Consider the following 57,317-nt stretch of genomic DNA (forward strand, 5'->3'; position numbering starts at 1 on the left):
CATCGCGCCGAGAGTACTGCGGGGTCAGCCCGTGGGAGGCCAGGGCGCCGCTGACCGATGGACGGCACCGAGCCGTCGGATGACATGGAGAAGGGGGAGGCCTCGCGGCCTCCCCCTTTTTTGCGTTTACGGGGCGTAAATGACTCAATTACACGAGACGATCTTATCGTTTTTGGTATTGAGCCCTTATTTAAAGAAGATAAATCGAATAACAAGGGCAACTGCTATGGCCACAATGATCAAAAGCAGGATTGTCAGTCGATGCTGCTTGCGTCGTTTACTTGATGAAACGAAGATTGATTTTCCCTGTTTTGGCGTTTCGAGATAGCGAGCCGAATGCGTCAAGGTTTGCTTGGGTCGTGGACCTCTTTGTTGATGAGCGGCGGATGCTTTCAGTGGCTCCTCACTAGCTGTGCTGTTTTTAGATAATGGTGCGTCTTTCAGATATACAGGGTCTCCCGAGGCGACGCCCATATGTTTACGTCCCGTTTGGGCATCCTCGAGCGTTTGATATCGATTTCTCGTCACATATTCGGGCTCCGGATCATTAATGGGCTCTTGCGAGATGTGGGGGCTATGGAACCGTGGCGGCTGCGTAGAAGTATCTTCGCCCTGCGTCGGCATAAACATATTGTTCTGGTTTTGGTCGTCCATGATGCCCTTTAGCTCGTTACCAACAACGTGTACGCGCTCATTGTAAGCCCCCTGTTATTTGTAGCTGCGAACATACTTGTTATTTAAGCTCTGGTTCAAAGAACCTTAACCTTATTAAAACCTGAGTCATACACACTTAGATATGCTTATAGTACTGGACTCAAAAAACTTTATAGTCGATGTATATATAAGCACTGTGTGGGCATATATAAGAGCGTCAAAAGAAGTCCCAGTCACCTAGAAGATGGCTCGGCAGTCCTAAAAGGAGTGGTAAACATGGCAAGCATGGTTCCTTATCGTTCGGTTTTTGGCGTTCGTCCTTCTGCTAGCTCGTTGTTCGATCTGTTTGATGATATGACCGACCTTGCAAACAACTCGATTGCTTCCAAGGCGTTCCCCGTTGACGTTGAGGATAAGGGCGATGGCTATGAGGTCAAGGCTTATCTGACCGGCGTCGCCAAGGACGATATCGATGTCGAGCTTAACGAGGGCCGTCTGTCCATTAGCGTGAATGTCGAGGAAGACGAGGAGAACGAGGGCAAGAACTTCCTGCAGAAGGAGTTCAGCTCGTACAGCGCGACGCGTGGCGTGTATCTTAAGGACGCTTCGAGCGAGGGCCTCTCGGCTAAGTACGCTGACGGCATCCTGACCGTTACGGTTCCCAAGATCGTCGAGAAGAAGAACGTTACGAAGATCTCCATCGAATAACTTCGTTGGTGTTCTTCGCTATTAAAAGACAGCAAAAGGGGCTGGGAAGCGATTCCCGGCCCCTTTTGCTGTTTAGGACAGTCTATTGAATGGTTGCTGGCCGATACTGGCTTGCGGGGCGTATCGAGAGTTTTCGCGATCCTTGGAGAAGGGTGGCGGAGCTGCCGAGCTCGTCATCCAGGGTTGCGGCTAGAGCTTTGGCATAGCTTTTGACGGTAAGGCTCGGACGATTGTTGTCTTGGCTGATATGCATGGCAATGAGCTGTTCGGTGCGATCGGTAACAAGTTCGCGCGCGGCTTCGGCGGCTTGGCCGTTGGAGAGGTGTCCCCTTGTAGACAGGATGCGCTCTTGAAGAAAGCGGGGATATTCTCCCTCGCGCAGCATGGTCACATCGTGGTTGCTTTCGAGCGCGAGGACTCGACAATCTTTGAGGGTGTTCATGGCTTGGCTCGATAGCTCTCCGGTGTCGGTAGCAAAGCCGATGGAATCATCGAGGGTGTCGAATCGAAAGCCGATTGGATTTATGACATCGTGTGATGTTGAGTAGGTTTGCACGTGGATGCCGGCAATGGATAGGGTTTCACCGGGGTCGAATTCCTCGACAGGCAGATGCGAAAGATTTTCTTTGCTCGAAAGTGTGCCCCTGCTGGCAAAGAGGGGACCGTGCCAGTGCTTGCACCAGACATCGAGACCCTTGATGTGATCGCTATGCTCATGAGTAATGAGAAGAGCCGAGACGTTGTCTGCCGAGAGTCCCAGTTCTGCCATGCGCTTTAATGTCTCGCGGCGAGAAAGACCGTCGTCAATCATGATGAGCCCCCGGGGGCCTTCGATGAGCGCGCAGTTGCCTTTTGAGCCGCTGCCAAGGATATGAAGGTGCAGACGAGACATAAGATTCCAAAGGATACAATGGGTGCGGACGAATAGAGGAGGAAGCAAATGCCTACGGTATCACAGCATTACGGACACCATGCCGTGCCCGGGGCAGTCGATGAGACCCGAACGAGGCAGCAGGCTGCTCCTGTCGTGCTCATGGTATCAGGCGGCGCGGACTCGACGGCACTGCTTCTTATGGCGTGCACATCAAAGCTGGATATCCAAGACGGGCGCGGTGTTGCCCCCATTGCTCGCGAGCGCCTGCATGTGCTGCATGTGAACCATCATCTGCGCGGCAAGGCGTCCGATGGCGACGAGGCCTTTGTGCGTGAGCTCTGCGCGAAATATGGTTTACCGCTGTGCGTGGAGCACGCTTATTTTGATGGGGAGTCGGGCAATATTGAGGCCGCGGCCCGCGAGGTGCGCTATGCCGCGGCGCGGAGGTATGTTCGCGAGCTCTGCGCCCAGACGGGGGCACCGCGAACGGCGGCTCGTATCTGCACCGCGCACACGTCTTCGGATCGCGCGGAAACGTTTTTGATGAACGCGATTAAGGGTTCGGGGCCCGCTGGCCTATCGAGCATTCCTCGCCGGAGGAATATCGTGGTGCGTCCCTTGCTCGACCTGACTCACGGCGAGCTGGTGGGCTATCTGCAGGTACATGGTCAGCCGTGGCGTGAAGACGAGAGCAATGAGGATATCTCGTATCTGCGAAACTACGTGCGCCATCGGGTAATGCCAGTGGTGGCACAGCGTAATGCGAGCGTGTGCAAGACGATTGGCGCCGCCTGCGAGATCTTAGGCGATGAGGACGCGTTTTTGTCTCAGCTTTCGGCACAGGCGTTTCGAAGCTGTTTGCGCAAAGAGGCAGCGGGCGCGCTGGTGCTCGATGCCAGGCGCCTTGCTGCGGCCGAGGTGGTAATCGCGCGGCGCATCGTGCGACTGGCGATTAAGCGCATCGATCCGGACGCTCGTCCAGAGATGCGACATGTGGAGCGAGTCCTTTCCTGCGTTGCCGAGGGCGCCGGCTCGGTCACGCTTCCGGCGGGGATTGACGCACGCATTGAGTTTGGCATGCTGGCGTTTAAGGCGCCGGCGGCTCGTGAGGGCCTGGTCGCGGACTGGGTTACCGTACCCGGTCGTTTGCCGTTGGGCGGGGGACGCATGCTGGTCACAGAACCGATGGCCGTTGAGCCGGGATGCGATATCGTGCGCCGCGCCCGTGAGCTTGCGGCTGCCGGGGAAGTGACAGCTTTGGTAGACGCGGCTGCCCTGGGTTTTGCCGACAGCGATAGTGAGCGGATCCTGGCGGGCTCGCGTGGCGAGATCCCTGCCGAGGCGCGATTGGCGCGCCTGTGGGTGGACGGTCCCGCGCCGGGAGACGTGATGTGCCCGTTAGGGATGAGTGGCCGAAGCAAGAAAGTATCCGATTTGCTAGGTGAGGCTCGTATTCCCGTTTCTGAGCGCGCAGGCGTTCCTGTGGTGAGAACGGCTCCGGGAGGTGCCGTGGTATGGGTCGCAGGCGTTCGCACGGACGAGCGTTTTAAATGCACGGCCGCAACGCGCGTGGCGTATCTGCTTCGTGTGGTCGATGCGGAATAGCGTCCCACGCCAGCTATTCTGTGCGACGTTGACGGTATTCCCGCGCTGATGGCGTATGGGCTGGAAAATATATCCCGTGCGCTGCTAGAATGTGAAGTTCGCGTCCATACGGCGGTGTGTGGGCGATAAGCACAAGAAAGGGTTGTCATGGCTTCTCAACATCCGGATATCGAGAAGGTTCTGTTTACGCAGGAGGATATCGACGGCATCGTTTCTCGCCTGGGCGAGGAGATCACTCGCGACTACGCGGGTAAGGATCTGGTGCTGATCGCGGTTCTGCGCGGTGCCGTTGTCTTTATGGGCGACCTGATGCGCAAGATCGAGCTGCCGACCAACATCGATTTCATGGCTGTTTCGAGCTATGGCGACGGTGTGAAGTCTTCGGGCATCGTGCGTATCATTAAGGATCTGGATATCGACATCCGTGGTCGCGACGTGCTGATCGTCGAGGACATTCTGGACTCGGGCCTGACCCTCAAGTACCTGATGAAGAACCTCGAGAGCCGCAAGCCCGCTTCGCTGGAGGTCGCCGCCTTCCTGTGGAAGGACGTTGAGGACCGCACCTCGGCCATCACGCCCAAGTATGTTGGAACCCATTGCCCCGATGCCTTTGTGGTGGGCTACGGCCTCGACTATGCCGAGCGCTATCGTAACCTTCCGTATCTGGGCATTTTGAAACCGGAGGTTTATTCGTAAGATGCCCGACGACCATAACGATAACAATTCCCAGACTCCCCGGGAGCCTAAGATCCCGGGGATGCCCGGAGGCAAGAAGCCCACGCGTACGGGCTGGCTGTATTTTATTTTGGCTTGCGCGCTTCTGGGCTACGCCTTCTTTAACATGGGCTCCGGCTTTGCCAATTCCAGCAATACCGTTAAGCTCGCGACGAGCGAGATGGTGAGCGCCATCAAGCAGGATCGCGTCGAAGATCTGACCTATACGGTTCAAGACGGAAGCGTGACGGGTCATTACTGGAAGACGAAGAAGGACAAGGGCGATACGAGCGAGCTCAAGAGCTTCTCCTCGACCTATGTCGGCTCCGATTCGCTTGCCGAGCTCATGGCGGAGCACCCCGATACCAAGTACATCGTCAACACCAACGATCCCGATTTTTGGGGCGACTTGGCGATGAGTGTGCTTCCGACGATCGCCCTTATCGCCATCATGTTCTACTTTATGCGCCAGATGATGGGCGCCAACAACAGGAACATGCAGTTTGGCAAGACCAACGCCAAGACCAACGAGGCCACACGCCCCAAGGTCAAGTTTGAAGACGTTGCCGGCGTGGACGAGGCAGTCGAGGAGCTCGAGGAGATCCGTGACTTTTTGAGCGATCCGGATCGCTATCGCAAGCTGGGCGCCAAGATCCCGCGTGGCGTGTTGCTGGTTGGCCCTCCGGGCACCGGTAAAACGCTGCTGGCCAAGGCCGTTGCCGGCGAGGCGGGCGTGCCGTTCTTTAGCATCTCGGGTTCCGACTTTGTCGAGATGTTCGTAGGTGTCGGCGCCAGCCGTGTGCGTGACCTCTTTAAGGAGGCCAAGTCCCAGGCCCCGTCGATCATCTTCATCGATGAGATCGATGCCGTGGGACGTCAGCGCGGAGCCGGCTTGGGCGGCGGCCACGACGAGCGCGAGCAGACGCTCAACCAGCTGCTGGTCGAGATGGACGGTTTTGAGGAGAGTGAGTCGGTCATCCTGATCGCTGCGACCAACCGTCCTGACATCCTGGATCCGGCATTGCTGCGTCCCGGCCGTTTTGACCGTCAGGTTACGGTCGACCGTCCGGATGTGAAGGGCCGCGAGCAGATCTTGCGCGTGCATGCCGAGAACAAGCCGATGGACGAGGACGTTAAGTTTGAGAAGCTCGCCCAGATGACCGTTGGCTTTACTGGCGCCGATTTGGCGAACCTGCTCAACGAGTCTGCGCTGCTGGCTGCTCGCCGTCATCGTTCCGTGATCTCGATGGACGAGGTCGAGGAATCGATGGAGCGTGTGATTGCCGGACCGCAGCGCAAGGGTCGCGTGATGACCGAGGCCGAGCGCACCACGATTGCCTACCACGAGAGCGGTCACGCTTTGGTGGGCCACATCCTGGAGCACTCCGATCCGGTCCACAAGATCTCGATCGTCAGCCGCGGTCAGGCTCTGGGCTACACGCTGCAGCTTCCGCAGGAGGACCACTTCCTCAAGACCAAGAACGAGATGCTCGACGAGCTCGCCGTGTTCTTGGGCGGCCGCGTTGCCGAGGAGCTCATGTGCGATGACATCACGTCGGGCGCGAGCAACGATCTGGAGCGCGCAACCAAGATGGCGCGCGAGATGGTCACGCGCTTGGGCATGAGCGAGGAGCTGGGCACGCAGGTCTTTGGCGAGGCGCAGCATCAGGTGTTCCTGGGCCGCGATTATGCCGATCATCAGGATTACTCCGAGGAGACGGCGCGTCGCATTGATATCGAGGTTCAGCGCATCATGCGCGAGGCCCATCGTCGTGCTGTCGAGATCCTGGATACCCGTCGCGATCAGCTCGATCTGATGGCGAAGGTGCTGCTTGAGTGCGAGACCGTCGAAGGCGACGCCGTGAACGCCCTGCTCGACAACGAGTGGGATGCCTACCTTGAGCGCGAGGGCGATATCCTGGCGGCCAAGGAGGAGCGCAATGCCAAGGCGGCCGGCATGCCGACCAAGAAGCGCGCGCCTCGCATGAGCGAGGAGGAGCTGGCGGCTGATGCCGCGGCCTTTGCGCAGGCGGCCATGCAGGAGGATGCCGAAGCCGCATCCGATGATGCTGACGATGACCATGCCGTCGTCGGTGCCGATGTCGACACCGACGCCGACGCCGACAAATAGTCTTTGTGGCGAAAGCCTCCGCGGGGAAACCTGCGGAGGCTTTTTTGAGCGATATGGGGCCGTCTGTTGATTGGGGACAGACTTAAATGAGCGTTTTCACGCATTTAAGTCTGTCCCCAATTAACATTGCTGCGGCACTTTGCTCGGCTAAAGCGTACAATAGCGCCTATGCGAAAGGGGAACAGATGATCAACGAAACTATGTATGCTCGCGGCGCGGAAAGCTCCATCATCCGTGAGATTTTTAGCTATGGCCTTGAGCGCAAGGCGCAGATCGGTGCGGAAAACGTATTCGATTTTTCGCTGGGCAATCCGAGCGTTCCGGCGCCCGCTGCTGTGGCTGAGTCGATTAAGAAGGCCCTGGAGCTGCCGAGCGACCAGCTGCACGGCTACACGCCCGCACCGGGCCTGCCGCAATGTCGTGCCGCTGTGGCCGAATCGCTCAACCGCCGCTTTGGCACGAGCTATGAGGGCAAAGACGTATTTATGACGGTGGGTGCCGCGGCTTCGCTCACCTGCACGCTCAACGCCGTTACGAACCCGGGCGACGAGGTTATTGTTATCGCCCCGTACTTTCCGGAGTATCGCGTTTGGATTGAGAAGGCCGGCTGTACGTGTGTTGAGGCGCTCGCCGATGAAGATACGTTCCAGTTGAGCGTGGACAACGTGCTCAAGGCGATCAGCGATAAGACGGCGGCCGTCATCATCGACTCTCCCAACAATCCGACCGGTGCCGTATATACATGCGACACGCTGACGCGACTGGCCAATGTTCTGCGCGAGGCCAACGCTCAGCGCGATCCCGAGAATCCGATTATGCTCATCTCGGATGAGCCGTACCGCGAGATTGTGTACGGTGCCGAGGTGCCTTGGGTACCCTCGATCTACGAGCACACCATCGTGTGCTACTCGTATTCCAAGTCGCTGTCGCTGCCGGGCGAGCGCGTGGGGTGGATCTTGGTTCCCAACACCAATCCGCAGGCTGCCCGTCTGATGCCGGCTGTTGCGGGTGCTGCCCGTACGCTAGGTTTTGTATGCGCACCGGCACTCTTCCAGCGCGTGATCATCGATTGCATCGATGAGCCGAGCGATGTCGAGGCCTATGCGCGCAACCGCACCGCGCTTACCGACGCACTAGCGGAGTACGGCTACACCTATGTTGAGCCGGATGGCGCGTTCTACCTGTGGGTGAAGGCGCTGGAACCCGATGCGAATGCGTTTTGCGAGCGTGCAAAGAAGTATGAGTTGCTTGCGGTTCCCTCGGACAGTTTTGGTATGCCTGGTTGGTTCCGCCTGGGCTATTGCGTGAGTTACGAAACGATTATCAATTCGCTACCCGCTTGGAAACAGTTGGCGGACGAGTATCGTTAAAAGTAAAGCGCTCTGCCTACACTGTTTTACGTAAAACGGGGTTTGGTGTTAAGCCGGACCCCGTTGTCATGGACGTTGTGTCTTTGGGATGGAGTGGTTTTACGACTATCGAAGGCTATGCGTACAATGAATATAAGCGACGGCCGTGCCAGATAAGGAGACCTGATGCCCTACCTGCTTTCTTGTGACATTCATACCCATACGATGTTCTCTGCGCATGCATATTCGACCATTGAGGAGAATGTGTACTGGGCGGCAGAGCGTGGCCTGCAGGTGCTCGGATCTGCCGACCATCTGAGCTCTATGGTTACGGCTTGCCCCAATGACCTGCGCAGTTACCAGTTCTTTATCAACCAGGATATCTGGCCGCGCATTTGGAGCGGCGTGCTGGTGCTGCGTGGTGCCGAGGCCGATATCGTTTCGCTGGACGGAAGCCTGTTTGGCGAGGACACTCCTGTCACGCTCGATATTGCCGGCGATTCGTACAGCCGTCAGCATTCGCTGTTCGATTTGGTTACGCGTAATTTGGATTATTTGGTTGCAAGCGTGCATAATCCGCAGATTGCTGAGGGCGCGACGCTGGCCCAAACGACCGAGATGTATATCAATGCCTTGGAACACCCCAAGGTGTTCATGCTGGGCCACGCGGGTCGCTCGGGCGTGCCGTTCGATATCGACGAGGTGCTGTTGGCGGCTAAGGCCAAGCACAAGATTATCGAGATCAACAACCATAGTCTTGAACACGGTGTCGACACTGAGCATTGGGCTGTATGCCGCAAGATCGCTGAGCGTTGCGCTGAGCTAGGCGTGGGCATTGGCGTTTCGACCGATGCGCACATTGGCATGGCAATTGGTAAGCTCGATTACGCTCGCAAGATGCTCGACGAGATTCACTTCCCGTTGGATCTGATCGTGACGCGCGATCGCGAGACGCTGCTGCGCGAGATGGCGGCAGCCGGCGTGTGCGACCTGCGCAAGGGGATGTAGCGGAGTTTATAAACCAAGCGAGGGGGGCGGACCGGGCGGGTCGCCCCCTTTCTTGTCCCAAAAATCTACTGAGGTTGGTTAGCGGCGTTCGAGGACCGCTACGGTTTCAACGTGTGCCTCGTCATCTCGGAAATTATTCTCTCCCAGAGAATCAGGCGTCATCGGCGTATACCCATTGGCTACACCAGGAATCTCTTCCCAGAAGAAGCGCACCGGGCACTTGAATGTTACGTTGGCAACCACGCGCTCTTTTCGTGGGTTCTTGTTCGGCAGGATGTGCACCTCGCTCACGGCCTCATGGATGAGGTCGAAGCGCGTCTGCTCGTCCGCACCTTCCAACAGCTCGGGGATGCGGTCAAGCTCTTCCAGAAGCCTGCGCTCTCCGTCCATGCGCTTCTCGGCTGTGGTCATCTTAACTTGCGCTTCCTCCAGCGCGTCGCTTAATCCGGCATCGCGGTCATATAGGTCGTCCAGACGCCTTTGCAGGTCGTTGAACTTGCGCTCGTAGCTCCTGTCGGCGGGGTCGAGCGAGTCAATCTGCGTCATGAGCATGCGCATGCGCTTGTCGTTAGCGGCCTTCTCGCCCTCTATGCGCTCAATATCTTCCTTCAGCTGCTCGATGTCCGTCGCGTCGTCAATACGACGGCGCAGGGCATCCACGAACGCATCTGAACGGGATGCAAGGCTCACGAGCTGTACGACCTCAGCGTCCACGCACTCTTGCGGGTACTGGCTTTTGAACGTGCAGCTGGCACCACGCGCTTTTGTGGTGTGCGGGCAATAATACGCCCACGTTGTCTTTCCCCGCGTGCCGTCCTTCTTGAGCTTCCCGCGGTTGGGCTTGGACGACATCTTGCGACCGCAGACCGGGCAGACGAGAAGCCCGTTGAGCATGTTCACGTGACCGTCGTCGTGTGTCTTCATGTTCGGCTTGCGCGTACCGACAAGGGCCTGAGCCGCCGCCCATGTGGCGTCGTCGATTATCGCATCGTGCTGGCCGTCGTGCATCTCGTAGCCGTCGCTCTTGACCACGTGCGTCTCTCCACGCGTGCCCTCTATCGTCTCGGTACGCCTGCGGCCATAGGCAATCTTTCCGATGTACACCGGGTTGGTAATCATGCGCTGTACCGTTCCGCTGGAGAACGTGTCCATGCATGCGTTACCGCGTGGCTTCTTCTTGATTCCATGGTTGTTCAACCATGTGGCTATCGCCGTCGACCCTTTGTTCTCGTACGCATACATCTCGAAGATGCGGCGCACGACCTTCGCCTCGTCCTCATCGACCTCAAGTTCTTTGAACTTGTTGCCCTTATCGACAAGGCGATACCCGAAGGGCGCTTGCCCTCCGTTCCAGTAGCCTTTACGAGCCTTCTCCTCACGTCCGCTCATGGTCTGGGTGCGGATGTTATCGCGCTCCATCTCGGCGAACACGGCGGCGATGGACAGCATCGCCTTGCCCATGGACGTACCAGAGTCGATGCCGTCCTTCACGCAGCACAGTTCCACGCCGTAGTCTTGGAGCGTCTGAAGGGAGTTCCAAGTGTCGGCGGCGTTGCGCCCGAATCGTGACAGCTTGAACACGAGGACGTAGGCCGGACGCTTGCCTGGCTGCGCCTTGATGATGTCATCCATCATCTGACGGAACTGCGGCCTGCCCTGCACGTTCTTTCCTGAAAAGCCGGCGTCAACGTACTCTCCGAGCACGCGCATGCCGTGATTTTCGGCATATCTTGTCAGCTCGAAGCGCTGAGCGTCTATCGACTCGCCCTTCTCGACTTGCAGCTTGGTCGAGACGCGGATGTACAGGACGCAGGAGAGTGGGCGGGCGGCATCTGACGTTTTGGGGCTTTTTCGTGCCACCTACTTAGCGCCCCTTGCTTGCGCGTCCCTTTCGTCGCGCTCGATAGCGTCCTTCGTGAAGTCGCGCTCGACAATTTCAAATCCAGCTGCGACTGCTGCTTCCACGAGGGCGTCAAGTCGCTCCTCAGTTCCCTCAGACCCTTCTTCGTCGAAAATCAGATTGAGCGTCTCGTCGTCTTCGACAAAGTTATTATCCGGGTCGAAATCATCCAACACGTCGCATGCCTCCGACGGCGTCGGGTATGGAACCAAACCAATCTCATCGTATTCCTCGGTCAGTTCCTTGAGTCTTTTCTCTTCGCCGTGAAAAACTGCGAAGATGTCGTCCTCTTCCATAACGATGGCAGCCGTCGTAAGAGGGTTGCCGGCGGCGTAATCGTCGTAGTTGATGATGGGTTTGTACGCGATACGTTTCTTAGAGTCTGTCATAGTTGTTTCCTCCATATCATGGTTATTTACTGAACACATCAAACGCTATCTCTATGTCTCTGGCAAAGCCTTGATAAGCGATTTCAGCTCATCGTTTTGACGGTCGAGCGTGTCGATGCACTCTTGCAAGTATTTATTCTCCTGTTCGAGGTCGTACACCTTGCGAATAAGGAAAATCAGAAACGGAGCCGGCTTGCGGTCTCCAATCTCCCAATGTTGCAGCGAGCGTATAGGGATTCCAAAATGCTCGCAGAACTCGGAGCGCTTCATACCGTACAGCTCGCGCAAGTGTTTAAGCTCCTCGGCCGGAGCCATGCTGTCTGTGTTCTCATCCATTGAAATCACCCCCATCATGTATATATTATGCGCCCAAACGTGTATTTTATCAATAGCCTGTGGGTGTATATAGGCAATAATAGCGACCTATGGGCGCACGAAAAAGCCCGGCACCTATTCGTACCGGGCTTTCACAAGTCGAGGCCGTAAATCAATTCAATCACCCACGTGCTTGTCCAGTGAAACCTTGAGAGCTTCGAGAGTATCAATAATCACATAGAGCTGTTCCGCCGTGCATGAATCAAGCAGATTCTGTATGTGTTCCGACGCAACCGTCTTGGAAAATCGTGGGGTGTCGTAAAGCAGAGCATCCGTCTGCACCGAAAGAGCCTCCGCGATGTTTACGAGAACCGGAAGGCTCAGCTTGGTGTTCCCGGTCTCGATGTGGCTCATATGCGTTGCAGAGATGCACGCCTTCTCGGCAAGAGCCTCCTGCGACAGACCGCATGCCTTGCGATAGCGGCGTATGCGCTGTCCTATTTCGTAGTATTTCATCCTCTAACCGCCCATACAATTCATCTACTTTTGAATCGTATGGAGAATGTGTGTATAATTTAATAATCTGTATAGGCTATTTTCAGCCCATACACTTCATATTCTTCTGGCCCCGACATATCATTAGACCCGCATCCACTTCGATGCGGCGGGTGAGGCTAAAAATCTTAATCATTTGGAGGTACATAGTATGAAGAAGAGAAGACTTACCGCAGCTGCGGTAGTCACTGCATGCCTGCTTACACTCACACTCGCAGGCTGTGGGGGTACAAACGATGTAAAGAGTGCGAGTGAGCCGCTTGCTGCATCTCAGGCTTTCGGGCAGAAAAGCGTATGGGTGCAGTACAACAAGAATGACGCAATAGAGAAAGACGGAGAAATTGACCGCATTCTTGTCTTTGACGGAAAGGGCAACGTCACCGCATACCAATGCGATGGAGCGACATTCGCAGACTTGAACGGTAAGTCTGACGATGAAATCGTTGAGATGGCAAAGGAGCAAGACAAGAAGGTGTTCGACACAGAACGTAAGGACGCCCTCGACAGTACAGCTCCGGCTATTGAGCACATTCAAAGCGCCTACGATGCTCTGAAAGATGAGTACGACAGCGGCACGTACACGTCCTGGCTTGGCGGAAGCGCACTGTCAGACCTAACCGACGCTGATTTAGAACAGACGAAGTCTATTTACAACCAAACGCTCTCCGAATTGGAAGCTCTACTGAACGCGGCGAAAGACGGTCAGGCCGCAACTAAGTCGGCTACGTATCAGGAACCGAAGGCTCAGCCGTACACGCTTCGCATTGAGACAGACGGCACCGGAAACAACACGCAGAGCGAGACGATATCCTTCGACGCCCCTTCGTATTCCTTCTACAAAGCGCAGTTAGGCCACATGGGAGAGTCAGACTACGAAGAGCAAACCCCTGCCGATGTACTCAATTGGGGTATAAACGTAAGCTATGCCGAAGCCGGAAAGGCAATTCGCAACGAGCGCATCGAGCTTTTTTCTCCTGTCAATAAGCAGACCGTCTACGACACGACATTCGCCGGCTTCAGCGGGCTTGCCACAATAGTCAACGAAAACCACGCCGGCTTCGTGTTAGACACCCCTGACACAAAAGGGATAGAGGTGGACTAAATGGAAAAGGCAATCGAATGGGTTAAAAACCACAAGCCACATACAGCGGCCATCGCAATCGTAGTCGTTGCCGTCATAGCCGTGTCGATTGCCGCAGCATCAGGCGCTTTCACACAGCAAGACAAGACCGCCACCGACGAACAAAAGACCGTCGATGTGACCCTCAGCGTCACGGCCGACCACGGCTGGGACGAGAACTCCACGCCCGCCATCGCCCATATCGAGGGCAACGATGTGGACTTCTACCACGCGGTGACCCCTGATGCCGACGGCAACAAGGGCACTTCCACGGTCGAACTCGCCGAGGGCGACTACACCGTGAGCTTCGTCAGCCCCGTCAACTCCGACGGTTCCGCATTCGACATCTACGACACGGGCGCTCCCGTCGACATCACCGTCGACGCCGACGCGAAGACCGCACCTGCCGTCAACTGCCCTATGGCGCAGATTCCCGCCGACAAGGTCACCGACGATATGCTCGCCGACATCGTCAACAAGACCAAGGACGCCATCAAGAAGGGTGACGAGACCCTGAAGGGCAATGCTGGTACTGGCATCCTCGACAAGCTCGACGGCAACGTCGCCAAGAACCCGAACGCGAGCGACAAGACCAAGCAGGAGGCGACTGACGCCGACAAGGACGTCGACGTCAACGACAAGCCTGCACAGACGACGCCATCTGCCAAGAATGACGACAACGCTAAGGCCGACAGCAACGCTGGTTCCCAGTCTTCCAGCAACGGCTCTTCGAACTCTGGTTCTGCTTCCAGCAAGCCTTCTCAGTCCAGCCAGCCTTCCAAGCCCGCCCATACGCACACTTGGGTGAACCACACGGCTACCCGTAACGTCTGGGTGAGCAACTGGGTTGACGTGCCCGACTATGGCACTCAGCAGGTCGCTGTCGGCACCAAGTTCATCTTCGCTTATGATGGCTACACCACTACCGATATCAACGATGCCGAGGCACATGGTGTGGCACTCATCAAGCAGGGTTTGCCTGAAAACTACCGTAACGAGACTATCTACGAGACCCAGCAGGTTCAGACTGGTTCCCACAAGGAGGACCACGGCTACAACAAGACCGAATCTTACGTGGACTACGTGTATTGCAGTTCGTGTGGTGCTCGCCAGTAACGGGTGGTATAACCATCAGTAACGACGACATCATCACGGCACGTGTCCGTTTCCCGAACAAGGGGAGCATCCGTATAACGGGTGCTCCCCTTTATTTTCACGTGAAAGGCAATAGCAGGTCGCGGTGTTACCGCGGACCATCAAGAGAATCATAAGCGAGGCTTGCCATCGTAAGCACGACTTAACGAACGCAAGCCAACGGTTCCCAAACGACCTGAGAGGCGATTTAAGACCCCGAAATACACGCGTTGGCATTCCCGTACCAACAACCAAATCAAATCGCTTCTAGGCATAAATAAAAGCCTCTATCTCATATAACCGACTACCGTCGGCGAGAGCCGAGACACAACAAACCATATAACGAAAGGGGAGAATCCAACATATGCGCTACTTCACATCCGACCTGCATCTGGCACACCCGTTCGTCGCCGCGACGCGCGGTTTCTGGAAGCCTGGGATGCGTCCCGACCGCGACGTCATCGAAGCACCTGACGGCTTAAATCAATTACGACGCGAGCTGTCGGAGTACCGATTCAACGAGATGGTCGACACGGAGGCCCATGACAGGCTCATCATCAGGCGCATCAACGCGGTATGCGGGAAGAACGACGACCTCTACATCGCGGGCGACCTGTCCGCCGGCGGCCACAAGAGTCTCCGCCGCGCCCTGTACCTGCTCGACGACCTGACCGTACCCCATTCACGCATCCACCTGATACTGGGGAATCACGACGGGTTCCGCATCCGAAACACCAACGCGTACGACTTCGCGTCCGTCTGCATCGGCTCCATATCGGCCAACCTGTTCCTGACGCTTGCGAACGGCATGCCTGCCATCATCTCGCACACGCCTCGCAAGGCGTACATCGAGCAGGGGGTCAAGCTGAAGGATGTCACACCGAACTCGCTGGACAAGGCGTTATTAAGATATGCCCCCGACGTGCCGGACGGCATCGTCCATCCCTACGGGCACACCCACGGGAAATCGCCCTCCCTCAAGTCGCGTGCAGGTGTCCGTTTCCCGAGCAAGGGGAGCACCCATACAACGGGTGCTCCCCTTGTTTTTTGCCCAGATGCTCCGGAATACCGCGAAACAGGACCAGCAACAGCGCACCGACCTTTGAAGGGCTTTTCGAGGTCTTCCGGTGGGCTGTTCTGAGACCTTTTCGCGCCCCTGTCCGAACAAAGCCCCTGCGAAGGTCTTTCGCTGGGCTGTGCTGAGCCCATTTCGCGCCCCTGCCCGAACAGAGCCCCTGCGGAGGTCTTTCGCTGGGCTTTGGATGGGCATGCGTGAAAGACGCCTGCGGCGTCGGGTGCCTCTGAAACGAAGATAAGGAGGTACACGATGGACAAGGAGCGTCTTGAACCCAGCAGCCCCCAGGAGGAGGCCATGTGGAGGGCGCAGGTGCTCAGGCGCACCGCCCGCATCTGCTCGGCGAAGGCCAAGGAGCTTGAGCGCATGGCGAAGGTGGACGGCAACGCCCCCATGCGCGACAGCGGCACCCTGAAGGACGTGCTCAGGCGCATCGACAACGTGATGGAGTGGCGGTTCGTGAACGCGCTGGGCGAGGTCGTGCTCGACGGGGACATCCTCGCGGAGAGCATCGACTGCGAGGCCCTGCGCACCATGCGCTACTGCGTGGCGGAATACCTCAAGCGAATCGAGGAGCGGGAAGCGGAGGAGGAGAGCGGTGAGTGACTACGGCATCAAGACCTACGCCGACCTTGCCGAGACGTGCGGCGGAATGGTGCTCGCGAACGAGATTGCCAACCGCCCGCTCGAACCCGTGAGCGGGGACTGGGCACCGTGGGAGGAGATTTTCCAGTGGTACATCGTGCAGGACCCGTCGTTTATCATGGAGCACACCGACGAGCCGGTGTTCCACGACGAGGAGCTTGACCTGTACGTGTGGGGAATCACACACTTCGGGACCAGCTGGGACTACGTGCCGGCACCTGAAATCCATTGAGAAAGGGAGCAGCTTGACGCTGCTCCCTCATCTTTTCGGCTACTCGCCGAACTGCGTGTCCTTGTCCGCCGACCTCGGCGTGCTTGGGCTGACACTTCGCGCCCTGGCATAGCGCGCCCGCATGCTCTTGGCATGCGCCTTGGTCTCGCGCTCGTCCTCGTCGGACAGCGCCTTCTCCGCTGCCTTGAGGCGCTTCTCGGCATCCCACATACTCTTGCGGGACTCGTAGACGCGCCTCTCCGCCTCCTCGCGCTGCCTGCGGGCCTCCTCCGCGAGCGCCTCCTGAATCATCATGCGCAGCATCATGGCTGTCATGTCGGCCATCATGCGGGACACGGGGTCCTTGGCGTTGCACCCCGCCTTGGCGAACACGTGCATGCCGGCCAGAAGCCCCGGGCACGGTCTTTGCAGGGTGTCGCGTGCCTCCTTGGAGGCATGGAACTCGCGCCTTGCTGCGTCCACGTCCTCGCGCAGCTTCGCCAGCTGCTCGTCCGGGTGGTTGCGCGCCTCCACGAGCCTCTCGTAGCGCTCGTCCATGAAGGGCTTGCCCTCCTCGCGTGAGCGGTGGATGTGCGCCTTCTGAAGGTCGGACGCCATCTCCGACACGTACGCCCGGTCGAGGTCGTACACGTCGAGAGCGAAATCCGCAGGGGGCTGTGCTGCCGGTTCGGCCGTCTCGGGCACGTCGGGAAGGACTTCCGGTGCCGGAGCGTCCTGCTGCGGTACCTCAAGCTCGCGCTGCTTCGCCTCGAAGTACGCCTCGATGCCCTCGCGGGTCAGGTCGTCGGCGAGGTTGGAGGCACGGCGCTTGCGGGTGCGGCGCTTCGGTCCCCACTCGTCCACAGCCTTGTAGGACCATCCCGTCGTGACCTCGCCGGTCTTCCTGTCGGTCTTCGTGGTCTCCTTCAGCGTCACGCCTCTCAGCCCAAGATTGCGCCTGAACTCGTCCAGCGTGCTGGAGCGGTCGCGGGCATCCGCCACCCTGTCGCCGAGACGCCGGTCGAAAGAATCCGGCTGGAACGTCTCGCGCTTCTGCTCCCAGAGGGACATCTCCTTGTCCGCCCCGAGCACCGAGAAACCATTCTCACGGCTCAGCTCATCATTGACCGCCTTCACACGCGGAGCGTAGAGGCTCGTGTCCCCCTTGTTGATGACCTGACCGGTACGGGCGTCGTGGTTCGCAATGGTCGCGTGCGCATGCACGCAGCCTCCCTCGCCATCAACGTGCATGGTGACCCAGCACATGGAGTCGGGGGCAAGCTCGTGGCACAGCGTGTACGCGTACTCCATGCCACGCTGGATGTCGTCGGCCTTGCTTGGGTCAAGCTCGTCGGTCGCCCATGAGATGCGTAGCTCGTAGCCTTCGTTGACCGCGTTCGGGTGGCGATGCTTCTGCCCCTCGCAGTAGACAATGAAGTCCTCTCTTGAGGCGGCGTCACCCATCTGCGCAGCGATGCGGTCCGTGCCGTTTTCCAGATGAGCGCGTCTGCGCTTTCCCTCGCCGAACTCGGTGTACGACATGCGCCCGCGCACGTTCGGAAGCGACTGCACATGCGTCGTTGACATCAGACATCACCTCCCGTCTCCACGTACGCCTGCAAATCCGCACGCAGTCCATCGACTTGCGCCCGGAGCTTGTCCACCGAATCGCGGAACTCGCGGAACGCTTCCGCCTCGTCCTTCGTCCTCATTTCCTCACGCGTCGCGTCGAGCATTCCCATGCCGCTCAAGCGCCGGTTGCGCGCGCGGGCAATCTGATTCATGTTGACGCCGATGCGGTTCAGCTCGACACGGACACGGTCCAGGGCCGGGACGTCCAGAACCACCTCGCGGCTGGGCGGCGCGTACCGACTCGCGTACAGCTCGCCGCGAAGAAAATTGGAACGCGAGCACGTCCCGCGCTGCTCGTCCAGCAGGGAAAGCTCCGCGTCGTTCATACGCACCTGAACCACCTTGTCACGGCGGTCTTTCACGTACTTCTGGCGCGTCGCCTTCCCGCTTCTTTTTTCATACGTTTCCGCCATGCGGAACACCTCCTTTGCCGCTATCCGAAACGCCCGCCTGCGGCGGACAATCCGAAATGCCGTTTTCGGCTAATCTCACAACGTCTCTGCGCAAAGGGGAAAAGAGCAAGCATTGACTTCGTACGTACAAATTGCGATTCTCGCAATTTGCCCTACTCCGTCAGCTTGCGAGGGGGCGGCTGCGCCGCCCCCTTCGAACCCCCGCCTTTTGTCCACCGAGCCTCACCCGTCCATGTCGGACACGGGAACGACTTCCCCTGTCCGACATGGAACCCGAATCCCTCGGTGGAACCCGGCACGGCTACCCTTGGTAGGCCGCGCCGGAAAAACCGCCGTGCGCTTCCGACGACTCTCCAGCTTCTGCGGTAGGAACATGACCGGAATCCGCAGCGCCAGCGGCGCGCGCATCCGGCGTTCCGTGTCCGGTGCCCGGCTTCAGTCCCTTGACGAAGTCAAGGACCTCTTCCGCCGAACCCATGCCCTTCACTTCAGGGAAAACCGTCACGAGCGCGTCGGCGTAAGCCTTCGTCCTCGCGGCCCGCGCCTCGCGGCGCAGCTTCTTCGCCTGAGCCTCTAACGCACGTGCCTTCTCGGCCACATCATCAAACCTCTTCGTTGCCATAATCTATTCCTCCTTAATCGTTGTCTTCCGTATCCGTCGCAAGACCAAGCTGCTCCCTCACCGCCGCGTAACCGGCACCGAGGTCTGCGGGAGTCGTGCCATGGGCGGTGCAGTAATCGAGGACGACCGTGCGGAAAATCCCGCGACGTCTGCCCAAGAAGTAGACCAATCCGCCCGCGCCGCCATAGCCATCTCGCGTGCGGTAGACCGTCAAGCCGGGGCACCACTTCTCGCAGCTCGTCTTGAGGACGGACCCGCTCGCGTCCTTGCTCTGCGTCCATTCGCCGTCGGAGCACGCAAGCTCGACGATTCGTGCCATGAACGCCTTGCGGCTCATCTGCATCCGCATGCCCTTGTGCTCCGCGGCCAGCCATTCGTCGTAGCGCATGGACAGGTACTCATTCGGCACGAAGTCGGCCCGAATCGAATCCTTGACGTCCTCCCAGAACTCAGCCACCGTGTCATTGCCGAGAACCCACTCGCGCTTCAGCTGCGCGGCCTCCTCAGGCTCGGGCAGCTCGTAATACCGGTCCCACTTCACCAGCGCCTGATAGGCAAGGTATTCGCAGAACTCGGGGGACACGACCCACTCGGAACGGATGGTCTTGTCGTCGGCCTTGCCGACGAACTGCCCCGTGAACGGGACGTAGATGTTGCGGGCCAGCCAAGCGTCCCCCTTGTCGCGGGTCTTCGGGATGTCGTTGGCGGCGCAGACAATCAGCGCGTGGGGCGTGTAGTCGAACACGCCCTTGTTCTTGCGCTCCACGCCTATCGCGTCATGCGAGATGATTGACTTCAGGCGCGAGTTGTCCTTCAGGTACGCACCCGAGTCGGAGTCCTCGCACGTGATGAGGGAGACCCCCACGATGTTCGACACGCCGAACCGCCCGCCATCCGTGCCGCCGGCAAGCAGCGCGAGGCTTGAGGTCATGCACCCGTCGTAGCCGACGAGCGACTTGAGGCAGTCGAGGAAGGTGCTCTTCCCGTTGTGACCCGCCTGATTGTAGAAGGTCACCATGACGCGCCAGTTGTGGTAACTGCGCAGGGACGCCCCCGCCACCTTGACGAGCAGGTCGCGCCCGCCGTCGTAGGGGACGTAGGAGTCCAGCAGCTGCCAGAAGTCAATCTTCGAGCCATCCGGCATCGTGTGCTCGGGGACGGGCGGCTCCTTGTCGGGGAGGCGCGTAGCGCTCTTCCTGAGCGCAACGACCCCGGGGGAGAACTCGCGCAGGACGCGCTCCTCGTAATCCCAGATTCCGTTGGCCATGAAGACCAGAGACGGGTTATCGCACTCGCACACGCGGTTCTCCCGACGCGATGCCATGTCGTGCAGCTTCTGGACGAAGTTCTTCTTCCAGTTGCCGTTCACGGCGCCCACGACCTCCTGACACCACAGGTCAATCTGCCCGTCGCCAATCTCGCGGTAAATTCCCTCGTCGGGGTCGTACATGGCGAACACGCCCTCCGAGGTCGGCTTGTCCACGGTCTCCTTGACGCAGACCATGCGGATGACCTCCTGCGCGAACACCAGCTCGGCGGCCTGCACGGGGTCGATGCTCTTGAGCCTCGGCCAGCGAAAGCCCCTGCCGTAAATCTTGCCCGCCTCCGGATTGGATGGCGGCTCGGACAGGTTGACCCACGCCACAAGGGCGTTCGTCACCTTGACCACGACGTCCGAGAGAGCGGACAGGCCATCACCCGCGCAGTCGCGCAGCACATAGCTCACCACATCGCTGAGCGCCTTGTGGTAGTTCTCCCCGCCGTACAGGTAGTCAGGGTTGTACGCCTCGCCCTGATTCCCCTCGTCGTACGCACGCCCCCTCTTCATCTCATCTTTTGCCTGCGGGTCAGATACTTGAAAAATGGGCGGTAATGAGCTAAAATATTTATAGTTAGACGGAGCGGTTCCCTTTGCTGTGGCGGCGGAGGAATTGCTCTTTTCTTTTGCCTCCATATTCCCACCTCCTTAATTCGTCAGCTCGACGTGCTTCACGTTCGCGTTCTTCCAAGCCTCGACGTCGTCAATCTTGTAACGAACCGCGTTTCCGACCTTGTAGTAGTTCGGACCCTTGCCCTGAGAGCGCCAGACACAGAGCGTCCCCGCGCTCAAACCGAGGAACGCCGCCACCTCGCGCGTCGTCATGTACAGGGGATTTACCTCTTTTACCTGCTTCTTTCCTTTAGCCATAACCAGCCACCTCCATGTTCAAAGTCCTTTTCGCGAAACAAAAAAAGCTCCCGTGGAAACCAAAGAGGGACAGAGGCGCAAAGCCTTGCCTATCTCGGTTTCCACGGGAGCTTCGTGTTCGTTGTTTCGCCCGTGACGCACGGCCTATTCGACCGAGCGCTCGGCTCCTATTCCCGATAGCAACCCCGCATCAAGGACGGGACGGGTGCTGAGCCATTTAACTATATTAGTTTCATTATACGCCATTAGGACAATTAAAGCAATATCAATTTTCCAGTAGCCGCAGTTCAGAGCCTATTTCCGCTCGTAAACGAATGGAAAGGCTCGAAAAAGCAACCCTCCGCACCGCCGGAAAGCAGCGACTGCAACAAGAGGTACACGTGAGGGCTGACCACATGTGTGACCACATCAAAACGGGCATCTGGTCAGCTCTTGAAATGAAATCCCCTCTTTTATCAAGGGATTTTTTTCGTTCTGACCACATGACCACATGACCAGATAAAATCCGACAAACTTTATTTATTTACGCGTATTACGTAGTCCTTTTCAATTTTTAAAAATAAGTCCTAAATTATGTGGTCATCTGGTCAGGAATTGCAAAAAGCCTGATGGCACCTAGGGATTCAGCTGACCAGATGGTGACCACGACATTTTTTCTTGTGGTCATGTGGTCAGCATGTGGTCAGACAAAACGCTCATAAACGAGGGAACAGGTGATTCTTCTGTCCTAAGCAGGTGCGCATTTCGGACGCTTCGCGTCCTCAATGCAGGCTAGTTACGCCTCGGGCTGCGCCCTCGGCTCGCCTCATCGCATATTGGGTACGCAGAAAAGCATGAGAACCATCCAATACGATTTCGCATGCCTCATGCGTACCTTCTCGAAGGCAACGGAGGCGCGAAGCGCCGTAGTTGCCGACCAGACGGAGGGGGTGCCCGCACCTTTTCCGCGCTTTAGGTTTGAAAATAATTGGAACAAATGGAACAAGCCCATGCCGCATCCCTTCTGTACGTCCGCCCACATCCAACCGCCGCCCGCAGGGCGGCCACCCTTGCATCGAGCGAACGCGAGATGCACATGGGCGCTCGAACGTCCTCAGACCGCTTCAGAGGCGTTTTAAGGCACGAAAAAGCCCGAGGGGTACACAAGTACCCCAGCGGGCTTAAAACGTCTTAAAACGCAAAATACGGCGTCCTATTTCTCCGTCCCGTCTTCTCCTATGAGTCCGAAATGACGGAACGCATCCAGAATCGCCTCGCGCTTTTCAGGCGGGCACTTCGGTTGCTTCCTATCACCCGACCTGTCGGCTTGCGTTTCCAGTCCGCACTCGGCCTTCATCTGCGCGACGTACAGGGAACTGACCTTCATGCCGTGCGTTTTCTGAACGTAATCACAAATGTTCGCGTACGTCGGCTGCTCCTTCTCCTCAGACAGCCCCATGTCCTTCGGACTGATGGAAACCGGTATGAAAGACTTCGATGCAGATTTCCGAGATAGAACAGCAACCGTCTCGGTGTGGTCGGTGTGAGGGAACATGTCGACGGGCGTGATCTTGAGCAGTCGGTAGCCTCCGTCGAGGAGCTGATGCAGGTCGCGCTCTTGAGTTACGGGGTTGCAGCTGATATAGGTGATGCGGCGCGGCTTAAGCGCGCAGGCAGCTTCGAGGAACTCGGGGGTAGAGCCGGCGCGCGGCGGGTCGATGGAAAGGACGTCGATCCGCTCGTTGTTATCGGCGGCATCCAGGATGTAATCGGTGGCGTCGTCGGCCATAAACCAAGCGCTGCGGGTGAGGCCGTTGAGCTCGGCATTGCGACGTGCATCGGCAATGCCCGCCGGGTTGCGCTCCACGCCGAGCAGCATAATGCCGATACCCTTGTTCTGGGCATCTTTGGCTGCGCAAAGACCGATGGTGCCGCTGCCGCAGTAGGCATCCATAAGCACATCGCCCTGGTGCAGATCCATACCGTCGATAGCGAGCCGATAGAGCAGTTCCGTCTGCTGCGGGTTGGTCTGATAAAACGCGGTGGGGGAGATGTCGAATTCGCAGCCGAGCAACTGATCGCGCATGCATTCGGCGCCATAGACGATACGAGTCTCCTCGCCCAAGATGGCATTGCCGGGGCGACCGTTGATGTTTTGGGCGACGGTGACGATATGCGAATCGAGTGCGGCGACAGCCTCAAAGAACTCCTGCGCATGCGGTAGGTCGCGCTGAGCGGTCACGAGGGTGACCATGATCTGGTCGGTACGCCAACCGCAGCGAACGATGGCATAGCGAAGCAAGCCCAGGTGCTTGTCCTCGTTAAAGGCGGGAATGTGCAGGCGCTCAGCCTCACGCGCGATGCCGTTAAGAATCTGACGAGCGCCCGGCGCCTCGACAGGACATTCGGGCACAGCAACGATTCTGTGCGAACCGCGCTCAAAGAAGCCGCAGCGGACAGCACCCTCCTTACCAGGAGCAAACGGAGTGGCGGCCTTATGGCGAAAACCGCGCGGCGAAGGATACTTGCCCGGGTCGCCCAGGGTGACTCCCATACCGCGAATAGGATCTACAGCAATGCCTTCACGCTCACAAAGCGAAGCAAAAAGCCCCTCCATAGCAGCCTGCTTGGCGGCGAGCTGCTTCTTATAAGGACGATTGAGCGCCGTACACCCACCGCAAGCTTTCATGATGGAACAAGGAGACTTGGGGTCCACAGCCTTACGCGCAGACGAAGCCAGATCTTTATGCAAGCGCTTGGAGCGAGTCTGAGGCGCCTTATCCCCGCCTCGACGAGAGTCAGAACGTTTGGCCTTAGCTCTGCTCTTGGTCGATTTGCTTTTTGCAGCTTTAGAAGACTTGGGTTTCGTAGAAGATTTCTCCTCCTTCGACCCTTCAGTTGCCTCCATCAAAGCACGACGAGCCCTACGCTCCGCACGAGATTCTGCCATCAATAACTCCACTAATTCATGAATTAAAAGCTGCAAGCATTGTACCGTGCCAAGACAGCGGGCGATATGCAAGCGCCCATTTCATGTCAGTGATAAGCCCAACGACGTTTGCCCGCCGGGTGCCGGGGCAGGGGTTAAGTTTGTCGCGAGTTCCGCACGAACAGGAGAGCACTTAATGTGCTCTCCGTCGTGAGCAGGACTGTAGAGCAGCAAACTTAACCCCTGCCCCGGCACCCGGCGGGCAAACCCTCCCTTGTACTCCATCTCACTAAAGTGTATGATTCTGAACGTTACATGACTCACTTTACCTAACTAAAGTGCCATCAAGGGGGAATACCATGAATACCGATATGTCTCGTCGTCAATTTGTTGGTCTAGCCGGCTCGTTTGCCATGGTGCTTGGCCTTGGTCTTGTCGGCTGCGGCGGTGGTGCCGGCAAGGGCTCCGCTGCAGGCTCTGCCGCGGCCAAGGATGTGAAGGGTGCTGCGGAGTCCAAGAAGCTCGTGGTGGGCTTTGATAAGTCCTATCCTCCGTACGGCTTTGTGGGCGACGACGGCGAGTACACTGGTTTTGACCTCGATCTGGCCAAGGCTGTTGCCGATAAGCAGGGCTGGGAGGTCAAATACGAGGCCATCGACTGGGACGCCAAGGATACGCTGCTTAACTCGGGCGCCATCAACTGCATCTGGAACGGCTTTACCATGGAGGGCCGCGAGGACGACTACACGTTCTCCGAGCCGTACATGCTCAATGAGCAGGTGCTGGTGGTCAAGAAGGATGCAGGTATCAAGAGCTGGGACGATCTTGCCGGCAAGACTGTGATTACCCAGACCGATTCCGCTGCGCAGGATGTGCTCGAGGGTGATCAGAAGGATCTGGCGGCGACGTTTGCCACGCTCGATACCATCGGCGAGTACAACACGGCCTTTATGCAGCTCGAGAGCGGCGCGGTCGATGCCGTGGCTTGCGACCTTTCGATTGCCCAGTATCAGCTTGCCGCCAAGCCCGATGCCTATACGCAGCTTGATGAGCCGCTGTCCAGTGAGCACTACGCCGTCGGCTTTAAGAAGGGCGACACCAAGTCGGCCGACGCCGTGACCGAGTCGCTCAAGGCACTCTACGATGACGGTACGGTTAAGGATCTCTGCGACAAGTATTCAAGCTATGGTCTATCTTTCGATAATTGGGTGCTCAAGTAATGTCTATTCAGGTCATGATGCAGATGCTTGGCCAGGGATTCTTGGTCAGTTTGCAGCTGTTTGTGCTGACGTTGCTCGGGTCGATTCCGCTGGGAATTCCCGTGGCGTTTATGCGCATGAGCAAAATCGCGCCGCTTCGCTGGATTGCGCGCATCTACATTTCGATCATGCGCGGTACGCCGCTCATGCTGCAGATGTTTGCCATCTACTTTGCCCCGTACTACGTGTTTGGCATTTCGCTCACGCCCGATTCCAAGTGGACGGCGTGCGTCGTAGCGTTCATCATCAACTACGCCGGTTACTTTGCCGAGATCTATCGCTCGGGCTTGCAGTCCATTCCGCGCGGTCAATACGAGGCTGCCGAGGTGCTGGGCTATTCGCGCGTGCAGACGTTTCTGTATATCGTGATGCCGCAGGTCGCCAAGCGTATTCTGCCGGCGATGGGCAACGAGATTATCACGCTGGTCAAGGACACGTCGCTGGCGTTTGCCATTGGCGTGGGTGAGATGTTCTCGACGGCCAAGGCGCTGGTCGCCTCGCAGGTGAGCATGGTGCCGTTTGCGATTGCGGCGCTGATCTACTGGGTCTTTAACTTTGTGGTCGAGATGCTGCTGGGCGCCGCCGAAAAGAAGCTGGACTATTATCATGACTAACTCAGTGATGAAAATCGAAAACGCGCGTAAGGCGTTTGGCGGCAATGAGGTGCTCAAGGATATCTCGCTCGAGGTGAAGCGTGGCGAGGTCGTGGCGATTATCGGGCCTTCGGGCGGCGGCAAGTCCACGCTGCTGCGGTGTGCCACGCTGCTCGAGACACTCGACGGAGGCTCGCTCTCGTTTGGTGACCTTGCCGTTGCGACGGATACGGGTTCGGGCGCGGTCTATGCGAAGGGCGATGTGCCCAAGCGGGCACGCTCGCGATTCGGCTTGGTGTTCCAAAATTACAACCTGTTCCCGCACTATACCGTGATGAAAAACATCATCGACGCGCCGATCCGCGTGCTTAAGCGCCCGCGCGAGCAGGCGGAAGCTCGTGCGCGCGAGTTGATCGCGCAGATGGGGCTTACGGGCAACGAGAACAAGGTTCCGTGTGAGCTTTCGGGCGGTCAGCAACAGCGCGTGAGTATTGCCCGCGCCCTGGCGCTCGATCCGGAAATCTTATTCTTTGACGAGCCAACCTCGGCACTCGATCCCGAGCTGACGGCCGAGGTGCTGCATGTCATTAAAGACCTTGCCGCGCAGAATATGACGATGGTAATCGTGACCCACGCGATGCAGTTTGCGCGCGATGTTGCCGACCGCGTGGTCTTTATGGATGGCGGCCGCATTGTCGAGGAGGGTCCTGCCGAGCAGGTCATCGACCATCCGCGTGAGCAGCGCACCCGTGAGTTCTTGAGCCGTATCGAGGGATAGGCTCAGGTATTTACTCAACTATTAATTGAGGCGAATCCGCCGCAGGTCTTACGGTCTGTGGCGGCTTTTTGTTTGCATCGACGGGATTCAATAATCGCCTCACAAGCTTGTCTCTTCCTCTCGCCGCCTGTATTCATACGTGCGCCGAAAGGTATGCATGGACAGCCGCCCGTGAGGGTAGGGTGGTGGCATAGGACATTTGGAGGGTGAGTCGGCTCGGCTGCCGACCATGCTGCTCCCGGGGTGGCACCGACCGCGAACTCTCCCCGTTGGCGTCGCGCATTGCGCGCGGCCCTGCAAGGAGGTCATCATGGGTGCTCCCAAGACCGGTAACGTAAGGAACGTGGTGCTCGTAGGCCAAGGCGGGGTGGGCAAGACTTCACTCGCCGAGGCCATGCTCCACCTTTCCGGCAAGACCGCCCGCCTGGGCGGCCACGACGGCACCAAGCCCACGCTCGACTATGACCCCGAAGAGGTCAAGCGTGCATTTTCCATCTCGACGACCATTGCGCCGATCGACTGGAAGGGCGCGCGCATCAATGTGCTCGATGCCCCGTGCTACCCCGATTTTATCGGCGACGCCTTTGCCGCGATGAGCGTCTGCGAGACGGCTCTGTTTGTGGTCGACGCCGAGGCCGGCCCGCAGCCTACGACGGTTAAGCTCTGGTATGCCGCCGAGGACCTGCGCTTGGCGCGTGCGGTGTTCGTAAACCGCCTGTCGCGCTCCGAGGCCAGCTTTGCGACCACGATGGACCTGCTGCAGGAGCGCTTTGGCACGCGCCTGGGCGCCGTGACCCTTCCCTGGGGCGAGGGCGAGGACTTTGGCGGCATCATCGACCTGGTGCGTATGAAGGCGCGCCATTGCAACGGCACCGAAGCCGTTGAGTCGGAGATTCCCGAGGAGTATCGTGCCCAGGCCGAGGAAGCCCATGACCATCTGTGCGAGCTGGTGGCCGAGGCCGACGACGAACTGATGATGAAGTACTTGGAAGGCGAGGAGACGCTGACGCAGGAGGAGCTTGAAGGCCTGCTGTCGAAGGCGATCGCCGAGCGCATCTTTGTGCCGGTCTTTGCGGGCGATTGCATTAAGGAGCAGGGCGTCAACTCGCTGATGGACGACATCGCCACATACTTCCCGGCGCCGACCGACTACGGCGAGATGCCGCTTATCGACGGTGATTCGCTCAAGATTTCAAGCGACGATGATCGTCCGGTGGCGTTTGTGTTTAAGACCCTGGCCGATCCGCAGCAGGGTCGCATCAGCTTTATTAAGGTGCTGACGGGTACGCTTGAGCCGGGCCTTGAGCTGGTCAACGCGCGCACGCGCAAGGGCGACCGTCTGGCTCACCTGTATGTGATGTGCGGCCGCGACATGACCGAGGTCGGTCACGCCTATGCCGGCGACATTATCGTGGCACCCAAGCTGGCGGCCGAGACGGGCGATACGCTCTCGATTACCGGCAAGGTCGAGGCTGCGGCGTTTAAGTTCCCCAACTCGCAGTACCGCATTGCCATCGAGGCCGAGAATCGCGGGGACGAAGAGAAGCTCTACACATTTATCGAGAAGGCCTGCAAGGCCGATCCGACCATGAGCATCGATCGTGACGAGGAGACCGGCCAGACCATTATCTCCGCCGTGGGTGAGGCGCAGGTTTCGGTGCTGCTCAACCGTTTGGAGGACCGTACCAAGGTCGTGGCCAAGAGCGTGCCGATCCGCATTCCGTATCGCGAGACCATCCGCCGCACGGCGAGCGCCCAGGGCCGCCACAAGAAGCAGACCGGTGGTGCCGGTCAGTACGGCGACTGTTGGCTGCGCGTGGAGCCGCTTATTGGGCCCGACGGCACGAGCGACGGCTACGAGTTTGTGGATGAGGTCGTAGGCGGCCGCATTCCACGCTCGCTGATTCCCGCCGTGGACAAGGGCGTCCAGGAGACCATGAAGGACGGCATCATTGCCGGCTACCCGCTCACGGGCATTCGCGTGGCTGTGTACGACGGCTCGTATCACAGCGTCGACTCCAACGAGATGGCGTTTCGCGCGGCGGCTCGCATCGGCCTGCGCAAGGCATGTGCCGATGCCGACCCAGTGGTGCTGGAGCCCATCGAGGAAATTACGGTGACTATCCCCGAGAGCTACGCCGGCGCCGTGATGGGCGACATCTCGGCCTCGCGCGGTCGCGTGACGGGCATGGAGACCGATGAGCGCGGAGACACCGTGGTCATTGCCCAGGCGCCGCTGGCAGAGCTGGCGGATTACTCGACGCGCCTGCGCTCTATCACGCGCGGCACGGGTGACTTTACCATGAAGCCTGCAGGCTACGAGCAGGTGCCTTATGACGTTCAGGCCAAGCTGGTTGAGCGCTATGAGGAGGGCCGCGCCAAGTAGCGTGTGACTTTGCCTGTAATATACATGCCGATGCAAGGGCCGCTCTGGGCAATCCAGGGCGGCCCCTTTTGATCCCTAGGGGGCGGAGGAAAACGGATCATGGTAGGTTTTGGGGCAGCTTGGTCGGCCCTAGTCTCCCGAGGCCTGATTGCGGCCGGTGGCGTAGTCGATCTGCACATGCGGCTGCAGGTTGTAGCAATATACGTGGAAACAGAGGGTCCTGCCGTGGTCCTCGACCGATTGCGCCTCAAGGCGCACGCCACGGCAGACGAGTTCCTCTTCGTTATACATGGGCGTGACGCGATAGAGAACATGGTTGCCCGTGTCGTGGATGTAGTTGAGAATCTGCTCTTCAAACGGTAGCATGCCCGTCTCGTTGAGATAGCGCGTGCCGGTGAGGAGATTCTTACGGTTGGCGTTTTCGCCGCAGAGCGACCAGGCGATAAGGTGGCAGCGGTTGTAGAGGCTCTGGCCCGGAATAAAGTCGTAGCGCTGCTGGCGCCAGCCGGCGGGGTGGATGCGCGAGATATCGCCGCGCTTGCCCTGGCCGAGCGATTCGGGGCCTACGCAGGCGAGCGCCTTGCGAGTACGGCCCAGGCTGTCGAGCTTGGAGAATTTCTTAAAGCAACCCTCTTCTGTAGCGCGCTCGTATTCATCGAGCGTGAATGATGGTGTGCCGAGCGGGTGCGTGCTGTCGGCGCGAAGGGCAACGTAGGGGTTGCCGGCGTAGTCGGGAATGCTGCTGAGATAAACACCGCGGGCGCGGTTGAGGTCGGGGTTTTCGACCTCGTCGATGGGGGTGGCGGCGCTGTCCGCGGAAGCGCCGTCGCCGGTGTCGGTTGCGGCGGAATCGGAGCCATCGCCAGGGTCCTGGCCGTTTTGAGGGTCCGAGGAGCTCGCCGTTCCCGATTCGAGCCGAGCGACCAGGCCTGCCTCGTCCTCGGTGCGGCTGGGACTCTCGTTTTGCTTTTCGGCCAGAGCCGCCGCCTGTTCATTGCTTTGCGGCGACAGCAACTTGGGCGCTCCGTCGAGCGATCCCGTAAACAGCGCAAACCCGAGCACCACGGCGGTGCCGATGGAAAGTACTTGCTTGTAGGCGGGCTTGCGCGACATTGAGGCTCCTGGATGGACGGTTGGGAATCTACCAGTCTAGCAGGAGCCGGCAGGGGCCGTTCTATCGAACAAATACTTAAGATTTGGGACAAACACTACTGATTAATTTGTCCCGCGGTCTAGATCGAGGTGGAGTCGAGCCAGTTGAGCTTGCACTCGAGAATGCGCTGCTCGCCGGGTTCGCTGCTGCCGTCAAGTAGGGCGAGCAGCATCTCGGCTGCTTCGCGACCTTCCTGGTCGACGGGCTCGATGATGGTGGAGACAGTCGGCGTGGTGAGATTAGTCCAGTCTTCGCAGTTGAGTCCCAAAAGGCCGATTTGCTGCGGAAGCAGATGGGCCATGGGCTGAAGCGCCTTGTAGACGCGGGGGAGCGCCCATTGGTTTTGGACAAAGATGAGCGTACGCTTGGCGGGATTGAACTTGAATTTAAAGTATTCGGTGAGCTCGTTGATTGACGGCTTGTTGTGATCGATGGGAATCGCTTTGTAGAGTTGTCCGTTCGCTGCCAGTGCCTCGGCATACCCCTGAAAACGCTCCATGCGGGTGCGCATCTCGGTCATGTTGGCGGCAATGGAAAAGAAGTCTTCGTAGCCGGCGTCGAGGAGTGCCTGTGTGGCGTTGTACACGCCGTCGTAAAGGTTGGTTTTGATCCAGCTGGTACCTGGGCTATAGATGGCCGCATCGAAAAAGACGACCGGCTTGCCGGCGCGTCTAATGCGGTCGTGCACGGCTTTGAAGTTTGCCGTGGGCTGGATGATAAAGCCATCGACGCCCAGCGAGAGCATCTTGTCGACGTACATGAGCTCGGTCTCGGGGTTAAAGTTGCTCGTGCAAACGGCCGTCTGGCAGCCCGCGGGGAGCATGACCTGCTCCATGCCATTGAGAACGAGCCCCGCCCATTTGTTGGTGTTATCCAAAATGATGATGGCGATGACGTGGGTTTGTTTGCCGGTGAGCGTTTGCGCCTGGGCATTGGGAACGTATCCGAGTTCCTTAATTACGCGCGCGATTTTGTTCTGCGTCTTCTCGCTAAGCTTTTCTCGTTTGTTGTTGAGGTAATACGAGACGCTTGCCGTCGAGGTTCCCGCCTCTCGAGCGACGTCTGCGATCGTAACGCGCTGTTTTGCCACAGCGACTCCTTCCGACAGATGAGCATTTTCCAACATGATGACTTTGAGTCTTGGTGGGGGATACGCTTCGGTGAGCGACCTTTTCCTTTCATATGGGTATACAACAAATGCGGTATACGGGTGGGGTCGAAATTTGTGACCGGCATGCGCATCTGCCGTCTACCGAGAAAATCAAATACTTCTTGACTTTTGAAATCGAGGGTAAAATCGCAGGATTCATTTTTGGTTAAACGCATAACTAAATCGCATAACCAACGCTCTGACCTGCGCGTTTACCGAAATAAGCTGGCATTAAGAAAAACGAGCACCTATATTGGTCTTGTCGAAAAGACAGCAAGTCCAAACGGCAGGGGATGCTCCGGAGGCCTCCGCAAACGGTGTCTTGCGCACGCAACTCTATGAAAAGAGGGAAGCAATGAAGATCGTAGGCGTTGCCGCCTGTACCGTGGGTATCGCCCACACGTATATGGCCCAGAAGGCGATTCAGGATGAATGCGCCGCCCGTGGCATCGAGTGCAAGGTCGAGGCTCAGGGTGGCCTGGGTATCGAGAATGAGCTCACGCAGGAAGACGTGGACTCCGCCGACCTGGTCTTGGAGTCCGTCGACGTGGGTGTCGAGAACGAGGACCGTTTTGAGCAGAAGATGGCCGAGGGCAAGTTCCTCAAGGTCGGTACTTCCGATGTGATCGCCGATCCGGTCAAGATCATCGACCAGGCTGTTGAGATTATCAAGGCGACGGGTGGCGCCGTTGACGCGCCCAAGGCCGAGGCCAAGGCAGAGAAGAAGGCCGTCTCCGCTGCCCCGCAGGCCCCGACACCGGCGTCCAAGCAGTCTATCTTTGCCGATCCTGGCAAGACGCTGCTCAATGCATTCAATACCGGCGTTTCCTATTTTATCCCCATTGTCGTTATCGGTGGCGTGTTCCTCGCCTTCTCGTTGGCATCCGGTACCGCCGGCGCCAACGGCATGGAGGTTACGAATCCGCTGATGGTGAGCCTTAACACCATCGGCATGGCCGGCATCTCCATGATGATCCCGGTGCTTGCGGCTTACATCTCCTACTCGATGGCCGGCAAGCCCGCGCTCGCCCCCGGTTTTGTCCTGGGCTACCTGGTCAACAACGCAGTCGTTACCCCTAACGGCAACAGCGTTTCGACCGGCTTCTTGGGCGCCATGATCATGGCAGTTATCTGCGGCTACTTTGTCCGCTGGATGAAGACCTGGAAGGTCAACAACACCATCCAGACCATCATGCCCATCCTGATTATCCCGATTCTGACCTCGCTTGTCCTGGGCATGGCCTATATCTACATCCTGGCCACGCCGCTTGGCTTTGTGATGGACTGGCTCACCGGCGTGCTCGGCAGCCTGCAGGGCGGTTCCGCAGTTGTCCTGGGTCTGGTCATTGGCGTTATGACCGCCTTCGATATGGGTGGTCCCATCAACAAGACCGCCTCGACCTTCACCATGGCCATCATGGCCTCCGGCATCTACGGTCCTAATGGTATGTTCCGCGTCGCCGTTGCCGTTCCCCCGATTGCCTGTGGCCTCGCTGCGCTCATCGCCAAGAACAAGTTTGATGACGCTGACCGTCAGATGGGCATCTCCGCGCTGTTCATGGGCTGCATCGGTATTACCGAGGGCGCTATCCCCTTCGCGGTCAAGGACCTCGGTCACACCCTGCCCGGCATTTGCATCGGCTCTGCCGTGGGTGCGGCACTTGCCGCCTTCCAGGGCATCGACTGCTACGTCCCGCACGGTGGCTTTATCGTCGCCCTTGCCACCAACAACGTCGCGCTGTTCTGCCTGGACATCGTGATTGGCGCCGTGGTCGCCGCTGCAATCCTGATTGCCATGAAGCCCACGCTCGATAAGCAGGCCAAGTAAACCTTTAAGGACTCCGGTTGTGCGGAGGGATGGATTTGACTCCGCACAACCGCCCCTACACAACAAAATCCATCCGTACTGATAGGGCCCACATCTGGGTCCCAGGGAACTTTTGTCAAAAATCCTCTGGAGAAGGAGAACAAAATGTCCAACCTCACCATCCGTCAGGCCGTTCAGGGCATGCTCAAGCTGCAGGATAGCGGCGATCACGCAACCATGGTCGGCATTGGCCCCATGAGCCCCAACCTGATTCAGGCCGTGTTCGAGCTTGCCAAGGACGAGGATTTCCCGCCCATGTTTATCGCCAGCCGCAACCAGGTCGATATGGACGAGATGGGCGCCGGCTACGTCAACGGTTGGGACCAGACGCGCTTTGCCGCCGACATCAAGAAGGTTGCCGACGAGGTGGGTTACACCGGTCCGTACTACCTGTGCCGCGATCACGGCGGTCCGTGGCAGCGCGACGAGGAGCGTAACGCCCACCTGCCCGAGGACGAGGCCATGGAGCTCGCCCGCAAGTCCTTCGTCGCCGACATGGAGGCGGGCTTTGACCTGCTGATGGTCGACCCCACCAAGGACCCCTATCAGATCGGCAAGGTTATTCCGCTCGACGTGGTGCTTCGCCGCACGATCGATCTTATCGACTACCTTGAGCAGTACCGTCGCGAGCATAACCTGCCCGAGGTTGCCTATGAGGTCGGTACCGAGGAGACCAATGGCGGCTTGACCTCTACCGATAAGTACGAGGAGTTCATTTCTCAGCTGCAGCCCGAGCTCGAGAAGCGCGGCTGCCCCATGCCCACCTTTATCGTCGGCCAGACCGGTACGCTCACCCGTTGGACCGAGCAGGTCGGCCATTACAACTTCAAGAATGCCCGCGAGCTCGCCGACATGGCTAAGCGCTACGGCGTGGGCCTGAAGGAGCACAACGCCGACTATCTGGACGACGCGACGCTGCTCGAGCACATCCCGGCACACGTGACCGCCTCCAACGTCGCTCCACAGTATGGCACCGAGGAGACCCGCGCCTACCTCAAGCTCTGCGCCACCGAGCAGATCCTGGTCGACAACGGTCTGTGCGATGACCCCTCCGACCTGTATCACACCCTGCTGGTCAAGGCTATCAAGACCGAGCGCTGGCGCAAGTGGATGACTGGCGACGACGTCAACCTGCAGGTCGACGACATTCTTGCCGACGATGAGCTCAGCCTGAAGATCCTGGATGTCTCCGGTCACTATGCGTTCAACGATCCTGAGGTCAAGGAGCAGGTCGAGAAGCTCTACCGCAACCTCGCCGCTCAGGACATCGACGGCAAGCGCTTTGTCATCGAGCACATCAAGCGCCCGATCAAGCAGTACGTCGTCGGTCTTAACCTCAAGGGCGTCACGACCCGCATCGAGGCCGCTCTTGCCGAGTAAGTAGCTTTTCCTACGCGACGCCGGGCCTGGGGCATGTCCCAGCTGCAGGCCCGGCACATGGGACAAAGGGGCAGTCCCTTTGTCCCATTCTTTTGAGTTTTAGCTTCCTTTGAAGGGGTTCACCATGAAGTTCTTTATCGATACCGCCAATCTGGACGAGATTGCCGAGGCCAAGAGCTGGGGCTGCCTGGCCGGTGTTACCACCAACCCGTCCCTGTACGCCAAGACCGGCGGCAAGCTTGCCGACTTTGAGCCGCATATGCTCAAGATTGCCGAGCTCTGCGAGGGCCTGCCCGTGTCCGCCGAGTCTACCGCGACCACTGCCGAGGGTATGATCGAGGAGGGCAAGCGCCTTGCCGCCCTCGCCCCCAACATCGTGGTCAAGCTTCCCGTGTGCGAGGCCGGCCTTGCCGCCTGCCGTGCGCTGGCCGATGCTGGCGTGCGCGTCAACATGACGCTCGTCTTCTCGCCGACGCAGGCCCTTATGGCCGCCAACGCCGGTGCTCGCTACATCAGCCCGTTTGTCGGTCGTTTCGACGACATCGCCGAGGACGGTATCTCGCAGCTCGACAACGTCGTGACCTGCATTAAGAACTACGACTGGACGGGCAAGAACGTCGACGACACCGTCGAGATCATCACCGCCTCGGTTCGTACGCCCAACCACGTAACCCAGGCCGCGCTGCTTGGCGCCGATATCGCGACCGTGCCCATGGCAGCCCTTAAGAAGTGCCTGCACCATCCGCTGACCGATCAGGGCCTTGCCTCGTTCGAGGCCGACTGGCAGAAGGTCGTCGCTCAGGCTTAACGAGTGGATTGCCCCGGCATCGTGTCATCCGGTGCCGGGGTTGTTCTCAAGAGAGGAATTCGTATGACCAACCAGGAGCTGGCGAAGGTCGCCAATGAGGTCAGGAAGGGTGTCTTGACTGCGGTTCACGCGGCCAAGTCGGGACACCCGGGTGGATCGCTCGGTGCTGCCGACATCATGACGTATCTGTACTTTGAGGAAATGAATATCGATCCTGCCGACCCTCACAAGGCCGATCGCGATCGCTTTGTGCTCTCCAAGGGTCACGCGGCGCCGGGCCTGTATTCGGTGTTGGCAAATCGCGGCTATTTTCCCGTCGAAGAGCTCGAGACGCTCCGCCATATTGGCAGCCGACTGCAGGGCCATCCCAACATGAACGACGTCCCTGGCATCGATATGTCCACCGGATCGCTCGGTCAGGGCATCTCTGCTGCAGTTGGAATGGCGCTTGCCGCTAAGCACTGGGGCGACGGCTACCGTGTCTACACGTTGCTGGGCGACGGTGAGTGCGAGGAAGGCCAGGTGTGGGAGGCGGCCATGTTCGCCGGCAACCATGCACTCGACAATCTTGTTGCCGTCGTCGACCACAACGGCTTGCAGATTGACGGCACGATCGATGAGGTCAACTCGGCCATGCCGCTCGCTGACAAGTTCCGCGCCTTTAAGTGGCATGTGATCGAGCTCGCCGACGGTAACGACATGGCGCAGATTGCCGCCGCCTTTGCCGAGGCCCGCAAAGTGAGCGACTCGCCCGTGGCCATTATCGCCGAGACGGTGAAGGGCAAGGGCGTCTCCTTTATGGAAAACCAGGTGGGCTGGCACGGCAAGGCACCCAACGATGAACAGTTTGAGCAGGCCATGGCCGAGCTCGCAGCAGCAGGGGAGGAGCTCTAATGGCAGACGTCAAGAAAGTCGCCACGCGCGTTAGCTATGGCGAGGCACTTGTCGAGCTGGGCAATGAGCGCGATGACTTTGTGGTTCTCGATGCCGACCTGGCCGCCGCCACGCAGACCGGTAAGTTTAAGGCTGCGCACCCTGAGCGCTTCTACGACGCCGGCATTGCCGAGAGCAACCTGATGGGTCTTGCCGCCGGCATCGCGACCACGGGTCGCGTTGCTTTTGCGAGCACCTTTGCGATGTTTGCCGCCGGTCGCGCCTACGAGCAGGTCCGCAATTCCATCGGCTACCCGCACCTCAACGTCAAGATTGGCGCTACTCATGCCGGCATTTCGGTGGGCGAGGACGGCGCCACGCATCAGTGCTGCGAGGACATCGCGCTCATGCGCACGATCCCGGGTATGACGGTAATCGTTCCCGCCGATGACATCGAGGCTCGCGCTTGCGTGCGCGCCGCCTATGAGTTTGAGGGACCGGTCTACATGCGCTTCGGACGCCTGGCAACGCCGGTCATTAACGATCACGAGGACTATGAGTTCAAGATTGGTCGCGGCGTGGTCGTGCGCGAGGGGTCCGATGTGACCATCATCGCTTGTGGCCTTATGGTCGCCGAGGCGCTTGAGGCTGCCGAGGCGCTCGCTGTCGATGGTATCGATGCCGAGGTCATCAATATGCACACGATCAAGCCGCTTGATGAGCGCCTGGTGGTTGCCAGCGCCAAGAAGACCGGTCGCGTGGTCACTGCCGAGGAGCATTCGATTATCGGTGGTCTTGGCGAGGCCGTGGCCTCGGTGCTCGCGGAGCAGCATCCAGTGCCGATGCGTCACGTCGGCGTGCGCGATGTGTATGGCGAGTCCGGCCCTGCGGTCGATTTGCTGCACAAGTACGGTTTGGACGCCGACGGCATCGAAGCTGCGGTCAGGTCCGTGTTGTAAGGAAGGTTTCCATGGGATTTGTATCTGCCAACCAAGTGACAATCGGGTATACCGCCGCCTCGCGCGAGGACGCCCTACATTATTTGTCCGAGCAGGCCATCGAGCTCGGCTTTGCCGATGACGCATCTGCCGTAGAGGCCGCCTTCATTGCTCGCGAGAACGAGGCCGAGACCGGCCTTGTCGCCGGTTTTGCCGTTCCGCATGCCAAAAGCGATGCGATCCACACGCCGGGCGTTGCCGTGCTTAAACTGACCGAGCCCGTTGAATGGCCGAGCTTCGATGGGGTGCCCGTCGATGTTGCGCTCGCGCTGTACGTGCCCGCCGGCGAGGCCGGAACTACGCACCTGCGTCTGCTCTCCAAGGCTGCCGTGATGCTGATGGACGCCGGCTTCCGCGATAAGGTGCGCGCGAGCACCGATCCCGTTGAGATTGCGGAGCTCATCAATAGCGGACTCGAAGACTAGAACGGTCATCCCGTTCAATCAATCGATCCTTCTCCAAGGAAAAGGGCCGCGACGCCATATAGGTGTCGCGGCCCTGTTTGCGTTTCCCCAGATAAAACCTGCCAAAATAAACCTGTCCCTTTTTGGCAGGCTAATCGTGAGTTATTTCACCGCAACTTAGGGCACGGTTAGGAAGTGTGCACCTTAAAGAGTGGAGCCCTTGATTAGAGAGATTGCGCTCGTCTCTCTAAATGTCGCTCTAAAGAGAAGGTTGGTTAGAGAGATAGCATTAGGCAATCTAGCAGCGAATTCGATACATCTCTCCAAATGTCTCTCTAAAACAAGGCGCTTATCTCTCTAAAGTTAGAGAGATAAATCTATTGTTTTAGAGAGACGGAATGCCAAAATTCGTCCGTCAACTACCATCTGCCAAAAATGGCGGATAAAGGGCTCATCGAAGTAATGGGTTCATCGACGAGCCGCAACCGCCGCTATCGGAAGAAGTAGATGCAGCCGAGTCGCCCCTCTTGTGTCTCTCGAAGTTTGATGGGTGCTAGAGGGGCGACTGCCTCGCGATATTTTCCCAAGATAAAACCTGCCAAAATAAACCTGTCCCTTTTTGGTAGGTCAGTTAACGCAGTCCAGGTTGAGCATATGCGAGCGAGCAGGCTCCGGGTGCGGTAAGGTGACGTGAAACAAGCGGGCGCTGACCTTTTGGTCGCGCCCGTGAAGTTGAACGTCAGATTGCCGTGCCCGGGGCCTGCGCAGCGCCGAGCAGTTACGCCGTTTGTAAAACGGCGTAACCTAAAGGTTCATGTTGCCGTGAATGTAGGGGGTGACCTCGGGGGAGATATGGTCGCAGCCCAGCTCGCGCAGCGCGGACTCGATAACGGCGGGCAGCGGGGTTTTGCCCTTGTCGTCGATGGCGGCACCGCCGAGGGCGGCAATCTTGGCAACATCTGCGGGTGCGGCCTCGATATGCATGCAGCCGCCGATCAAGCGCGCGCGTACCTGTGCCAGATCAAGATCGTGCAGGTAATCCTCGCAGGCGCGGATTAAATCGACCTTCTCGCGCGTAAGCTCCTCGCCCGTGGGAACGCGCGTGGCAAGACATGCTCCCGCCGGCAGGTTCCAAACGGGATAGCCCCATGCGCGCAGCAGCTCGCGCTCTTCGTCCTTGGTAAAGCCGACCTCCATGAGAGGGGAGCGTACGCCGAGCTCTTCTGCCGCGCGCATACCAGGGCGGTAGTCGCCGCGATCACTTGCATTGCTGCCATCGATGACGGTGGGAAAGCCGAGCGACTTGGCGTGGTTGACGATGGCGGTAAAGCCGGCGTGCTTGCAGTGGTAGCAGCGATTGGCATCGTTGCAGGCTACCTGGGGGAGCTGCAGCTGATCGACCGAAAGATTGAGCACGGGGAGCTTAAAATGCGGCCCCTCATTGGCCTGTCCATCAACGGACTGCTCAAACGAAGCCTGTTCGGGCGTGCCGATGAGCGGCGTGGTGAGATGGACGAGGAGGGTATTGGTAGGCATGATGCGGGCGCATACGGCGGCCAAAAAACTGCTGTCAACGCCGCCGGAAAAGCCGATGGCGACGCGTCCGTATGCCAAAAGCAGCTGCTCGAGTGCTGCGAGTTTGTCCTGAAGCTCCTCTGCGGGTGCGGCGGTGTCTGAAAGCATGAAAGTTCCTTACAGTTATTAAAGCTCGGATGAAACTATAATCCCACCGAGCTGCTTGTCATAAGACTTCCAGCTATGTAACGAAAGTGCAATATGCTATATACGTTATATACAAGCTTGTAAAGTGCGGTAGAGTGGCAGTAATGCAATCCGGCGAGGGGGACCGATATGATCAAGGCTGTTATTTTTGACATGGATGGAACGCTGGTCGATACCGAGCGTTTGGGGATTAGGGCCTGGAAGGCAGGCGCCGCTGAGCTGGGGCTCGCGATTGATGATGCGCTGATCCATCAGTTTATCGGTCGCACGCTACCCGATGTCATGGACATCCTCGATAAGCATTACGGCAGCCACGAGACCGCCGAGGCGATCTATGTCCGCCACAAGGAGATTCGCGACGAGATGGTCAAGACCGATCTGGAGCTTAAGGCCGGCGCTGCCGAGTGCATAGACGAGCTGTTGGCTGCGGGCTATCACGTAGGCCTTGCAACGTCATCGCGCCATGTTACGGCCGAGCGCAACCTTAAAGCATTCGGCCTCTTTGACAAGTTTGAAACGGTGACCTGCGGTGAGGACGTCGTGCACGGCAAGCCCGACCCCGAGATGTATTTGCTCGCCTGCGAGTGCGCGGGCTTTGCTCCCGAGGAATGTGCCGTGGTCGAGGATTCGCGCAACGGCTGCGTCTCGGGCATCACGGCCGGATGCCATGTCTTTGCCGTCCCCGATATCGTGCCGCTGCCGCAGGACGTGGTGGATGGCTGCGAGGCCGTGCTCGATACGTTGTTCGATCTGGCGGCGGCAGTCGAGGCCGTGCGCTAGACAATTGCGGTGTTGAAACGAGCAATTGCCCACGTTTGCGCTTAAGCAAAAGGGGGCCCGGCAATGGTCGGGTCCCCTTTTGCTTATTCGGCGACATAGCATACTTGCGGGCGTGCTATAGATACGCACCGAGGTTGATGGCCGTGGCGTCGGTCTGGCTGCTTGCCTGGGTGCTGGCGCGTTCCAGCAGGAACGGCCGTACGAGTTCTTGGCGGTTGATATCCTCGGCGGCGGTGACTGCGGTGACGGTGCGCGCGGCAGAGCCGATGTGGACGTGCTTGGTCTTCGCCGGGGCCTTGTTCTCGATTTGCTCCATGAGCAATTGAACGCCCTTGCGGCCAATCTCGTAGCCCGGGGGCGCTACCGTAGTGAGCGGGACCGATCCGCTCCAAGCGAGTGGGTTGCCATCGCAACCTGCTACGCGTACTTGCCCGGGGACGGCGATGCCTTTGTCGACCAGCGCCGAGATGACGCCCGAGGCCAGCACGTCGGTCAGACCGACGACAAAATCGGGGCGTTCGTCGGCGGGGCGCGCGGCGATTTGGGCGCCGATGCCGTAGCCGTCGGCAGCGGTATTCCATTCGCCAGCGTCGATGACTTCGATCTTGATATCGGGGTGCAGAGCGAGCGCCTTATGAATGCCAAGGACGCGCAGGGTGAGTTGCATAAATGCTGCTCGGCCGACGACGGCAATATGGTGTGCGCCGCGGGCGATGGCGAGTTCGGCAATGATGCGACCCTGGGCCTCGTTGTCGGCCGCTACATAGTAGCCGGGCTCGGAGCAATGGATGTCCAGGTGGACGATCGGCACGGGCATCTTGGCCATGGCGGGGTGCCAGTCGGGGGATGCCATGGGCTGAACCATGACGCCGGACATCTGGGTGCCCATAAAGTAGCGTAGGTAATGGTCCTCGAGAATATCGTCGTTATCGGCGTTGGCGATGAGCAAGTCGTAGCCGTGCTTGCGGGCCTCGTTGTGGGCGCCGCTGGCGATTTGGAGCGAAAAGCCGTGATCGAGACGGGGGAGCACCAGGCTAAAGGACTTGGTGGCGCCGCCCGCGAGCTGACGGGCGCTTTGGTTGGGCAGGTAGCCAAGGCGATTGATGGTCTCGTTGATGAGCTTGAGGGTCTCGGGGCGCAGCTTTTCGGGGTGGTTGAGCGCGTTGGAAACCGTGCCCAACGAAACCCCGGCCTCGCGCGCGACGTCGCTGATTTTTACCTTTGCCATAGCGGCCCCTTTGATGCGTTTCAAGTACAAGCCAGATTGTAGCATCCCAAACCTTCCAAAAAGGGACAGGTTTATTTTGGCAGGTTTTATCGGGGCAAACGCTATTGCCAGCGCGACCACCACGAAGGGGGCAGGCACCTTTGTGGTGGTTTGGACCGGCTGGACGTGTGTGCATCGAGTGGTATCTAAGTTGAGATACCACTTCTGGTATATCAGCTTGCGTTTGCGTGAGTACAATACTCGAACGTTATACGTCTCAGCGCCCCTTGTGCGTGGACGTTTTGCAGTCAAGCGGACGAAGGGATTTATCCTATGTGCGGAATTGTCGGCTACACCGGCTCTGATATTGCAAAAAACATCCTGGTCACAGGCCTCAAGCGTATGGAGTATCGCGGCTATGACTCCTCGGGCGTCGCGCTCGAGGTGGGCGAGGGCGCCGCGGCGCACCTCGACGTCATCCGCCGCGTGGGCAAGGTCGCGGGCTTGGAGAGCGAGCTTTCCAACATTGACAGCGACGCTACCTGCGGTATCGGCCACACCCGTTGGGCCACCCACGGCAAGCCTTCGGTCGTTAACGCTCACCCCCACACCAGCTGCGACGGTCGTATCGCCATCGTTCACAACGGCATCATCGAGAACTTCGCCGAGCTGCGCGAAGAGCTGGAGGACCGCGGCCACCACTTTAAGAGCGAGACCGATACCGAGGTCTTCGCGCATCTGATCGAAGAGGCTTATGCCGAGACGCACGACCTGATGGCCTCCGTGCGCGAGGCTTGCACCCACGTGGTCGGTGCCTATGGTCTGGCCGCCGTGTGCGCTGACGAGCCCGGCGTGATCGCCGTGGCCCGCAAGGATTCCCCGATCGTAGTCGGTGTGGGTGAAACCGGCTCCTATGTTGCTTCTGATGTCATCGCGCTCATCGACGCCACCCGCGATGTCGTGGTGCTCGAGGACGGTCAGTTTGCCAAGCTCACGCCCGCAGGCGTCGAGTACACCGACGAGGCCGGCAACGTTATCGAGCCCAAGGTCACCCACATCGACTGGGACCTGGACATGGCAGAAAAGGGCGGTTATCCCGACTTTATGCTCAAGGAAATCCACGAGCAGCCGCGCGTCGTGCGCGACACGCTGGTCGGTCGTATGACGCCGGCCGGCGAGCTCGACATCGACGAGCTGGGCCTTTCGCTCGAGGAGCTCAACGACATCGACCGCGTCTACGTGATCGCTTGCGGCACCAGCTATCACGCTGGCCTCATTGCTAAGAATCTCATCGAGGGCTGGGCTCGCATTCCCACCGAGGTTGAGGCGGCCAGCGAGTTCCGTTATCACAATCCCATCATCACGCCGACGACGCTTGTCGTTGCCGTGTCCCAGTCGGGCGAGACGGCCGATACCCTTGCCGCCATTCGCGACGCGCGCATCAAGGGTGCCAAGGTCTTCGGCATCACCAACGTGGTGGGCAGCCCCGTGGCGCGTGAGAGCGACGGCGTCATCTACACCAAGGCCAACAAGGAGATCGCGGTCGCCTCGACCAAGAGCTTTATCGGCCAGGTTGTGAGCCTGACGCTGCTGGCCCTGCTGCTGGCGCAGGTCAAGTACCGCCTGACCACCAAACAGGCACGCATGCTGTTCCGCGAGCTTTCCGATACGGCCGAGCAGATCCAGTGGATTTTGGACACGCAGACCGATGCCGTGCATGAGGCTGCCCTGCTGTGCAAGGATGCGCAGTCGGCGCTGTTCGTGGGCCGCGGCATGGGTGCCGCTATTTCCTACGAGGGTGCGCTCAAGCTCAAGGAGGTCAGCTACCTGCACGCCGAGGCCTACGCCGCCGGCGAGATGAAGCACGGCCCCATTGCCCTGATCGACCCGGGCTTCCCTGTCATCGCTGTGGCCACCAAGAGTGCCACCTACGACAAGACCGTGTCGAACCTTATGGAGTGCAAGGCGCGCGGTGCCAAGGTCATCGTCGTTGCCACCGAGGGCGACGAGGAGATCAACAAGATCGCCGACTGCATTATCCGCGTGCCAGCAGTCCGCGACGTGTTCAGCCCCATCACGGCGAGCGTTCCTCTGCAGCTGCTCGCACGCGAGGTCGCCATCCTGCGCGGCTGCGACGTCGACCAGCCCCGAAACCTCGCCAAGAGCGTCACGGTAGAGTAGCGGATGTTCCGGCGTTTTGCCAAACGCCGGAACTGCTTGACGCTGCGCGTGCCGCATTCACGCCAATCTGACGTTCAATTTCGAGGGCGCGACCAGAAGGTCAGCGCCCTCTCATTTCACGTCACCTTGGCGCAAATGCGGCCCGCTCGCTGCTGGCGACTGACATCGAGCGCCCCGTTGTTGGCGCGCTGTAACGACTAAGGCCCGGCTCCGCATCAAGACGGAGCCGGGCCTTGTTTCATTTGCCCGGATAAAACCTGCCAAAATAAACCTGTTCCTTTTTGGCAGGTTAGCGGAGCTTGCTGGTCTCGAAGTACTCGGGGAACTGGTCCAGAACCTCGGTTTGATTGCGGAACATCATGTGCAGGTGCTTGCTGACCAAAAAGCTCGCTTCGATGGGGTCGCGACCGGCGATAGCGCGGCGAATCTGCTTGTGCTCGTTCACGATGTCCTGATTGTCGAGAACCTGCGTGGCGGCGCGCAGCCAGCGGAAGCGCTCCAGGTCGGCATTGGTCTCTTCGAGCCACGACCACACGGTGCTGCGACATGCGATGCTAAAAATCATGTGATGCATGAGGTTGTCGCTCAAAAAGAAGCCGATGCGATCCTCCTCGGCCATGGCCTTTTCCTGCAGCACGATGGCGCGGTCGAGCTGCTCGATGCCGGCCGACGTGGCGCGCGCACAGCACTCCACAATCACCTGCTTTTCCAGATGCTCGCGGATGTAACAGGCACTCTCGGCAAGGGTGAGGTTGATGGGCGAGACGTAGGTGCCGCTCTGGGGCACGGTGCGCACCAGGCCTTCCTGCGCCAAGCGAACCAAAGCCTCGCGCACGGGCGTGCGACCCATGCCCAGGTCATCGCAAAGCTGCTTGACGCCCAGCTTTTCGCCCGGCTTGTAGTCCAGGTAGACGATTTTGCGTCGAATGGTGTGGTAGGACTGGTCCTGTAGGCTCGTTTCCTGCTCGCCGACGTGCATCGATTCTTCCATAGCGCCTCGCAACTGTTCTATCAAACTCATATGTCAGTTGTTAATTATGCCGCGAATCAGCTCTCCGCGGTGGGTAATTCGGCTGTTGCCTGAGAACTATCGCGGCATCTTAGTCTGTGTTTGCGCAAGGCTGTGCTCAATGTTGCCGTATCATAAGCCGTCGCAAACGTGAAATAGAAAGAAGGAATCCCATATGCAACTGGCAAATATCGTACGCGAGCGCTGGAAAGGCGTCTTGTTCTGCCTGATCATCGCCATTCCCGCGACGTTGCTCGGCAAACAGGTTGAGGTGGTCGGCGGTCCGGTATTCGCCATCCTCTTTGGCATGGTCCTGGCGCTCGTCTTTCCCAAGAATCGTCGCGAACAGCTCGCCGCCGGCGTCACCTATACGTCCAAAAAAGTCTTGCAGTACGCGGTTATCCTGCTTGGCTTTGGCATGAACCTCTCCCAGATTCTGTCCAAGGGCGCCCAGTCGCTGCCGATTATCGTGGCGACAATCTCGACCTCGCTTGTCATCGCCTTTGTGCTCTGCCGCGTTATGAACGTGCCGGGCAAGATCGCGACGCTTGTGGGTGTGGGTTCGTCGATTTGCGGCGGTTCTGCCATCGCTGCGACCGCACCCGTCATCGATGCCGACGATCGCGAGATTGCCCAGGCTATTTCGGTCATCTTCCTGTTTAACGTTATCGCGGCGCTTGTGTTTCCGACGCTCGGCGGCATGCTCGGGCTGACCAACGAGGGCTTTGGCCTGTTTGCCGGTACCGCCATCAACGACACCTCGTCCGTAACGGCTGCGGCGAGCGCCTGGGACAGCATGCACCCCGGCGCCAATGTGCTCGAGAGCGCCACAGTGGTCAAGCTCACCAGGACGCTGGCCATTATTCCCATCACGTTGGTTCTCGCATGCTGGCAGATGCATCTGGCGCGCAAGGCCGGCGGTGACGCCAAAAGCACGTTCTCGCTTAAACGCGCGTTTCCCATGTTCGTGCTGTTCTTTGTGCTGGCGAGCGTGATCACCACGGTGCTTCAGCTTCCCGCGTCCTTTACGGCGCCCATCAAGGAGCTGTCGAAATTCTTTATTGTGATGGCCATGGCGGCTATTGGCTTTAATACCGATATCGTCGAGCTGGTCAAAAAGGGCGGCAAGCCCATCGCATTGGGCTTTTGCTGCTGGATTGGCATTGCGTGCATGAGTTTGGGAATGCAACACGTACTGGGAATCTGGTAGAGAAGTAGCTTGTTTGCGTGCTGCGTGCTTCGTGCTGGTGAGCGCATTCTCACGGTGGAGCGATAGGAGCTCTTGCGGGTATGGCTTGTCCGCAGGTTTATAAGTCCCGAAGAGCTCTTATCGCCCCGCCAGGATGGCGATGCGGGGCAACACCTATACTCGCAGGACGGCGCTTTCTGCCCTATAGTGTTTGGTGAGCAATATCGTTCAATTTTGAAACACTCGGTCGTGCGACCGTCGGCGGCTGCATGTCGCCGCGGACAGGGGCAAATCATGGATAGCGATGCCAAGCTGAACATCTTGACCGAGGCCCTGGCTGCTGCCGGGGCCTCGGCATTGGCAATCGATGCGCGTGGGGACGTCGCGATCTCGACCATGAATGACGCGGCGCTTGAGCGGGATGTGGCGGCTTTTGTAGCTGAGCGCCTCGACCGTATAGGAGACGGCGCGCGTCTGGTTATGGGGCGTGCGGGTGCGCGCCTGAGCCTGACCGTTCGCCCCACCGACAAAGAGGGCGGGGGGCTTTGGGTCGTCGTGGTCCGCGAGGTGCGCGGTGCCGCGGCGCATGCGGGCATCGAGTGGCTCAACGCCGACGAAGTTGAGGCCCGCTACGAATCGAGCGCGTACGGCATCGTTGAGGGGGCGGCCTCGGTGGCTGCGCCGGTTGCAGAGAGTTACGCGCGCGGTGTGCCCCTTATGTTCGAGGGCGAGCTGGGAGCGGGTCAGGTCGAGATCGCCAAGCGCCTCTATCTGGATGGCCCTTTTGCCGATCAACCCTTTGTTTCCGTCGCGCTCGATGAACTCACCGAGCGCGGTTGGCGCCATGTGCTCAAAAGCGCCGAATCGCCGTTGTTCCAAACGGGGCTGACCCTTTGCATTGAGGGCTGGAATGCGGTTGGCCCCCAGCGCCTCCGCGAGCTGGTCTCCACGATGACCGACACCGCGTTGGCGACGCGCTGCCATGTGGTGCTGACAGCGAATGACATGCCGGGCGGCGGCGAAAGTGATCAAGCCGCCTTTGTGACCGAGCGCCTCGCCTGTGCGGTGAGCGTGGCGCCGGCAATCGCCGAGCAGGGAGCCGCGTCGACGAAGGCTGCGCGCTATTTGGAATATCTCGCTGATGCATTTGGGACGGCAGCGCCCACGCCGTCTGCCGCGGCGACGAAGACGCTCGATGCTTACCGCTGGCCGCGCAATTATCTGCAGCTCCGCGAGGTCTCGGAACGACTGTATATATTGGTGGGGGCGGGCACGGTGGACCGCGCTGTGGCGGAGGAAGTGCTCGCCCAAGAGGACGTGATTAAGACCGCAACCTTTGGCGCCCCGACGCTCGAAAGTGACCTGTATATCCTGCGACCGCTGGCCGATACCGAGCGAGATATCGCGCATCTGGTTGTAGATCATCTCCACGGCAACCGGACTCGTGCGGCAGAGGTGCTGGGCATAAGCCGTACAACGCTGTGGCGCTTGCTGAAGGACGATGACCGTTGAGCGAGGCGCCCGTGACCGCGCGCGACGCGTGTGCTACAGTCCAAAGCGTTATTGTTTCGATTTGGTTACGGCGTGCGAGGACATATGGCTGAGACTTCAAAACCGAGCCGCAGAAGGCGGAGTGCCGCGCCGGTCAACCGACGCACGACATCGGTGACGTGGGGCAAACACGCCTCGGGGTTTGATGGCTCGTTCAAGCGCACTAAATACGGCTATCCTTCGGCAAGCGCCCGCTTGGCAATGCAGGCAGAGTCCTCGCTGTGGGGCCGCAAACGCGTGGTGGGCTCAAAGCTCAAGCACGACGGAACGCTCGGCTACATCAGCCGCGGGGCGGCTCGCCGCAGCGGGCTCAATCCCGCCGGCTGGCATCGCTACGTGCCGATCGTGGCCGCCGTTGCAGTGATCGTCATCGCGCTCGCTGCGCTTGGCTACGCCGGCGGTGGCGCCAACTTGGACGCAATGTTTAAATCGCCCGAGCTCGCGCATGTAGGTACAGAAGTTGTCGAGGGCGCTCAGGCCCAGACGAGCGTCGCGCCCCAGCGCGGCATCGTCGCGGCGGCCTCCACCATCGCCGATGCGCAAAAGGACGAAGACAAGCAAGGCGACGACGCCGAAACGGCCCAGACAAGCGAAGCGACGACAACTCAAATATCAACATAGCTTGCCGGCAGAAGGGGACGTTCCTTTTCTGCCGGCAGTTTGGGACACTCCTGCGCTACCTAACGTACACCACGTTGTCGCGGCGCGGCTTTGCCTCGGGTAGCGTGTCCTCGGCGTAGCCAAGAATGCAGTTACCGACACCGCGCAGGCTGCCGTCGGCGGGCAGGCCCCAGCTGGCCAGCAGCTCCAGGCCCTCGGGCGAGTCAAAGACCTCATGCGCGCGGTGAATCCAGCACGAATCGACACCCAGTGCATAGGCGGCGTTGAGCAAGTTGCCCATGGCGAGCGAGCCGTCTTCCAGATGTGTGGGCGCGCTGCGGTCAACCAGCACCACCACAACGGTCTTGGCGCCATAGAAGGGGTCGCTGTTGCTGTCCATGACCTGGGCGTTGAGCTGTGAGAGACGCTCGACGGTCGCGGGGTCGGTGACGGCGACAAATGTCACCGGCTGGCGGCCCATGCCGCTCGGTGCATATTGGCCGGCTTCGATAATACGTGCAAGCTTTTCAGCCTCGACGGGACGATCGCTGTAGTTGCGGCAGCTGCGGCGGTGAATGAGTGCTTCGATAGTCTCCATGGTGTCTCCTTGCGGTGGCGTTGCAGATGCCCCGTTCATACCCGTCGGGCTCAAACGATAGACGGTCAATTGCCCGGCCAAAAGGATAGATTCCAATTGGCAAAGTAGGTTTGCATAAAAGTACCTTCAGAATGTGACAAACCAATGGGATGGTTAAACGTTTTATCCCGTCTACCCTGCGGTTTTTTACCACTTGCCTAAATGACGAACGCATAACCTCTGATAAAGGTTTTACTAAAGGAGTACCAACGTTTATCAATGCGCCGTGGTGGCGCCGGGCCAGGAGGTAACATCATGTTCCAGGCTGGAGATGTCGTCGAGACCGATTTCGAAGGATTTCTGAAGCTGCTGCGTTCCAAGACGCGCGCTTTCGTGTCGATTAACGATCACGAGTACTACATCACGCACACCGATGGCTATTGGCGTGTTCAGGATTGCGAGGCCCTCAACGACAAGGGCCACTTTACTGACTGCTCCGAGCTGGTCAACACGGTCTGCGAGGTCGTCGAGCTGCCGTGGATTGCCGGCAAGAGCCTGCATGACAGCTTCTCGGGCGCTACGGTCTATGAGGCCGTCGCCGCTTAACAGGCAATAAAACCCGATTTTCACGTGACCGCTGGCGCCACCCCCGCGCCGGCGGTCTTTTTCTGCCGATAGGCCATAAAAGTGCACGCATTTGCGGAGAGCCTGTTGACGATAGTCAAAACTCGGACTAATCTAGAGACACATAATTGGTCAAAAATCGGACAATTGAATGGTGGGATAGATGAATAGTGCGGTTACGCTGGTCGACTTCGACCGGTTGCTCGATGGACTCGACCATATCTATTCGGAGTTCTCGCGCGCCTGCGGCCTTTCGGACTGCGCTTACTGGATGCTCGTCGATACCAGCACGGCGGGCGGCAGTATTGCCGTAAGCCGTCTGACAAGCGAATGGTTCTACAGCAAGCAGACCATCAACTCGGCAATTAAAACCTTGACGGCGCGGGGCTTCGCAACGTTGGAGTTTGCCGAAGGTAGCCGTAAGAACAAGGTTGTGAGCCTGACCGAAGAGGGCAGGCGATTTGCCGAGCGTTATGCGCTGCCGGCACTCAAGGCCGAGCAGCGAGCCTTTGGCGCGCTTGAGCCATGTGAGCAGCGCGAGATTATGCGCTTGATCGGCAAATTCTCTCAGGTGCTCGGCGATGAGTGCGATGCCTTTAAGCAGCATATCGCTGCCGAGAGCCAGGCCGAGAATCAGGGTGAGGGGGAGTCGTGCGACTGTTAATGAGGTTTTTGAAGCCCTATCGAGGGCTTGTCGCAGTGACGCTGCTGGTGCTGCTGGTGGATAACGTCGGTACGCTGTTGGTTCCCACGATGCTGGCGAACATGGTCAACACCGGTATTACCACGGGCGATATCGACTACATTTTACGCAACGGCCTATACATGTTTATCGCGACCAGCATGGCTAGCGGCGGCACGGTGCTGGGCTGCTATCTTTCGGCGCGCCTGGCCGCCAACGTGGCTTGCGATATCCGCAATGCCGTGTACGACAAATCGCTCGAGCTCGCGGCCAGCGATTTTGAGCGCTTTGGCACCGGATCGATGATCACGCGCTCGCTCAACGACATCAACGTGATTCAGCAGGCTATCTTGCAGACGATTCAGTTGGTGCTGCCGGTGCCGTTCTTGGCCGTCGTGGGCATCATTTTTGCTTGGTTCATCGATCCCGCCATGGGAACGCTGCTGGGCGTGGTGGTTGCGATCGTGCTGGTGGCGGCGGTCTTTACGGTTGCCAACGCGGCGCCGATTTTTATGCGCCTACAGGGCTTTATCGACCGCATGAACGTGGTGCTGCGCGAGAATATTGTGGGCGTGCGCGTCATCCGTGCGTTTAACAAGGAGCGCCACGAGGAACGGCGTCTGGACGAGGTGTTTAGCGAATACGCCGCCAACGCCATCAAAGTCAACCACCTGTTTGTGGGCCTCGACAGCTCAAGCTTCTTTTTGATGAACATCGCCGAGGTGGCGGTGCTGTGGGTGGGCGGCAACCGCGTAGGCGCCCACGCCATGCAGATTGCGAGTATCTCGGCGGTGCTTGAGTACGCAATCCTGATTCTGTTCTTTGTGATGATGGCGCAGATGGTGGTGCTGACGCTTCCGCGTGCTGCCGCGTGCCTGAACCGTGCGCAGCAGGTGTTGGAGATTGAGCCGAGCATCGTCGATGGCGAGCGCACGCTGGGTGACGGGGCGCCTGCCTCCGAGGACGATGCGGATGCTGTTGCCGTGTTCGATCATATGTCGTTTCGCTTTGACGATGCCGACGAGGACACCCTGTGCGACCTGAGCTTTGCCTGTCGTCGCGGTCAGACGACCGCAATCGTTGGCTCGACAGGCTCGGGCAAATCGACGGTGGCAAAGCTTCTGCTGCGCTTCCACGATGCCACCAAGGGCTCCATTCGCCTGAATGGTGTGGACCTGCGCGAGCTTACGCAAGGCGAAATCCGCGGGCGCATTGCCTATGTGCCGCAGAAGGCGTGGCTGTTCTCGGGCACGGTGGCGAGCAATCTTCGCTTTGGTAACGAAGGCGCGACCGAGGACGACATGCTTCACGCGCTTGAGGTTGCCCAGAGCACCTTTGTGCTCGATCAGCCGCAGGGGCTCGATACCCCGGTGGCGCAGGGCGGTACGAACTTCTCGGGTGGCCAGCGCCAGCGCCTGGCCATTGCTCGCGCGCTCATGAAGCGCGCCGACCTGTATATCTTCGACGACAGTTTTTCTGCTCTGGACTTTAAGACTGATGCCGCCCTGCGCCATGCGTTGCAAGACGAGACGCGTGGCGCTGCGGTGCTCATCATCGCGCAGCGCATCTCGACGATTTTGCATGCCGACCAGATTGTCGTGCTCAAGGACGGCGAGATTGTGGGCTTGGGCACGCATAGCGAGCTTATGGAAACCTGCGAGGTGTACCGCGCCATCGCGGAATCGCAGATGAAGGGAGGTGAGTAGCATGACCGAGGAGCTCAAGAAGCAGGCCAGCGTTGATGACGCCGTTGCCGCGGGGCTGGCCGAGGAAACGGCTGCCGTGGCACCCGAGCTGGATGACGCCGCCAAGGCTGCAGCCGAGCGCGAGGCTCGCCGCCAAGCGCTCTACGAGGAAAACGAGCGCGCCGAGGACGAGCGCGCCCGCGCTGAGGCAGAGCGCATGCGCGATGTGGACGACGAGGACGAGGACGAGACGCCTCGGGATACCTGGGCGACGGTGCGCCGCCTGTGGAGTGAGGCTGCCGGCGACCATTGGCGCTTCTATATCGTGTTCGCGAGCATTGTGTTCTATGCCATCTTTAACACTGCCGCGCCGGCATATAGCGCCCGCGTGATCGATGAGCTGTGGAGCCACATTCAGGTGGCGTTTGCCAACGACACCACCTTCAACATCACCTGGGAGAACTGCGGCAGGACCATCTTCATCTACTTTATGATTTGGACGGCTGCTGCCTCGTTCTATGCGCTCCAGAGCTTTTTGATGTCGAGCGTCGCTGAGCGTCTCAATCTGCGCCTGCGCAACCGCATCGCGCAAAAGCTCAACCGTCTGCCGCTCGCCTATTTTGACGCGCATCGTCCCGGCGAGGTCGTCAGCCGCGCGACCAACGACCTGGACAAGATGTCCGAGAGCATGCAGCGCGGATTGCTGCAGCTGCTCGTGTCGATCGGCATGGTTGTTGGTGCTGTGAGCGTGATGTTCGTGTTCAGCGTGCAGCTTACGCTCGTCTTTCTGTTCTTTACGGCACTGTCGCTGCTGGTGACGAAGGTCGTCTCGCGCCGCACACACGATGTGACGGGCGAGCGCCAGGAGTGGGTGTCCAAGATTACGAGTGCGGTCGAGGAAGGCTATTCGGGCCGTCTGGTGATCCGCGCGTTTAACCGCGAACGCCAAAGTTCTGCCGAGGTGCACCAGGCCTCGGGCGAGCTGGCACGCGTGAGTGCCAAGGCCGACTTTATGATTAACGCCGTCGGCCCCGCGGTGCGCTTTATCGGCCGCCTGGCACAGATCGTGATTGCGATTGTGGGTTGCAGTATGCTGGTTGCCGGCCACATGACCGTCGGCGTGTTCCAGGCGTTCTTCCAGTTTATCTACGAGGCATCCGAGCCCATGACGCAGTTGTCGTTTACCTTCAACTCGCTGCAGAGCGCGCTGGCGAGTGCAGAGCGCGTGTTCGATCTGCTCGATGAGCCCGAGATGGAGGCCGATCCGCTGCCGGACAAGGCCGCCAAGCTGCCGGGTCGCGTGGAGGGCCGCGTCTCCTTTGAGCACGTGCGCTTTGGTTATTCGCCCGACAAGCCGCTTATGCGCGACGTGTCGTTTACCGCCGAGCCGGGCCAGAAGATTGCCGTGGTGGGAACCACGGGCGCAGGCAAGACGACGCTCATCAACCTGCTCATGCGCTTCTACGAGATTGACGGCGGGCGTATTACGCTCGACGGCGTGGATACGAGCCGCATGGATCGCGGCGAGCTACGGCAGCAGTTTGGCATGGTGCTGCAGGACGCCTGGCTGTTCGACGGCACGATTGCCGAGAATATCGCCTACGGCTGCCCCGAGGCAACGCGCGACGAAATTGTGGCCGCCGCTCGTGCCGCGCAGGTCGACTTCTTTGTGCGCACCATGCCGCAGGGCTACGACACACGCGTGGCCAACGATGCCGAGAGCATCAGCCAGGGCCAGCGTCAGCTGCTGACCATCGCACGCGTGCTGCTCAATAACCCGGCGATTCTCATCCTGGACGAGGCGACCTCAAGCGTGGATACGCGTACCGAGCTTGCCATCGGTCGTGCCATGGACGCGCTCATGCGCGGGCGCACGAGCTTTGTGATCGCGCACCGCCTGTCGACGATTGTTGATGCCGACCTGATCTTGGTCATGGATCACGGCAACATTATCGAGCAGGGCACGCATAAGGAGCTGCTGGCTGCCGAGGGTGCCTACGCCGACCTCTATCTGAGCCAGTTCGCATAATGTGACAAAGGGACAGTCTCTTTGCCACATCACAAATAAGGCGCGCCGGGGGTGAATCCTCTGGCGCGCCTTTGCGTTGGCGTCAATGTTGTCGGTGGTCGTCCGCCTCTAGCGTTCGTCCACGAGCTTGGCGACGAGGGCTTTGAGCTCGGCCACCTCTCGCTCGAGTTCCTTGACGCGGCGGGCGTTCTCGGTGATGCCCTGGCGGTTGAGCGCGGATTGCTCGGCGGCATCGTCGGGCATGTACTCGCGATGCTGCTTGGCATCGAAGCTCTCCTCGAACACGCGGCAGCCGTTGCGCTTGATGATGCGTCCCGGCACGCCCACGACGGTGCAGTTGTCGGGCACGTCCTTAACGACGACCGAGTTGCCGCCGATCTTGACGTTGTTGCCGATGCGGATGTTGCCGAGCACCTTGGCGCCCGTGCCCACGGTGACGTTATTGCCGAGCGTTGGGTGGCGTTTGCCGGTCTCGTTGCCGGTGCCGCCAAGCGTGACGCCCTGGTAGAGCACGCAGTTGTCGCCCACAATGGTGGTCTCGCCGATGACGACGCCCATGGCGTGGTCGATAAAGAAGTGCTTGCCGATCTGTGCGGCGGGATGAATCTCGACGCCGGTGATGTGACGGGTGATTTGCGAGAGCACGCGGGCGAGCGAGCGATGTCCATGCTCCCACAGCCAGTGCTCGGGCACGTGGTTCCACTTGGCGTGCAGGCCAGGATAGGAAAGGAAGATGACCAGACCGTTTTGCGCGGCGGGGTCCTGCGCTTGGACGGTCTTGATGTCCTCGCGGATGGTATTGATAAAGCTCACCGGCCGCCCTCCCTTAGCCCATGGCAATGCGATTCAATAAAGTATAGCGATTCGCTAGGGATTAGGAAGGACAATCTTGGCAGCTTTGCACGACAGGTGTCAGTTATGCAAACTTGCTGGTAATGGAGTCATGCTTTTGTGGGGTTGCTCACGAGGGGGCGCCGCAACCGTATACTGGTCAACTTGGACGTGTCCGCGCCCACAACTGAGAGGTTTTACTTCATGGGTTTCATCAATTTTATTGCCGAGCTGCTTAAGGACCCGCGCACCGCGATCGCCAGCTGGATCGCCGCCGGCCCGCTTATGGCCTACGGCTGCGTGTTCCTGATCATCTTTATCGAGACGGGCGTGGTGTTCTTCCCGTTCCTCCCCGGCGATTCACTGCTGTTTGCTTCGGGCTTCTTTGCCCACAATGGCGGCTTTAACATCGTGGCCCTGCTGGCCGTCGCATGGGCGGCTGCCATCCTGGGCGACCAGTGCAACTTTATGATCGGTCACTTCTTTGGCAAAAAGATTATCGCTTCGGGCAAGGTCAAGGCTATGACGCCCGAGCGCATCAAAAAGTCCGAGGATTTCTTGGACAAGTGGGGTCACCTGGCCATCTTCCTGGGTCGCTTCTTCCCGTTTATCCGCACCTTTGTGCCCTTTATCGCCGGCATGGGCGGCATGCACTGGCGCAATTTTGTCATCTTTAACGTGCTGGGCGGCATTACCTGGTCGACGCTCTTTACACTGCTGGGCTACTTCTTTGGCGGCATCCCCTTTGTGCAGGAGCACTTTGAGCTGCTAATCGTCGGCATCGTTGCCGTGTCGATCATCCCGACCGTGGTCGGTCTGGTCAAGGCTAAGCTTGGCAAAAAGAACGCGTAGCTCGAGTCAGCGCGCAAACCGTGCAGTTGAGGCCCGTCACCGCTTACGGTGGCGGGCCTTTTTGCTTCGGTCAAATGAAAATACTTTACTTAGTTAAAGAAAAACGTTTTATCCGACGCGCGTGCGGAGTACAATCTCGTGCATGCGAATCGACGTGCCATCGGCTTTGATGCTGTTCGCGTGTCCCGTCCGGCTCTACGCTCCGGGCGTGCGACGTTGCGACGCGGCCGGCCTCGGTCCTTGCGTGCGGGTTCGCGAGTTTGCAACTGTGTATGTAAGGAGCGACATATGACTGTCGAGAAGAAGGATATCGATTGGGGTAGCCTCGGCTTTGGCTATATGAAGACCGATTGCAGCTACGAGGCTCATTGGAAGGATGGCGAGTGGGACGAGGGCGGCCTGACCACCGACCACACCCTGCATGTCTCCGAGTGCGGCGGTATCTTCCATTACTGCCAGGAGGTCTTTGAGGGCCTGAAGGCCTACACCGCCGAGGACGGCAGCATCGTCTGCTTCCGTCCCGACATGAACGCCGAGCGCATGTATAACTCTGCGCAGCGCCTCGAGATGCCCCCGTTCCCCAAGGACAAGTTCGTTGAGGCCGTCAAGCAGGTCGTTTCTGCCAACGCCGCCTGGGTTCCGCCCTTCGGTTCCGGCGCGACCCTGTACGTGCGTCCGTTTATGATCGGCTCCGGTGACGTGATCGGCGTGGCTCCCGCTCCTGAGTACACGTTCCGCATTCTCGTGACCCCGGTCGGTCCGTACTTTAAGGGTGGCCTCAAGCCCGTCAAGCTGCGCGTTTCCGAGTATGACCGTGCCGCACCGCACGGCACCGGCAACATCAAGGCCGGCCTCAACTACGCCATGTCCCTTAAGCCCACGATGGAGGCCCATCGCGAGGGCTATGCCGAGAACCTGTATCTCGACTCCGAGTCCCGCACCTATGTCGAGGAGACCGGTGGCGCCAACGTCCTGTTCGTGAAAGAGGATGGCACGCTCGTCGTTCCGCAGTCGCACACCGACTCCATCCTGCCCTCCATCACCCGTCGTTCGCTCGTTCAGGTCGCTCAGGACCTGGGTATGACCGTCGATCAGCGCCCCGTCGAGTGGGCCGAGGTCAAGGCCGGCACCTTTGTGGAGTGCGGCCTGTGCGGCACCGCTGCCGTCATCTCCCCGGTGGGCGAGATTGACAACAAGGTCTATGGCGCCGACGAGACCGTGACCTTCCCGGCTGGCTACACCGAGATCGGTCCCGTGATGAAGAAGCTTCGCGAGACCCTGACTGGTATCCAGTCCGGTGCTGTCGAGGACAAGCACAACTGGGTTTACACCGTCGCGTAAGCTGTCTTAGCTGTCCGGCCCGAGGGCGACCTTCCTTTCCGGTGCGTCCTCGGACATGAAAGAACCCCCGCTGCGCACTACGTGCGGCGGGGGTTCTTTCGTCCTGCGGAGTGCGCCGGAAAGGAAGGCCGCTCTTTTGTTTTGGTTCGCGCCATGTGGGGGTGGTGGCGACGTGCATTTTTGCGAGTATTCTGCAATCGAAGGCCCCTGCATACCGACCTCGGGCAAAAATCGGGATTTCTCGATGTTTTCTACGAATGATGGGCGGGGTTATGGGCTTATAGCGTTTGATTTGCAGGGATATTCGCGGTCTTTGGCATTTATCGTGGCGCCCGAAGCTCTTGGCTATGTTGAATACTCCTGAAAATGCACGGCGCTTAGAGGGGGACCTTCGCGAAAAAGGAAACCGCCCCGTCGAAGTATGCATTCGACTGGGCGGTTTATGCATTTGGCCGATTAAGGATGCGCTGTCAAACTACTAGAACTTGACGGTCGGGGCCTGGCGGGCTGCTTCGGCGGCCTCGAAGCCCTGGCGCTCCTTAAACTGGAAGATGCCGGCAAAGATGACAGCCGGGAACGTCTGAATGGCGTTGTTGTAGCTGAGCACGCAGTCGTTGTAGCTCTGGCGTGCATAGCTAATCTTGTTCTCGGTATCCTC

At 59.1% G+C, this 57,317-nt stretch carries 52 protein-coding genes (1 of these 52 running past the window's edge); 32 read left to right on the forward strand and 20 right to left on the reverse strand.

The window, feature by feature from the left end:
* Positions 1-186: 186 nt before the first annotated feature.
* Positions 187-654 (reverse strand): hypothetical protein, encoded by a 468-nt coding sequence (locus AAAX72_RS05820; RefSeq protein ID WP_349129502.1) that lies wholly within the window; start codon positions 652-654, stop codon positions 187-189.
* Positions 655-930: 276 nt separating this feature from the next.
* On the opposite strand from AAAX72_RS05820, the gene AAAX72_RS05825 reads away from it, so the two are divergent.
* Positions 931-1,362 (forward strand): Hsp20 family protein, encoded by a 432-nt coding sequence (locus AAAX72_RS05825; protein ID WP_195240017.1) that lies wholly within the window; start codon positions 931-933, stop codon positions 1,360-1,362.
* A gap of 82 nt (positions 1,363-1,444) precedes the next feature.
* Here AAAX72_RS05825 and AAAX72_RS05830 read toward each other — a convergent pair whose 3' ends face one another.
* Complete coding sequence (locus AAAX72_RS05830; RefSeq protein ID WP_349129504.1) at positions 1,445-2,254, reverse strand: MBL fold metallo-hydrolase; 810 nt, start codon at positions 2,252-2,254, stop codon at positions 1,445-1,447.
* Positions 2,255-2,302: 48 nt separating this feature from the next.
* Between AAAX72_RS05830 and tilS the strand changes: the two genes are divergently transcribed.
* The 5 genes from tilS to AAAX72_RS05855 all read left to right on the forward strand — a co-directional run bounded on the left by tilS (position 2,303) and on the right by AAAX72_RS05855 (position 9,043).
* Positions 2,303-3,841: a tRNA lysidine(34) synthetase TilS gene (tilS, locus tag AAAX72_RS05835; RefSeq protein ID WP_349129505.1), complete on the forward strand. Its 1,539-nt coding sequence runs from the start codon at positions 2,303-2,305 to the stop codon at positions 3,839-3,841.
* 147 nt (positions 3,842-3,988) lie between these two features.
* Positions 3,989-4,537 (forward strand): hypoxanthine phosphoribosyltransferase, encoded by a 549-nt coding sequence (hpt, locus tag AAAX72_RS05840; RefSeq protein ID WP_006235600.1) that lies wholly within the window; start codon positions 3,989-3,991, stop codon positions 4,535-4,537.
* A 1-nt stretch (position 4,538) separates the two neighbouring features.
* Positions 4,539-6,686 carry an ATP-dependent zinc metalloprotease FtsH gene (gene ftsH, locus AAAX72_RS05845; RefSeq protein WP_349129506.1) on the forward strand — a complete coding sequence of 716 codons (2,148 nt, stop codon included), beginning with the start codon at positions 4,539-4,541 and terminating at the stop codon, positions 6,684-6,686.
* A 185-nt stretch (positions 6,687-6,871) separates the two neighbouring features.
* The gene (locus AAAX72_RS05850; protein WP_196025543.1) at positions 6,872-8,056 is read left to right on the forward strand and encodes a pyridoxal phosphate-dependent aminotransferase; all 1,185 of its coding nucleotides are present in this window, start codon (positions 6,872-6,874) and stop codon (positions 8,054-8,056) included.
* Between the two features lie 165 nt (positions 8,057-8,221).
* On the forward strand, positions 8,222-9,043 hold the full coding sequence (locus AAAX72_RS05855) for a phosphatase (RefSeq protein WP_349129507.1): 822 nt from the start codon (positions 8,222-8,224) through the stop codon (positions 9,041-9,043).
* A gap of 78 nt (positions 9,044-9,121) precedes the next feature.
* Here AAAX72_RS05855 and AAAX72_RS05860 read toward each other — a convergent pair whose 3' ends face one another.
* The 4 genes from AAAX72_RS05860 to AAAX72_RS05875 form a co-directional block, all read right to left on the reverse strand.
* Positions 9,122-10,903, reverse strand: coding sequence for a recombinase family protein (locus AAAX72_RS05860; RefSeq protein ID WP_349129509.1), 1,782 nt, complete (start codon positions 10,901-10,903; stop codon positions 9,122-9,124).
* A complete protein-coding gene (locus AAAX72_RS05865) occupies positions 10,904-11,332 on the reverse strand; it encodes a hypothetical protein (RefSeq protein WP_349129511.1) in 429 nt (142 codons plus the stop codon).
* Between the two features lie 51 nt (positions 11,333-11,383).
* Entirely contained in the window at positions 11,384-11,668 is a 285-nt protein-coding gene (locus AAAX72_RS05870; protein WP_349129512.1) for a helix-turn-helix domain-containing protein, read from the reverse strand.
* A 156-nt stretch (positions 11,669-11,824) separates the two neighbouring features.
* Positions 11,825-12,163 (reverse strand): helix-turn-helix transcriptional regulator, encoded by a 339-nt coding sequence (locus AAAX72_RS05875; RefSeq protein ID WP_349129513.1) that lies wholly within the window; start codon positions 12,161-12,163, stop codon positions 11,825-11,827.
* Positions 12,164-12,353: 190 nt separating this feature from the next.
* Here AAAX72_RS05875 and AAAX72_RS05880 point away from each other — a divergent pair, with 190 nt between their 5' ends.
* The 5 genes from AAAX72_RS05880 to AAAX72_RS05900 all read left to right on the forward strand — a co-directional run bounded on the left by AAAX72_RS05880 (position 12,354) and on the right by AAAX72_RS05900 (position 16,408).
* The gene (locus AAAX72_RS05880) at positions 12,354-13,304 is read left to right on the forward strand and encodes a hypothetical protein (RefSeq protein WP_349129515.1); all 951 of its coding nucleotides are present in this window, start codon (positions 12,354-12,356) and stop codon (positions 13,302-13,304) included.
* A complete protein-coding gene (locus AAAX72_RS05885; protein WP_349129516.1) occupies positions 13,305-14,438 on the forward strand; it encodes a hypothetical protein in 1,134 nt (377 codons plus the stop codon).
* A 382-nt stretch (positions 14,439-14,820) separates the two neighbouring features.
* Positions 14,821-15,597 carry a metallophosphoesterase gene (locus AAAX72_RS05890; protein WP_349129517.1) on the forward strand — a complete coding sequence of 259 codons (777 nt, stop codon included), beginning with the start codon at positions 14,821-14,823 and terminating at the stop codon, positions 15,595-15,597.
* A gap of 186 nt (positions 15,598-15,783) precedes the next feature.
* Entirely contained in the window at positions 15,784-16,137 is a 354-nt protein-coding gene (locus AAAX72_RS05895) for a hypothetical protein (protein ID WP_349129518.1), read from the forward strand.
* Positions 16,130-16,408, forward strand: coding sequence for a hypothetical protein (locus tag AAAX72_RS05900; protein WP_271761329.1), 279 nt, complete (start codon positions 16,130-16,132; stop codon positions 16,406-16,408). Before AAAX72_RS05895 ends, AAAX72_RS05900 begins: the two co-directional genes overlap by 8 nt.
* Before the next feature lie 39 nt (positions 16,409-16,447).
* Here AAAX72_RS05900 and AAAX72_RS05905 read toward each other — a convergent pair whose 3' ends face one another.
* From AAAX72_RS05905 to rlmD, 6 genes are all read right to left on the reverse strand, one after another.
* A complete protein-coding gene (locus tag AAAX72_RS05905) occupies positions 16,448-17,974 on the reverse strand; it encodes a relaxase/mobilization nuclease domain-containing protein (RefSeq protein WP_349129519.1) in 1,527 nt (508 codons plus the stop codon).
* Positions 17,974-18,432 (reverse strand): plasmid mobilization relaxosome protein MobC, encoded by a 459-nt coding sequence (gene mobC / locus AAAX72_RS05910; protein ID WP_271761324.1) that lies wholly within the window; start codon positions 18,430-18,432, stop codon positions 17,974-17,976. Before mobC ends, AAAX72_RS05905 begins: the two co-directional genes overlap by 1 nt.
* A 301-nt stretch (positions 18,433-18,733) precedes the next feature.
* Positions 18,734-19,054: a hypothetical protein gene (locus AAAX72_RS05915; protein WP_349129520.1), complete on the reverse strand. Its 321-nt coding sequence runs from the start codon at positions 19,052-19,054 to the stop codon at positions 18,734-18,736.
* A gap of 13 nt (positions 19,055-19,067) precedes the next feature.
* Entirely contained in the window at positions 19,068-20,882 is a 1,815-nt protein-coding gene (locus tag AAAX72_RS05920; protein WP_349129521.1) for a phage/plasmid primase, P4 family, read from the reverse strand.
* A 138-nt stretch (positions 20,883-21,020) separates the two neighbouring features.
* Positions 21,021-21,242, reverse strand: a complete 222-nt coding sequence (locus tag AAAX72_RS05925; RefSeq protein WP_349129522.1) for a helix-turn-helix domain-containing protein — start codon at positions 21,240-21,242, stop codon at positions 21,021-21,023.
* Between the two features lie 1,192 nt (positions 21,243-22,434).
* A complete protein-coding gene (gene rlmD, locus AAAX72_RS05930; protein WP_349129523.1) occupies positions 22,435-24,171 on the reverse strand; it encodes a 23S rRNA (uracil(1939)-C(5))-methyltransferase RlmD in 1,737 nt (578 codons plus the stop codon).
* Positions 24,172-24,509: 338 nt separating this feature from the next.
* On the opposite strand from rlmD, the gene AAAX72_RS05935 reads away from it, so the two are divergent.
* The 4 genes from AAAX72_RS05935 (at position 24,510) to AAAX72_RS05950 (ending at position 29,166) form a co-directional block, all read left to right on the forward strand.
* A complete protein-coding gene (locus tag AAAX72_RS05935) occupies positions 24,510-25,370 on the forward strand; it encodes a transporter substrate-binding domain-containing protein (protein ID WP_349129524.1) in 861 nt (286 codons plus the stop codon).
* Positions 25,370-26,023 carry an amino acid ABC transporter permease gene (locus tag AAAX72_RS05940; RefSeq protein ID WP_349129526.1) on the forward strand — a complete coding sequence of 218 codons (654 nt, stop codon included), beginning with the start codon at positions 25,370-25,372 and terminating at the stop codon, positions 26,021-26,023. The genes AAAX72_RS05935 and AAAX72_RS05940 overlap by 1 nt, the downstream gene beginning before the upstream one ends.
* Positions 26,016-26,780 carry an amino acid ABC transporter ATP-binding protein gene (locus AAAX72_RS05945; protein ID WP_349129528.1) on the forward strand — a complete coding sequence of 255 codons (765 nt, stop codon included), beginning with the start codon at positions 26,016-26,018 and terminating at the stop codon, positions 26,778-26,780. The genes AAAX72_RS05940 and AAAX72_RS05945 overlap by 8 nt, the downstream gene beginning before the upstream one ends.
* Before the next feature lie 310 nt (positions 26,781-27,090).
* Complete coding sequence (locus tag AAAX72_RS05950; RefSeq protein WP_349129530.1) at positions 27,091-29,166, forward strand: elongation factor G; 2,076 nt, start codon at positions 27,091-27,093, stop codon at positions 29,164-29,166.
* Between the two features lie 129 nt (positions 29,167-29,295).
* Here the strand turns inward: AAAX72_RS05950 and AAAX72_RS05955 are convergent, their stop codons facing one another.
* Entirely contained in the window at positions 29,296-30,279 is a 984-nt protein-coding gene (locus AAAX72_RS05955; protein ID WP_349129532.1) for a DNA/RNA non-specific endonuclease, read from the reverse strand.
* A 119-nt stretch (positions 30,280-30,398) separates the two neighbouring features.
* Entirely contained in the window at positions 30,399-31,409 is a 1,011-nt protein-coding gene (locus AAAX72_RS05960) for a LacI family DNA-binding transcriptional regulator (protein WP_349129534.1), read from the reverse strand.
* A 415-nt stretch (positions 31,410-31,824) separates the two neighbouring features.
* Here AAAX72_RS05960 and AAAX72_RS05965 point away from each other — a divergent pair, with 415 nt between their 5' ends.
* The 6 genes from AAAX72_RS05965 to AAAX72_RS05990 all read left to right on the forward strand — a co-directional run bounded on the left by AAAX72_RS05965 (position 31,825) and on the right by AAAX72_RS05990 (position 37,820).
* Complete coding sequence (locus AAAX72_RS05965; protein ID WP_117800246.1) at positions 31,825-33,297, forward strand: fructose-specific PTS transporter subunit EIIC; 1,473 nt, start codon at positions 31,825-31,827, stop codon at positions 33,295-33,297.
* A 144-nt stretch (positions 33,298-33,441) separates the two neighbouring features.
* Positions 33,442-34,716: a class II D-tagatose-bisphosphate aldolase, non-catalytic subunit gene (locus AAAX72_RS05970; RefSeq protein WP_195192740.1), complete on the forward strand. Its 1,275-nt coding sequence runs from the start codon at positions 33,442-33,444 to the stop codon at positions 34,714-34,716.
* A gap of 124 nt (positions 34,717-34,840) precedes the next feature.
* The gene (gene fsa, locus AAAX72_RS05975) at positions 34,841-35,524 is read left to right on the forward strand and encodes a fructose-6-phosphate aldolase (RefSeq protein ID WP_006235616.1); all 684 of its coding nucleotides are present in this window, start codon (positions 34,841-34,843) and stop codon (positions 35,522-35,524) included.
* 63 nt (positions 35,525-35,587) lie between these two features.
* Positions 35,588-36,418, forward strand: coding sequence for a transketolase (locus AAAX72_RS05980; protein ID WP_349129536.1), 831 nt, complete (start codon positions 35,588-35,590; stop codon positions 36,416-36,418).
* Positions 36,418-37,356, forward strand: a complete 939-nt coding sequence (locus tag AAAX72_RS05985) for a transketolase family protein (RefSeq protein WP_349129537.1) — start codon at positions 36,418-36,420, stop codon at positions 37,354-37,356. Before AAAX72_RS05980 ends, AAAX72_RS05985 begins: the two co-directional genes overlap by 1 nt.
* A gap of 11 nt (positions 37,357-37,367) precedes the next feature.
* Positions 37,368-37,820, forward strand: a complete 453-nt coding sequence (locus tag AAAX72_RS05990; protein ID WP_055310174.1) for a PTS sugar transporter subunit IIA — start codon at positions 37,368-37,370, stop codon at positions 37,818-37,820.
* A gap of 783 nt (positions 37,821-38,603) precedes the next feature.
* Here AAAX72_RS05990 and AAAX72_RS05995 read toward each other — a convergent pair.
* Positions 38,604-39,482, reverse strand: a complete 879-nt coding sequence (locus tag AAAX72_RS05995) for an ATP-dependent sacrificial sulfur transferase LarE (RefSeq protein ID WP_349129538.1) — start codon at positions 39,480-39,482, stop codon at positions 38,604-38,606.
* A gap of 168 nt (positions 39,483-39,650) precedes the next feature.
* On the opposite strand from AAAX72_RS05995, the gene AAAX72_RS06000 reads away from it, so the two are divergent.
* A complete protein-coding gene (locus tag AAAX72_RS06000; RefSeq protein ID WP_349129540.1) occupies positions 39,651-40,301 on the forward strand; it encodes an HAD family phosphatase in 651 nt (216 codons plus the stop codon).
* 115 nt (positions 40,302-40,416) lie between these two features.
* On the opposite strand, the gene AAAX72_RS06005 is transcribed toward AAAX72_RS06000, so the two are convergent.
* Positions 40,417-41,529 carry a LacI family DNA-binding transcriptional regulator gene (locus AAAX72_RS06005; protein WP_349129542.1) on the reverse strand — a complete coding sequence of 371 codons (1,113 nt, stop codon included), beginning with the start codon at positions 41,527-41,529 and terminating at the stop codon, positions 40,417-40,419.
* 312 nt (positions 41,530-41,841) lie between these two features.
* Between AAAX72_RS06005 and glmS the strand changes: the two genes are divergently transcribed.
* Positions 41,842-43,689 (forward strand): glutamine--fructose-6-phosphate transaminase (isomerizing), encoded by a 1,848-nt coding sequence (glmS, locus tag AAAX72_RS06010; RefSeq protein WP_349129543.1) that lies wholly within the window; start codon positions 41,842-41,844, stop codon positions 43,687-43,689.
* Between the two features lie 289 nt (positions 43,690-43,978).
* On the opposite strand, the gene AAAX72_RS06015 is transcribed toward glmS, so the two are convergent.
* A complete protein-coding gene (locus tag AAAX72_RS06015) occupies positions 43,979-44,680 on the reverse strand; it encodes a GntR family transcriptional regulator (protein WP_349129544.1) in 702 nt (233 codons plus the stop codon).
* Between the two features lie 193 nt (positions 44,681-44,873).
* Between AAAX72_RS06015 and AAAX72_RS06020 the strand changes: the two genes are divergently transcribed.
* From AAAX72_RS06020 to AAAX72_RS06030, 3 genes are all read left to right on the forward strand, one after another.
* Positions 44,874-45,908: a YeiH family protein gene (locus tag AAAX72_RS06020; protein WP_138113569.1), complete on the forward strand. Its 1,035-nt coding sequence runs from the start codon at positions 44,874-44,876 to the stop codon at positions 45,906-45,908.
* A gap of 273 nt (positions 45,909-46,181) precedes the next feature.
* Complete coding sequence (locus tag AAAX72_RS06025) at positions 46,182-47,399, forward strand: helix-turn-helix domain-containing protein (RefSeq protein ID WP_349129546.1); 1,218 nt, start codon at positions 46,182-46,184, stop codon at positions 47,397-47,399.
* Between the two features lie 84 nt (positions 47,400-47,483).
* On the forward strand, positions 47,484-48,059 hold the full coding sequence (locus AAAX72_RS06030) for a hypothetical protein (protein ID WP_349129548.1): 576 nt from the start codon (positions 47,484-47,486) through the stop codon (positions 48,057-48,059).
* Positions 48,060-48,114: 55 nt separating this feature from the next.
* On the opposite strand, the gene AAAX72_RS06035 is transcribed toward AAAX72_RS06030, so the two are convergent.
* Entirely contained in the window at positions 48,115-48,636 is a 522-nt protein-coding gene (locus AAAX72_RS06035) for a nitroreductase (RefSeq protein ID WP_349129549.1), read from the reverse strand.
* Between the two features lie 294 nt (positions 48,637-48,930).
* Here AAAX72_RS06035 and AAAX72_RS06040 point away from each other — a divergent pair, with 294 nt between their 5' ends.
* The 4 genes from AAAX72_RS06040 (at position 48,931) to AAAX72_RS06055 (ending at position 53,635) form a co-directional block, all read left to right on the forward strand.
* Positions 48,931-49,221 (forward strand): hypothetical protein, encoded by a 291-nt coding sequence (locus tag AAAX72_RS06040; RefSeq protein ID WP_006235631.1) that lies wholly within the window; start codon positions 48,931-48,933, stop codon positions 49,219-49,221.
* A 181-nt stretch (positions 49,222-49,402) separates the two neighbouring features.
* Entirely contained in the window at positions 49,403-49,903 is a 501-nt protein-coding gene (locus AAAX72_RS06045; protein ID WP_349129551.1) for a MarR family winged helix-turn-helix transcriptional regulator, read from the forward strand.
* Positions 49,903-51,627, forward strand: a complete 1,725-nt coding sequence (locus AAAX72_RS06050; RefSeq protein WP_349129553.1) for an ABC transporter ATP-binding protein — start codon at positions 49,903-49,905, stop codon at positions 51,625-51,627. Before AAAX72_RS06045 ends, AAAX72_RS06050 begins: the two co-directional genes overlap by 1 nt.
* Before the next feature lies 1 nt (position 51,628).
* Positions 51,629-53,635 (forward strand): ABC transporter ATP-binding protein, encoded by a 2,007-nt coding sequence (locus tag AAAX72_RS06055; protein WP_349129554.1) that lies wholly within the window; start codon positions 51,629-51,631, stop codon positions 53,633-53,635.
* 108 nt (positions 53,636-53,743) lie between these two features.
* Here the strand turns inward: AAAX72_RS06055 and cysE are convergent, their stop codons facing one another.
* Complete coding sequence (gene cysE / locus AAAX72_RS06060; protein ID WP_035138740.1) at positions 53,744-54,448, reverse strand: serine O-acetyltransferase; 705 nt, start codon at positions 54,446-54,448, stop codon at positions 53,744-53,746.
* Between the two features lie 222 nt (positions 54,449-54,670).
* Here cysE and AAAX72_RS06065 point away from each other — a divergent pair, with 222 nt between their 5' ends.
* Positions 54,671-55,318, forward strand: a complete 648-nt coding sequence (locus AAAX72_RS06065) for a VTT domain-containing protein (protein WP_117800261.1) — start codon at positions 54,671-54,673, stop codon at positions 55,316-55,318.
* A 288-nt stretch (positions 55,319-55,606) separates the two neighbouring features.
* Positions 55,607-56,659: a branched-chain amino acid aminotransferase gene (locus AAAX72_RS06070; RefSeq protein ID WP_349129556.1), complete on the forward strand. Its 1,053-nt coding sequence runs from the start codon at positions 55,607-55,609 to the stop codon at positions 56,657-56,659.
* Between the two features lie 478 nt (positions 56,660-57,137).
* Here AAAX72_RS06070 and AAAX72_RS06075 read toward each other — a convergent pair whose 3' ends face one another.
* Positions 57,138-57,317, reverse strand: the end of a protein-coding gene (locus AAAX72_RS06075; RefSeq protein WP_082421874.1) for a LemA family protein. 372 nt of this gene lie beyond the right edge of the window; only the last 180 of its 552 coding nucleotides appear in the window; the start codon falls outside the window, past its right edge; the stop codon is at positions 57,138-57,140.

The organism is Collinsella sp. CLA-ER-H8 (assembly GCF_040092335.1).
Taxonomy (GTDB): Bacteria; Actinomycetota; Coriobacteriia; order Coriobacteriales; family Coriobacteriaceae; genus Collinsella.

Coding starts and splice junctions, on each gene's coding strand:
- AAAX72_RS05820 (WP_349129502.1), bottom strand. CDS start 654: ATGGACGACCAAAACCAGAACAATATGTTTATGCCGACGCAGGGCGAA.
- AAAX72_RS05825 (WP_195240017.1), top strand. CDS start 931: ATGGCAAGCATGGTTCCTTATCGTTCGGTTTTTGGCGTTCGTCCTTCT.
- AAAX72_RS05830 (WP_349129504.1), bottom strand. CDS start 2,254: ATGTCTCGTCTGCACCTTCATATCCTTGGCAGCGGCTCAAAAGGCAAC.
- tilS (WP_349129505.1), top strand. CDS start 2,303: ATGCCTACGGTATCACAGCATTACGGACACCATGCCGTGCCCGGGGCA.
- hpt (WP_006235600.1), top strand. CDS start 3,989: ATGGCTTCTCAACATCCGGATATCGAGAAGGTTCTGTTTACGCAGGAG.
- ftsH (WP_349129506.1), top strand. CDS start 4,539: ATGCCCGACGACCATAACGATAACAATTCCCAGACTCCCCGGGAGCCT.
- AAAX72_RS05850 (WP_196025543.1), top strand. CDS start 6,872: ATGATCAACGAAACTATGTATGCTCGCGGCGCGGAAAGCTCCATCATC.
- AAAX72_RS05855 (WP_349129507.1), top strand. CDS start 8,222: ATGCCCTACCTGCTTTCTTGTGACATTCATACCCATACGATGTTCTCT.
- AAAX72_RS05865 (WP_349129511.1), bottom strand. CDS start 11,332: ATGACAGACTCTAAGAAACGTATCGCGTACAAACCCATCATCAACTAC.
- AAAX72_RS05870 (WP_349129512.1), bottom strand. CDS start 11,668: ATGGATGAGAACACAGACAGCATGGCTCCGGCCGAGGAGCTTAAACAC.
- AAAX72_RS05875 (WP_349129513.1), bottom strand. CDS start 12,163: ATGAAATACTACGAAATAGGACAGCGCATACGCCGCTATCGCAAGGCA.
- AAAX72_RS05880 (WP_349129515.1), top strand. CDS start 12,354: ATGAAGAAGAGAAGACTTACCGCAGCTGCGGTAGTCACTGCATGCCTG.
- AAAX72_RS05885 (WP_349129516.1), top strand. CDS start 13,305: ATGGAAAAGGCAATCGAATGGGTTAAAAACCACAAGCCACATACAGCG.
- AAAX72_RS05890 (WP_349129517.1), top strand. CDS start 14,821: ATGCGCTACTTCACATCCGACCTGCATCTGGCACACCCGTTCGTCGCC.
- AAAX72_RS05895 (WP_349129518.1), top strand. CDS start 15,784: ATGGACAAGGAGCGTCTTGAACCCAGCAGCCCCCAGGAGGAGGCCATG.
- AAAX72_RS05905 (WP_349129519.1), bottom strand. CDS start 17,974: ATGTCAACGACGCATGTGCAGTCGCTTCCGAACGTGCGCGGGCGCATG.
- mobC (WP_271761324.1), bottom strand. CDS start 18,432: ATGGCGGAAACGTATGAAAAAAGAAGCGGGAAGGCGACGCGCCAGAAG.
- AAAX72_RS05915 (WP_349129520.1), bottom strand. CDS start 19,054: ATGGCAACGAAGAGGTTTGATGATGTGGCCGAGAAGGCACGTGCGTTA.
- AAAX72_RS05920 (WP_349129521.1), bottom strand. CDS start 20,882: ATGAAGAGGGGGCGTGCGTACGACGAGGGGAATCAGGGCGAGGCGTAC.
- AAAX72_RS05925 (WP_349129522.1), bottom strand. CDS start 21,242: ATGGCTAAAGGAAAGAAGCAGGTAAAAGAGGTAAATCCCCTGTACATG.
- rlmD (WP_349129523.1), bottom strand. CDS start 24,171: ATGGCAGAATCTCGTGCGGAGCGTAGGGCTCGTCGTGCTTTGATGGAG.
- AAAX72_RS05935 (WP_349129524.1), top strand. CDS start 24,510: ATGAATACCGATATGTCTCGTCGTCAATTTGTTGGTCTAGCCGGCTCG.
- AAAX72_RS05940 (WP_349129526.1), top strand. CDS start 25,370: ATGTCTATTCAGGTCATGATGCAGATGCTTGGCCAGGGATTCTTGGTC.
- AAAX72_RS05945 (WP_349129528.1), top strand. CDS start 26,016: ATGACTAACTCAGTGATGAAAATCGAAAACGCGCGTAAGGCGTTTGGC.
- AAAX72_RS05950 (WP_349129530.1), top strand. CDS start 27,091: ATGGGTGCTCCCAAGACCGGTAACGTAAGGAACGTGGTGCTCGTAGGC.
- AAAX72_RS05955 (WP_349129532.1), bottom strand. CDS start 30,279: ATGTCGCGCAAGCCCGCCTACAAGCAAGTACTTTCCATCGGCACCGCC.
- AAAX72_RS05965 (WP_117800246.1), top strand. CDS start 31,825: ATGAAGATCGTAGGCGTTGCCGCCTGTACCGTGGGTATCGCCCACACG.
- AAAX72_RS05970 (WP_195192740.1), top strand. CDS start 33,442: ATGTCCAACCTCACCATCCGTCAGGCCGTTCAGGGCATGCTCAAGCTG.
- fsa (WP_006235616.1), top strand. CDS start 34,841: ATGAAGTTCTTTATCGATACCGCCAATCTGGACGAGATTGCCGAGGCC.
- AAAX72_RS05980 (WP_349129536.1), top strand. CDS start 35,588: ATGACCAACCAGGAGCTGGCGAAGGTCGCCAATGAGGTCAGGAAGGGT.
- AAAX72_RS05985 (WP_349129537.1), top strand. CDS start 36,418: ATGGCAGACGTCAAGAAAGTCGCCACGCGCGTTAGCTATGGCGAGGCA.
- AAAX72_RS05990 (WP_055310174.1), top strand. CDS start 37,368: ATGGGATTTGTATCTGCCAACCAAGTGACAATCGGGTATACCGCCGCC.
- AAAX72_RS05995 (WP_349129538.1), bottom strand. CDS start 39,482: ATGCTTTCAGACACCGCCGCACCCGCAGAGGAGCTTCAGGACAAACTC.
- AAAX72_RS06000 (WP_349129540.1), top strand. CDS start 39,651: ATGATCAAGGCTGTTATTTTTGACATGGATGGAACGCTGGTCGATACC.
- AAAX72_RS06005 (WP_349129542.1), bottom strand. CDS start 41,529: ATGGCAAAGGTAAAAATCAGCGACGTCGCGCGCGAGGCCGGGGTTTCG.
- glmS (WP_349129543.1), top strand. CDS start 41,842: ATGTGCGGAATTGTCGGCTACACCGGCTCTGATATTGCAAAAAACATC.
- AAAX72_RS06015 (WP_349129544.1), bottom strand. CDS start 44,680: ATGGAAGAATCGATGCACGTCGGCGAGCAGGAAACGAGCCTACAGGAC.
- AAAX72_RS06020 (WP_138113569.1), top strand. CDS start 44,874: ATGCAACTGGCAAATATCGTACGCGAGCGCTGGAAAGGCGTCTTGTTC.
- AAAX72_RS06025 (WP_349129546.1), top strand. CDS start 46,182: ATGGATAGCGATGCCAAGCTGAACATCTTGACCGAGGCCCTGGCTGCT.
- AAAX72_RS06030 (WP_349129548.1), top strand. CDS start 47,484: ATGGCTGAGACTTCAAAACCGAGCCGCAGAAGGCGGAGTGCCGCGCCG.
- AAAX72_RS06035 (WP_349129549.1), bottom strand. CDS start 48,636: ATGGAGACTATCGAAGCACTCATTCACCGCCGCAGCTGCCGCAACTAC.
- AAAX72_RS06040 (WP_006235631.1), top strand. CDS start 48,931: ATGTTCCAGGCTGGAGATGTCGTCGAGACCGATTTCGAAGGATTTCTG.
- AAAX72_RS06045 (WP_349129551.1), top strand. CDS start 49,403: ATGAATAGTGCGGTTACGCTGGTCGACTTCGACCGGTTGCTCGATGGA.
- AAAX72_RS06050 (WP_349129553.1), top strand. CDS start 49,903: ATGAGGTTTTTGAAGCCCTATCGAGGGCTTGTCGCAGTGACGCTGCTG.
- AAAX72_RS06055 (WP_349129554.1), top strand. CDS start 51,629: ATGACCGAGGAGCTCAAGAAGCAGGCCAGCGTTGATGACGCCGTTGCC.
- AAAX72_RS06065 (WP_117800261.1), top strand. CDS start 54,671: ATGGGTTTCATCAATTTTATTGCCGAGCTGCTTAAGGACCCGCGCACC.
- AAAX72_RS06070 (WP_349129556.1), top strand. CDS start 55,607: ATGACTGTCGAGAAGAAGGATATCGATTGGGGTAGCCTCGGCTTTGGC.